At 71.3% G+C, this 53,274-nt stretch carries 60 protein-coding genes and 1 tRNA gene (1 of these 61 only partly in view); 25 read left to right on the forward strand and 36 right to left on the reverse strand.

The window, feature by feature from the left end:
- The 3 genes from ABZW11_RS25150 to ABZW11_RS25160 form a co-directional block, all read left to right on the forward strand.
- The coding region (locus ABZW11_RS25150; protein ID WP_355421458.1) for a pseudouridine synthase at nt 1-1,707 on the forward strand (1,707 nt) is incomplete at its 5' end.
- Between the two features lie 70 nt (nt 1,708-1,777).
- Nucleotides 1,778-2,137, forward strand: a complete 360-nt coding sequence (gene aroH, locus ABZW11_RS25155) for a chorismate mutase (protein ID WP_345401642.1) — start codon at nt 1,778-1,780, stop codon at nt 2,135-2,137.
- 83 nt (nt 2,138-2,220) lie between these two features.
- Nucleotides 2,221-3,306 carry a prephenate dehydrogenase gene (locus ABZW11_RS25160; protein WP_355421461.1) on the forward strand — a complete coding sequence of 362 codons (1,086 nt, stop codon included), beginning with the start codon at nt 2,221-2,223 and terminating at the stop codon, nt 3,304-3,306.
- A gap of 215 nt (nt 3,307-3,521) precedes the next feature.
- Here ABZW11_RS25160 and ABZW11_RS25165 read toward each other — a convergent pair whose 3' ends face one another.
- Both ABZW11_RS25165 and ABZW11_RS25170 read right to left on the reverse strand, forming a co-directional pair.
- Nucleotides 3,522-3,716 (reverse strand): DUF2795 domain-containing protein, encoded by a 195-nt coding sequence (locus ABZW11_RS25165; protein WP_355421464.1) that lies wholly within the window; start codon nt 3,714-3,716, stop codon nt 3,522-3,524.
- Between the two features lie 20 nt (nt 3,717-3,736).
- Nucleotides 3,737-4,588 carry a glycosyltransferase gene (locus ABZW11_RS25170; protein WP_355421466.1) on the reverse strand — a complete coding sequence of 284 codons (852 nt, stop codon included), beginning with the start codon at nt 4,586-4,588 and terminating at the stop codon, nt 3,737-3,739.
- Between the two features lie 103 nt (nt 4,589-4,691).
- Here ABZW11_RS25170 and ABZW11_RS25175 point away from each other — a divergent pair, with 103 nt between their 5' ends.
- The 5 genes from ABZW11_RS25175 to aspS all read left to right on the forward strand — a co-directional run bounded on the left by ABZW11_RS25175 (nt 4,692) and on the right by aspS (nt 10,368).
- Nucleotides 4,692-5,312 (forward strand): TetR/AcrR family transcriptional regulator, encoded by a 621-nt coding sequence (locus ABZW11_RS25175; RefSeq protein WP_355421469.1) that lies wholly within the window; start codon nt 4,692-4,694, stop codon nt 5,310-5,312.
- Nucleotides 5,313-5,330: 18 nt separating this feature from the next.
- Entirely contained in the window at nt 5,331-6,692 is a 1,362-nt protein-coding gene (locus ABZW11_RS25180) for a carotenoid oxygenase family protein (protein ID WP_355421472.1), read from the forward strand.
- 74 nt (nt 6,693-6,766) lie between these two features.
- Entirely contained in the window at nt 6,767-7,402 is a 636-nt protein-coding gene (gene cmk, locus ABZW11_RS25185; RefSeq protein WP_355421745.1) for a (d)CMP kinase, read from the forward strand.
- Nucleotides 7,403-7,441: 39 nt separating this feature from the next.
- Nucleotides 7,442-8,833, forward strand: coding sequence for a ribosome biogenesis GTPase Der (gene der / locus ABZW11_RS25190; RefSeq protein WP_355421475.1), 1,392 nt, complete (start codon nt 7,442-7,444; stop codon nt 8,831-8,833).
- Between the two features lie 266 nt (nt 8,834-9,099).
- Nucleotides 9,100-10,368, forward strand: coding sequence for an aspartate--tRNA(Asn) ligase (gene aspS, locus ABZW11_RS25195; RefSeq protein ID WP_355421478.1), 1,269 nt, complete (start codon nt 9,100-9,102; stop codon nt 10,366-10,368).
- Nucleotides 10,369-10,452: 84 nt separating this feature from the next.
- Here aspS and ABZW11_RS25200 read toward each other — a convergent pair whose 3' ends face one another.
- The 6 genes from ABZW11_RS25200 to ABZW11_RS25225 form a co-directional block, all read right to left on the reverse strand.
- A complete protein-coding gene (locus ABZW11_RS25200; RefSeq protein ID WP_355421481.1) occupies nt 10,453-10,983 on the reverse strand; it encodes a hypothetical protein in 531 nt (176 codons plus the stop codon).
- The gene (locus ABZW11_RS25205) at nt 10,980-11,846 is read right to left on the reverse strand and encodes an AAA family ATPase (protein WP_355421483.1); all 867 of its coding nucleotides are present in this window, start codon (nt 11,844-11,846) and stop codon (nt 10,980-10,982) included. The genes ABZW11_RS25200 and ABZW11_RS25205 overlap by 4 nt, the downstream gene beginning before the upstream one ends.
- A complete protein-coding gene (locus ABZW11_RS25210; RefSeq protein WP_355421485.1) occupies nt 11,843-12,307 on the reverse strand; it encodes a hypothetical protein in 465 nt (154 codons plus the stop codon). The genes ABZW11_RS25205 and ABZW11_RS25210 overlap by 4 nt, the downstream gene beginning before the upstream one ends.
- Nucleotides 12,308-12,689: 382 nt before the next feature.
- Entirely contained in the window at nt 12,690-14,288 is a 1,599-nt protein-coding gene (locus tag ABZW11_RS25215) for an MFS transporter (protein ID WP_355421488.1), read from the reverse strand.
- A 59-nt stretch (nt 14,289-14,347) separates the two neighbouring features.
- Nucleotides 14,348-14,995, reverse strand: coding sequence for an LppX_LprAFG lipoprotein (locus ABZW11_RS25220; RefSeq protein ID WP_355421491.1), 648 nt, complete (start codon nt 14,993-14,995; stop codon nt 14,348-14,350).
- Nucleotides 14,996-15,054: 59 nt separating this feature from the next.
- On the reverse strand, nt 15,055-15,513 hold the full coding sequence (locus tag ABZW11_RS25225; protein ID WP_355421494.1) for a MarR family transcriptional regulator: 459 nt from the start codon (nt 15,511-15,513) through the stop codon (nt 15,055-15,057).
- Between the two features lie 34 nt (nt 15,514-15,547).
- Here ABZW11_RS25225 and ABZW11_RS25230 point away from each other — a divergent pair, with 34 nt between their 5' ends.
- Nucleotides 15,548-16,471 (forward strand): cation diffusion facilitator family transporter, encoded by a 924-nt coding sequence (locus ABZW11_RS25230; protein WP_355421497.1) that lies wholly within the window; start codon nt 15,548-15,550, stop codon nt 16,469-16,471.
- Here ABZW11_RS25230 and ABZW11_RS25235 read toward each other — a convergent pair whose 3' ends face one another.
- From ABZW11_RS25235 to ABZW11_RS25280, 10 genes are all read right to left on the reverse strand, one after another.
- Nucleotides 16,472-17,263, reverse strand: a complete 792-nt coding sequence (locus ABZW11_RS25235) for a hypothetical protein (RefSeq protein ID WP_355421500.1) — start codon at nt 17,261-17,263, stop codon at nt 16,472-16,474.
- A 9-nt stretch (nt 17,264-17,272) separates the two neighbouring features.
- Complete coding sequence (locus ABZW11_RS25240; protein ID WP_355421502.1) at nt 17,273-18,592, reverse strand: MCE family protein; 1,320 nt, start codon at nt 18,590-18,592, stop codon at nt 17,273-17,275.
- On the reverse strand, nt 18,589-19,584 hold the full coding sequence (locus ABZW11_RS25245) for an MCE family protein (protein ID WP_355421505.1): 996 nt from the start codon (nt 19,582-19,584) through the stop codon (nt 18,589-18,591). Before ABZW11_RS25245 ends, ABZW11_RS25240 begins: the two co-directional genes overlap by 4 nt.
- Complete coding sequence (locus ABZW11_RS25250) at nt 19,581-20,606, reverse strand: MCE family protein (protein WP_355421508.1); 1,026 nt, start codon at nt 20,604-20,606, stop codon at nt 19,581-19,583. The genes ABZW11_RS25245 and ABZW11_RS25250 overlap by 4 nt, the downstream gene beginning before the upstream one ends.
- Nucleotides 20,603-21,676: an MCE family protein gene (locus ABZW11_RS25255; RefSeq protein ID WP_355421511.1), complete on the reverse strand. Its 1,074-nt coding sequence runs from the start codon at nt 21,674-21,676 to the stop codon at nt 20,603-20,605. The genes ABZW11_RS25250 and ABZW11_RS25255 overlap by 4 nt, the downstream gene beginning before the upstream one ends.
- Nucleotides 21,676-22,719 (reverse strand): MlaD family protein, encoded by a 1,044-nt coding sequence (locus ABZW11_RS25260; protein ID WP_355421514.1) that lies wholly within the window; start codon nt 22,717-22,719, stop codon nt 21,676-21,678. The genes ABZW11_RS25255 and ABZW11_RS25260 overlap by 1 nt, the downstream gene beginning before the upstream one ends.
- A complete protein-coding gene (locus tag ABZW11_RS25265) occupies nt 22,719-23,738 on the reverse strand; it encodes an MlaD family protein (protein WP_355421517.1) in 1,020 nt (339 codons plus the stop codon). The genes ABZW11_RS25260 and ABZW11_RS25265 overlap by 1 nt, the downstream gene beginning before the upstream one ends.
- Nucleotides 23,739-23,742: 4 nt before the next feature.
- Entirely contained in the window at nt 23,743-24,567 is an 825-nt protein-coding gene (locus ABZW11_RS25270) for an ABC transporter permease (protein ID WP_355421520.1), read from the reverse strand.
- A complete protein-coding gene (locus ABZW11_RS25275) occupies nt 24,564-25,355 on the reverse strand; it encodes an ABC transporter permease (RefSeq protein ID WP_355421523.1) in 792 nt (263 codons plus the stop codon). The genes ABZW11_RS25270 and ABZW11_RS25275 overlap by 4 nt, the downstream gene beginning before the upstream one ends.
- 136 nt (nt 25,356-25,491) lie before the next feature.
- Entirely contained in the window at nt 25,492-26,883 is a 1,392-nt protein-coding gene (locus ABZW11_RS25280) for an aminopeptidase P family protein (RefSeq protein ID WP_355421526.1), read from the reverse strand.
- 128 nt (nt 26,884-27,011) lie between these two features.
- Between ABZW11_RS25280 and ABZW11_RS25285 the strand changes: the two genes are divergently transcribed.
- The 4 genes from ABZW11_RS25285 to ABZW11_RS25300 all read left to right on the forward strand — a co-directional run bounded on the left by ABZW11_RS25285 (nt 27,012) and on the right by ABZW11_RS25300 (nt 30,642).
- Nucleotides 27,012-27,440, forward strand: a complete 429-nt coding sequence (locus ABZW11_RS25285) for a CBS domain-containing protein (protein WP_355421529.1) — start codon at nt 27,012-27,014, stop codon at nt 27,438-27,440.
- Nucleotides 27,441-27,488: 48 nt separating this feature from the next.
- Entirely contained in the window at nt 27,489-28,112 is a 624-nt protein-coding gene (locus tag ABZW11_RS25290; protein ID WP_355421532.1) for a hypothetical protein, read from the forward strand.
- 65 nt (nt 28,113-28,177) lie between these two features.
- The gene (locus tag ABZW11_RS25295; RefSeq protein WP_355421535.1) at nt 28,178-28,951 is read left to right on the forward strand and encodes a cyclase family protein; all 774 of its coding nucleotides are present in this window, start codon (nt 28,178-28,180) and stop codon (nt 28,949-28,951) included.
- Nucleotides 28,948-30,642 carry a thiamine pyrophosphate-binding protein gene (locus ABZW11_RS25300; RefSeq protein WP_355421538.1) on the forward strand — a complete coding sequence of 565 codons (1,695 nt, stop codon included), beginning with the start codon at nt 28,948-28,950 and terminating at the stop codon, nt 30,640-30,642. The genes ABZW11_RS25295 and ABZW11_RS25300 overlap by 4 nt, the downstream gene beginning before the upstream one ends.
- 125 nt (nt 30,643-30,767) lie before the next feature.
- Here ABZW11_RS25300 and ABZW11_RS25305 read toward each other — a convergent pair whose 3' ends face one another.
- From ABZW11_RS25305 to dhaK, 3 genes are all read right to left on the reverse strand, one after another.
- On the reverse strand, nt 30,768-31,130 hold the full coding sequence (locus tag ABZW11_RS25305) for a phosphoenolpyruvate--protein phosphotransferase (RefSeq protein ID WP_355421540.1): 363 nt from the start codon (nt 31,128-31,130) through the stop codon (nt 30,768-30,770).
- A gap of 118 nt (nt 31,131-31,248) precedes the next feature.
- A complete protein-coding gene (gene dhaL, locus ABZW11_RS25310) occupies nt 31,249-31,872 on the reverse strand; it encodes a dihydroxyacetone kinase subunit DhaL (protein WP_355421543.1) in 624 nt (207 codons plus the stop codon).
- Entirely contained in the window at nt 31,869-32,849 is a 981-nt protein-coding gene (gene dhaK / locus ABZW11_RS25315; RefSeq protein ID WP_355421546.1) for a dihydroxyacetone kinase subunit DhaK, read from the reverse strand. The genes dhaL and dhaK overlap by 4 nt, the downstream gene beginning before the upstream one ends.
- A 54-nt stretch (nt 32,850-32,903) precedes the next feature.
- Here dhaK and ABZW11_RS25320 point away from each other — a divergent pair, with 54 nt between their 5' ends.
- Together ABZW11_RS25320 and ABZW11_RS25325 are read left to right on the forward strand one after the other, a co-directional pair.
- Nucleotides 32,904-33,110, forward strand: coding sequence for a hypothetical protein (locus ABZW11_RS25320; protein ID WP_355421549.1), 207 nt, complete (start codon nt 32,904-32,906; stop codon nt 33,108-33,110).
- 59 nt (nt 33,111-33,169) lie between these two features.
- Nucleotides 33,170-33,919, forward strand: coding sequence for a lysophospholipid acyltransferase family protein (locus ABZW11_RS25325; RefSeq protein WP_355421552.1), 750 nt, complete (start codon nt 33,170-33,172; stop codon nt 33,917-33,919).
- A 193-nt stretch (nt 33,920-34,112) separates the two neighbouring features.
- Here ABZW11_RS25325 and ABZW11_RS25330 read toward each other — a convergent pair whose 3' ends face one another.
- From ABZW11_RS25330 to ABZW11_RS25350, 5 genes are all read right to left on the reverse strand, one after another.
- Entirely contained in the window at nt 34,113-34,919 is an 807-nt protein-coding gene (locus ABZW11_RS25330; RefSeq protein WP_355421554.1) for a serine/threonine-protein kinase, read from the reverse strand.
- A gap of 424 nt (nt 34,920-35,343) precedes the next feature.
- Complete coding sequence (locus ABZW11_RS25335; protein WP_355421556.1) at nt 35,344-35,976, reverse strand: DJ-1/PfpI family protein; 633 nt, start codon at nt 35,974-35,976, stop codon at nt 35,344-35,346.
- 6 nt (nt 35,977-35,982) lie between these two features.
- Entirely contained in the window at nt 35,983-36,438 is a 456-nt protein-coding gene (locus ABZW11_RS25340) for a hypothetical protein (RefSeq protein ID WP_355421559.1), read from the reverse strand.
- Nucleotides 36,439-36,570: 132 nt separating this feature from the next.
- Entirely contained in the window at nt 36,571-38,196 is a 1,626-nt protein-coding gene (pruA, locus tag ABZW11_RS25345) for an L-glutamate gamma-semialdehyde dehydrogenase (RefSeq protein ID WP_355421562.1), read from the reverse strand.
- Entirely contained in the window at nt 38,197-39,114 is a 918-nt protein-coding gene (locus ABZW11_RS25350) for a proline dehydrogenase family protein (protein WP_355421565.1), read from the reverse strand.
- A gap of 75 nt (nt 39,115-39,189) precedes the next feature.
- Between ABZW11_RS25350 and ABZW11_RS25355 the strand changes: the two genes are divergently transcribed.
- Complete coding sequence (locus ABZW11_RS25355) at nt 39,190-40,248, forward strand: helix-turn-helix domain-containing protein (protein ID WP_355421568.1); 1,059 nt, start codon at nt 39,190-39,192, stop codon at nt 40,246-40,248.
- 59 nt (nt 40,249-40,307) lie between these two features.
- On the opposite strand, the gene ABZW11_RS25360 is transcribed toward ABZW11_RS25355, so the two are convergent.
- Complete coding sequence (locus ABZW11_RS25360) at nt 40,308-41,408, reverse strand: glycosyltransferase (protein ID WP_355421571.1); 1,101 nt, start codon at nt 41,406-41,408, stop codon at nt 40,308-40,310.
- Between the two features lie 111 nt (nt 41,409-41,519).
- The gene (locus ABZW11_RS25365) at nt 41,520-43,352 is read right to left on the reverse strand and encodes a SpoIIE family protein phosphatase (protein ID WP_355421574.1); all 1,833 of its coding nucleotides are present in this window, start codon (nt 43,350-43,352) and stop codon (nt 41,520-41,522) included.
- Between the two features lie 59 nt (nt 43,353-43,411).
- Here ABZW11_RS25365 and ABZW11_RS25370 point away from each other — a divergent pair, with 59 nt between their 5' ends.
- A complete protein-coding gene (locus ABZW11_RS25370) occupies nt 43,412-44,134 on the forward strand; it encodes a GAF and ANTAR domain-containing protein (protein ID WP_355421577.1) in 723 nt (240 codons plus the stop codon).
- 59 nt (nt 44,135-44,193) lie between these two features.
- Here the strand turns inward: ABZW11_RS25370 and ABZW11_RS25375 are convergent, their stop codons facing one another.
- Nucleotides 44,194-44,550 (reverse strand): STAS domain-containing protein, encoded by a 357-nt coding sequence (locus tag ABZW11_RS25375; RefSeq protein WP_355421748.1) that lies wholly within the window; start codon nt 44,548-44,550, stop codon nt 44,194-44,196.
- A gap of 172 nt (nt 44,551-44,722) precedes the next feature.
- On the opposite strand from ABZW11_RS25375, the gene ABZW11_RS25380 reads away from it, so the two are divergent.
- Together ABZW11_RS25380 and ABZW11_RS25385 are read left to right on the forward strand one after the other, a co-directional pair.
- The gene (locus ABZW11_RS25380; protein WP_345401745.1) at nt 44,723-45,493 is read left to right on the forward strand and encodes a SigB/SigF/SigG family RNA polymerase sigma factor; all 771 of its coding nucleotides are present in this window, start codon (nt 44,723-44,725) and stop codon (nt 45,491-45,493) included.
- Between the two features lie 73 nt (nt 45,494-45,566).
- Nucleotides 45,567-45,923 (forward strand): ATP-binding protein, encoded by a 357-nt coding sequence (locus ABZW11_RS25385; protein WP_355421581.1) that lies wholly within the window; start codon nt 45,567-45,569, stop codon nt 45,921-45,923.
- A gap of 73 nt (nt 45,924-45,996) precedes the next feature.
- On the opposite strand, the gene ABZW11_RS25390 is transcribed toward ABZW11_RS25385, so the two are convergent.
- The 4 genes from ABZW11_RS25390 to ABZW11_RS25405 all read right to left on the reverse strand — a co-directional run bounded on the left by ABZW11_RS25390 (nt 45,997) and on the right by ABZW11_RS25405 (nt 48,021).
- Nucleotides 45,997-46,194, reverse strand: a complete 198-nt coding sequence (locus ABZW11_RS25390) for a hypothetical protein (protein WP_355421584.1) — start codon at nt 46,192-46,194, stop codon at nt 45,997-45,999.
- Between the two features lie 6 nt (nt 46,195-46,200).
- Complete coding sequence (locus tag ABZW11_RS25395; protein WP_355421587.1) at nt 46,201-46,971, reverse strand: hypothetical protein; 771 nt, start codon at nt 46,969-46,971, stop codon at nt 46,201-46,203.
- Between the two features lie 7 nt (nt 46,972-46,978).
- The gene (locus tag ABZW11_RS25400) at nt 46,979-47,527 is read right to left on the reverse strand and encodes a hypothetical protein (RefSeq protein ID WP_355421590.1); all 549 of its coding nucleotides are present in this window, start codon (nt 47,525-47,527) and stop codon (nt 46,979-46,981) included.
- Nucleotides 47,528-47,595: 68 nt separating this feature from the next.
- Nucleotides 47,596-48,021 carry a hypothetical protein gene (locus tag ABZW11_RS25405; protein WP_355421593.1) on the reverse strand — a complete coding sequence of 142 codons (426 nt, stop codon included), beginning with the start codon at nt 48,019-48,021 and terminating at the stop codon, nt 47,596-47,598.
- Between the two features lie 94 nt (nt 48,022-48,115).
- Here ABZW11_RS25405 and ABZW11_RS25410 point away from each other — a divergent pair.
- Nucleotides 48,116-48,192, forward strand: a tRNA-Pro gene (locus ABZW11_RS25410).
- 306 nt (nt 48,193-48,498) lie between these two features.
- Here ABZW11_RS25410 and ABZW11_RS25415 read toward each other — a convergent pair.
- Together ABZW11_RS25415 and ABZW11_RS25420 are read right to left on the reverse strand one after the other, a co-directional pair.
- A complete protein-coding gene (locus tag ABZW11_RS25415) occupies nt 48,499-48,936 on the reverse strand; it encodes a hypothetical protein (protein WP_355421596.1) in 438 nt (145 codons plus the stop codon).
- Between the two features lie 107 nt (nt 48,937-49,043).
- On the reverse strand, nt 49,044-49,259 hold the full coding sequence (locus tag ABZW11_RS25420; protein ID WP_355421599.1) for a hypothetical protein: 216 nt from the start codon (nt 49,257-49,259) through the stop codon (nt 49,044-49,046).
- A 251-nt stretch (nt 49,260-49,510) separates the two neighbouring features.
- Here ABZW11_RS25420 and ABZW11_RS25425 point away from each other — a divergent pair, with 251 nt between their 5' ends.
- Both ABZW11_RS25425 and ABZW11_RS25430 read left to right on the forward strand, forming a co-directional pair.
- The gene (locus ABZW11_RS25425) at nt 49,511-50,149 is read left to right on the forward strand and encodes a hypothetical protein (protein ID WP_355421602.1); all 639 of its coding nucleotides are present in this window, start codon (nt 49,511-49,513) and stop codon (nt 50,147-50,149) included.
- 152 nt (nt 50,150-50,301) lie between these two features.
- Nucleotides 50,302-50,463: a hypothetical protein gene (locus tag ABZW11_RS25430; protein ID WP_355421605.1), complete on the forward strand. Its 162-nt coding sequence runs from the start codon at nt 50,302-50,304 to the stop codon at nt 50,461-50,463.
- Between the two features lie 36 nt (nt 50,464-50,499).
- Here ABZW11_RS25430 and ABZW11_RS25435 read toward each other — a convergent pair whose 3' ends face one another.
- On the reverse strand, nt 50,500-50,688 hold the full coding sequence (locus ABZW11_RS25435) for a hypothetical protein (RefSeq protein WP_355421608.1): 189 nt from the start codon (nt 50,686-50,688) through the stop codon (nt 50,500-50,502).
- A 193-nt stretch (nt 50,689-50,881) separates the two neighbouring features.
- Between ABZW11_RS25435 and ABZW11_RS25440 the strand changes: the two genes are divergently transcribed.
- The 3 genes in view from ABZW11_RS25440 to ABZW11_RS25450 are tightly spaced (at most 10 nt apart) and all read left to right on the forward strand, a layout consistent with a single transcriptional unit that may run on beyond the window.
- Nucleotides 50,882-52,006 (forward strand): mandelate racemase/muconate lactonizing enzyme family protein, encoded by a 1,125-nt coding sequence (locus tag ABZW11_RS25440; RefSeq protein ID WP_355421611.1) that lies wholly within the window; start codon nt 50,882-50,884, stop codon nt 52,004-52,006.
- A gap of 5 nt (nt 52,007-52,011) precedes the next feature.
- Nucleotides 52,012-53,142: a mandelate racemase/muconate lactonizing enzyme family protein gene (locus ABZW11_RS25445; protein WP_355421614.1), complete on the forward strand. Its 1,131-nt coding sequence runs from the start codon at nt 52,012-52,014 to the stop codon at nt 53,140-53,142.
- A 10-nt stretch (nt 53,143-53,152) separates the two neighbouring features.
- A protein-coding gene (locus tag ABZW11_RS25450; RefSeq protein ID WP_355421617.1) for a FadR/GntR family transcriptional regulator crosses the window boundary here: on the forward strand, nt 53,153-53,274 show its 5' portion. It continues 655 nt past the right edge of the window; the window shows 122 of its 777 coding nt (coding positions 1-122); its start codon is at nt 53,153-53,155; its stop codon lies off the right edge, out of view.

Genomic DNA, 53,274 nt, shown 5'->3' on the forward strand with positions numbered 1-53,274 from the left:
GCCCGGTACGACCGCGGCGACGGCGACCGTCGTCAAGGCCCGCGCGACGACAGGCGCGGCGACAGGCGCGATGACAGGCGTGATGACAGGTACGCCGGCGGCGACGACCGCCGGCAGCGATCCGGCGACCGCGACCGCTTCAGCGGCGGCGACCGCGACCGTTTCGGTGGCGGTGACCGTGGGCGGTACAGCGGCGGTGACCGGCAGGAGCGCTTCCGCCGGGACGACCGCGCCGGAGGACGCGGCGACCGCTTCGACCGGGGCGACCGGGGCGACCGGGGTGACCGGGGCGACCGGGGTGACCGGGCCGGGGGACGCGGCGACCGCTTCGGCGGGGGTGACCGGTTCGACCGGGGCGGCGACCGTTACGAGCGCGGTGAGCGCTTCCGTGACGAGGGCCGGGGCGGTTACCGTTCCGACCGATCGGACGACCGGCGAGACGACCGGCGAGACGAGCGGGGCGCCAGTGCGTTCCGTGCGGGCCGGAGCGGGCGGCGTGAGGACGCCGTATCAAGGCCCGTGAGCTCGACGCGCGCCCGCTACGGCCGGCGTGACGGCGACGACAGGCCGGCCCGGCGCGACTGGAGCGACCGTCCCGAGCGGGCCGAGCGCGACGGCCGCCAGGCCCGCCCGCAGCGCTCCGGCTGGCAGGACCGCCCCGAGCGCGGCGACCGCTTCGAGCGCGGCGACCGCCCCGAGCGCGGCGACCGCCCCGAGCGCGGCGAGCGCACAGACCGGCGTGACCGTCCCGAGCGGGGCGGCCGTCCTGAGCGGGGGCGGCCCGAGCGGAACGGGCGTCCTGGCGCGCGTACCGGGCGCAGGGACGACGTGCAGACCATCGGCGGGGGACGGCGCGGCAGCGGTCCCGGCAGCGGTCCCGGCAGTCCTCAGCGTGACCGCGTCAAGGCGGCCAGGCAGCCGCTCCGCGACCGCGACTTCTACCCCGAGGGCTACACCGACGAGCGCGACACGACCGAGGTCCCCGACGGCGTGCGGCTGCAGAAGGTGCTCGCCCAGGCGGGCGTCGCGAGCCGCAGGGCGTGCGAGGAGATGATCGGCGAGGGCCGGGTCACGGTCAACGGCCAGGTCGTCCGCAGGTTCGGCGCCAAGGTCGACCCGGCGACGCAGGTCATCCACGTCGACGGCATGCGCATCCCGACCGCCCCCGACCTGGTCTACTACGCGCTCAACAAGCCGATCGGCGTCGTGTCCACCATGGACGACCCGCAGGGCCGTCCGTGCCTGGCCGACTACGTCGAGGAGCTGGCGCCCAGGTTGTTCCACGTCGGGCGGCTCGACACCGAGACCGAGGGCCTGCTGCTGCTCACCAACGACGGCGAGCTGGCCAACAGGCTGACGCACCCGAGCTACGGCGTGCAGAAGAAATACTGGGCCAAGGTGCCGGGCCCGATCCCGCGCGACCTCGGCCGCCGCCTCAAGCAGGGCATCGAGCTGGAGGACGGCATCGCCAGGGCCGACGCGTTCTCGATCGTGCAGGAGCACGGCCAGCAGGCGCTGGTCGAGGTGGTGCTGCACGAGGGCCGCAAGCACGTGGTCAGGCGGATGCTGGAGGAGGCGGGTCACCGGGTGATCGACCTGGCCAGGATCGAGTTCGGGCCGGTGAAGCTGGGCCGCACGAAGCCGGGCACCGTCAGGGCGCTGTCGCTGAAGGAAGTCGGCGAGCTGTACGCGGCCGTGAAGCTGTAATCTGGCCGGACGCAGGAGCCCGTGCGGTATCTCCGCGCGGGCTCTATGGCCGTGGAAGGGAACGAAGCACATGGTGCGGGCGATCCGTGGGGCGATCCAGGTCGACGCCAACGACCGTGACGCGGTCATCTCGGGCACGACCGAGCTGGTCAGCGCGATCATGGAGCGTAACGACCTGACTCCCGACGACGTGATCAGCGTGCTGTTCACCGCGACGCCCGACCTGACGGCGGAGTTCCCCGCGCTGGCCGCGCGCAAGCTGGGCTTCCACGAGGTGCCGCTGATCTGCTGCACCGAGATCGACGTCCCCGGCGCGCTGCCGCGGGTGGTGCGCCTCATGGCCCACATCGAGACCGACCGGCCGCGTTCCGAGATGCAGCACGTCTATCTGCGGGGTGCGGTGGCGCTGCGGCAGGACATCGCCCAGTAGATTCGCCGTAAGGCAGGACGCGGCAGGCATGCAGGCCGCGCGGCACCTCTCAACCGTTCAGCCCGACCAATCAGGACATCGAGATGGATCTTCGTACCGTGCTCGTCGTCGGCACCGGTCTCATCGGCACCTCCGCGGCGCTGGCCCTGCGCAAGCGGGGTGTGCGGGTGCTGCTCGCCGATCAGGACGAGGGAGCCGTACGACTGGCACGGGAGCTCGGTGCCGGCGAGGAGTGGCGGCCGGGCGCCGACGCGGAGCGGGCCGACCTCGCGGTCATCGCGGTGCCGCCCGCGCACGTGGCGACCGAGCTGCTGGAGCTGCAGCGGCTCGGCGCGGCCCGCTTCTACACCGACGTGGCGAGCGTCAAGGGCGAGCCCATCCATCGGGCCATGCAGCTCGGCTGCGACCTGTCCTCCTACGTCGCCTCGCACCCGCTCGCCGGGCGGGAGAAGTCGGGGCCGGGAGCGGCCAGGGACGACCTGTTCCTGGGCCGGCCGTGGGCGCTGTGCCCCACCGAGGAGGCCGATCCCGAGGCGAAGGCGGCGGTGCTGCGGCTGATCGAGCTGTGCGGGGCCAACGCGGTCGAGGTCAGCGCCATCGACCATGACCGTGCGGTCGCGGTCGTCTCCCACGCTCCCCACGTGGCGGCCTCGGCGGTGGCGGCCCGGCTGGCCGACGCCACCGACGTCGCGCTCGGGCTGGCCGGGCAGGGCATCCGCGACGTCACGCGCATCGCGGGCAGCGATCCTGGGCTGTGGCTGGGCATCCTGTCCGGCAACGCGACGCCGGTCGCCGAGGTGCTGGAGGCGGTGGCCAACGACCTGGCCGACGCGGCGAACGCGCTGCGGGCCCTGGCCGACGGCGACGGCACCGCGACCAACGAGATCACCCAGCTGCTCAAGCGCGGCGTCGTGGGTCACGACCGCATCCCCGGCAAGCACGGCGGGCCCGCCTCCTCCTACGCCGTGGTGCAGGTGGTCATCGGCGACCGTCCCGGTCAGCTCGCCCGCCTGTTCCAGGCGTGCGACGAGGTCGGGGTCAACGTCGAGGACGTCCGCCTGGAGCACGCCCCCGGCCTGCCGCTGGGCATCGCGGAGCTGTCCGTGGAGCCGGGCGCCGCCGCAGCCCTCACGCAGGCTCTGCACGAACGCGGCTGGCAGGTCCCCTGAGACCATCTCGCCCGCTACCCGGGCGGGCCGTTCATGGACGCACGCCGGGCGGGTCCCCTGAGACCCCTCTCGCCCGTTAGCCGAGGCGGGCTGTTCATGGACGCACGCCGGGCGGGTCCCCTGAGACCCCTCTCGCCCGTTAGCCGAGGCGGGCTGTTCATGGACGCACGCCGGGCGGGTCCCCGTGAGGGGGCCCGCCCGGCGCGTTCCGGCGATCAGCGCTTGGTGATCGCCTGGCTGACGGCGTTCGGGCCGTCGTACTCGCGGTCAGGCATGGCTTCGAGAGCCTTGACTATGTCGTTGCTCGCGTTGTGCTCACGAGCCGCCTTGATCAGATCCTGCTTGCTGGCCGGGTAGTCCACCCCGCTCAGGTGCTTCTGCAGGTCGATTGGGTTAGGTGCTGTTGTCATGACCCTCTGATGCCCATCAATCACGATATGTAACGACTCTCCAGCAAGCGTCGGTTCCGTTCCACCGCTGGTGGGAGGCGGCGGCGTTCTGAAAGGGCCGCGGGGAGCCGGCGCAGCGCCGTACGGAGACCGCGCCGGCCCGCCCGGCCGCCGCGCAGCGCGTCGAACGCGCACCGCGCCACCACCGGCCAAGGGCGCCGCAGCACGGCCGTCAGCAGCGCGTTCCTGACGGCCAGGGTGCGGCGGCCCTCGGGGTCGCGGGCGGGCGAGGGGTGATGGTGGGCCACGACCTCGTCCACGTACGCCAGCCCCCACCCCAGCGCCGCCAGATCCAGCGCCAGCCGTTCCTCCTCGCCGAAGAAGAAGACCACGTCGTCGAACCCGCCCGCCGCCAGGAACGCGTCCCTGCGCACCACCACCCCGCACGCCAGGAACCCCAGCACGCTCGGCCCCGGCAGGCCGGGCTCGGTGCCGAGGGGCGAGTCGCGCATGCGTTCCGACACCGGGTCCAGCCGCTCGTCGGGGCCGACCAGCACGCGCGCACCCAGCGCGGCGAGGCGGGGATGGGCGTCCAGCACGTCGGCCGCCCGTTCCAGCGCCTTCGGCGCCCACCAGGAGTCGTCGTCGGCGAAGGCCACGTAGGGCGTCCCGGCCAGCTCGACGCCGAGGTTGCGGCCGGGGGCGCCCAGGTTCCTGCCGGCCTCGACCACGTGGACGTCGGGGAAGTGGCGGCGGACGAACCCGGCGGTGCCGTCACCCGAGCCGTTGTCCACCAGGATCACCGGCCGCGGGTGCAGCGGCAGCGTACGGGTCAGTGTCCGCACCCTGTCCCTGCTGGCCACCACCACCGTGACGCGCGGTTCGCTCTCCACACCCTTCGCACTTACCTGCACGCCCTGTCTTAGTCGTTGACAGGCCGCGCATGAGCGGGTAGAAAGATCGGTAACAGTGTTACCGACAAGAAACGGCGTTACCGTGAGCACCCCGTACCAGCAGGCCCAGCGCGAAGGGCAGAGCGTCGTCAGAGCGGCCGTCCTCGACGCGGCCAAGCTCCTGCTCGTCAGCGAAGGGCCGGCGGCGCTGACCGTCCGGCGGATCGCGGCCGAGGCCGGCTGCTCCACGAAGGTCATCTACACGCTCTTCGGCGGCAAGGACGGCCTCAGCGAGGCTCTCTGGCTGGAGGGCTTCGCCCGGCTCGAACAGCGGCTGCTGGCGGTGCCCCACGAGGAGGGCCCGCTCGACCGGCTGATGGCCGTGCTGGGCGCCTACCGGGCGTACGCGCTGGCCGAGCCCGACTACTACCGCGTCATGTTCCTGGGCGCCCTGCCGGGGTTCAGGGCGGGGGAAGAGGCGACGCGGACGGCCAAGCACACCTTCGGCCTGCTCGTGGCTTCCGTGGCCGCCTGCCTTGAGGCGGGGGAGCTGACCGGGGGCGCGGCGGCCGAGATCGCGGACCTGCTGTGGATGGCCGTCCACGGCGCCGTGAGCCTGGAGATCATGAGCTATTTCGAGGAGGCCGACGCGTCGCCGCGCTACCGGCTGCTCTGCACCTCGGTGCTCACCCGGTTCCTGCCGGCCCACGACCGCCGTTCCTGAGACGAGAGGGAGAGCATGATGAGCACCACCCCGTTCACCGGCGGCTTCGCCCCGGCCACCGAGGAGATCACCGCCTTCGACCTTGAGGTCACCGGCCGCATCCCGGCCGAGCTGAACGGCCGCTTCCTGCGCAACGGACCCAACCCGCTCGGCCTCGACGACCCCGGCGCCGCCCACCTGCTCATCGGCGAGGGCATGGTGCACGGGGTGCGGCTGCGCGACGGCCGCGCCGAGTGGTACCGCAACCGGTGGGTGCGCAGCGCCTCCGTCGCGCGGCGGCTCGGCGAGGAACCGCGGCCAGGGCCGGTGCACTCCGGCCTCGACTTCGCGCCCAACACCCATGTGATCGGGCTGGCCGGGCGCACGTTCGCGACGCAGGAAGGGGGCGCGCGGCCGTACGAGCTGAGCTACGAGCTGGACACGATCGGGCCGTGCGACTTCGACGGCGGGCTGCCCGGCGGCTACACCGGCCACGCCCACCTCGACCCGTTCACCGGCGAGCTGCACGCGATGGCGTACTTCTTCGGCTGGGACCACCACCAGCACATCGTCATCGACGACAAGGGCGTGGTGACGGAGGTCAGGAAGATCCCGGTCCCCGGCGCGCCGATGATGCATGACTTCGCGCTCACCGAGCGGTTCGTGGTCATCTACGACCTGCCGGTGACGTTCAGCATGCCGCACGCCGAGAAGGGCTCGCCGCTGCCCGTCGCCTGGAACGAGGACCACGGCGCGCGGCTCGGGCTCCTGTCGCGCGCGACCGGAGAGGTGCGCTGGTTCGAGGTGGCGCCGTGCTGGGTGTTCCACACGCTCAACGCGTACGAGGAGGGCGATGAGGTGGTCGTGGACGTCGTCCGCTACCCCAAGCGCTTCCTCGACTCCCGGCTCGACCTCGGCGGCACGCCCACGCTCGACCGCTGGCGCATCGACCTGCGCACAGGGCGTGTGTCCGAGACCCGCCTCGACGACCGGGCGCAGGAGTTCCCGCGCATGGACGAGCGCCGCACCGGCCGGCCGTACCGCTACGGCTACACCGCCGCCACCCTCGACATGGAGGAGCGCTTCTACCCCGGCGACACCGGCCTGGAGGACCTGCCGGACGCGGCGTTCGACAACACGCTGATCAAGCACGACCTGGAGCGCGGCACCCAGGAGACGCGGCGGATGGGCCGCGAGGCGTTCGCGGGCGAGCCGGTCTTCGTTCCCGCAGGGGAGGGCGAGGACGACGGATACGTGCTCTCCTACGTCAACAACCCCGAGCGGGGCGCGGGCGACCTGGTGATCCTGTCCGCCCAGGACTTCACCGGCGAGCCCCTCGCCACCGTGCATCTGCCCGCCCGCGTGCCGCTCGGCTTTCACGCAAGCTGGATCGCCGACTGAGCCGGAGGCGGTAGCCTCTTCGAGGCAAGCTGAAACGTGAAGAGGGAGAGGCCGTGACCGGTCTGGTCGTCGCGATGGACGGCCCTTCGGGGTCGGGTAAGTCGAGCGTGTCGCGCGGGGTCGCCCGCGCGCTGGGCCTGCGCTACCTGGACACCGGGGCGATGTACCGCGCGATGACCTGGTGGATGCTGCGCCAGGAGGTCGATCTCGCCGATCCGGACGCGATCGCGGCCCGCTGCGGCGAGCCGGCCGTCGTCTCCGGCACCGACCCCGACGGTCCCACCATCCACGTCGACGGCGTCGACGTGGCGGGGCCGATCAGGGAGGCCGAGGTGACCGGCGCGGTGTCGGCCGTGGCGGCCGTCCCCGAGGTGCGCGCCCGCCTGGTGGCGCTCCAGCGCGAGATCGTCGGCGCCGGTGACATCGTGGTCGAGGGCCGCGACATCGGCACGGTCGTCTGCCCCGACGCCACCGTCAAGGTCTACCTGACGGCCAGCCCCGAGGCCCGTGCGCTGCGGCGCAGCGCCGAGGTGGCGGGCTCGACGGCCGAGGCGCAGCGCGCGGCCATGGCCAGGCGTGACACTCTTGACTCGACACGTAAGACAGACCCGCTCTCGATGGCGGATGGCGCCATCGAGCTCGACACCACCGCGCTGACCTTGGACGAGGTCATCGCGGAGGTGTTGAGACTGGTCAAAGAGCGCACCTGACCCGAAGTCCGGTGCGGGACTCACAAAGGACGAAAAATCGTGACAACGGGGGATTGGGTCGAGGCCGACCTCGACGAGCTTGAGATCGGCGAGCACGAAGACGCCACGCCGCTTCCGGTCGTCGCCATCGTGGGCCGGCCCAACGTCGGCAAGTCCACGCTGGTCAACCGCATCATCGGCCGCCGTGAGGCGGTCGTCGAAGACGTGCCGGGCGTGACCCGCGACCGCGTCACCTACGACGCCAACTGGCGTGGCCGCCGCTTCACCGTCGTCGACACCGGCGGCTGGGACCCCGACGCCACGGGCATGAACCTGCGCATCGCCGAGCAGGCGCAGGTCGCCGTCGAGCTGGCCGACGTGATCGTGTTCGTGGTCGACGCCACCGTGGGCGCCACCGACGCCGACGAGATCGTCGGCGCCGTGCTGCGCCAGTCGGGCAAGCCGGTCGTGCTGGCCGCCAACAAGGTCGACAACCAGCAGCTCGAGCTGGAAGCCGCCGCGCTGTGGTCGCTCGGGCTCGGCGAGCCCTACCCCGTCTCCGCGCTGCACGGGCGCTCCAGCGGCGACCTGCTCGACGTCGTGCTCGACGCGCTGCCCGAGACGCCGCGCCTCACGTTCGAGGCCGAGCGCGGGCCCGCCCGGGTCGCGCTGCTCGGCAAGCCCAACGTGGGCAAGTCCTCGCTGCTCAACAAGCTGGCGGGGGAGGAGCGCGTGCTCGTCGACCCGATGGCCGGCACCACCCGCGACCCCGTCGACGAGCTGATCGAGCTGGGCGGGCGCACCTGGCGCTTCGTCGACACCGCCGGCATCCGCCGGCGCGACCGCGAGCTGCAGGGCGCCGACTTCTACGCCGCCATGCGCACCCGCGCCGCCCTTGAGCGCAGCGAGGTAGCGGTGGTGCTCATCGACGCCAGCCAGCCGCTCACCGAGCAGGACCTCCGCATCATCGGCCTGGTCATCGAGTCGGGCCGGGCCATGGTGGTCGCCTTCAACAAGTGGGACCTGCTCGACGAGGACCGGCGCTACTACCTCGAGAGGGAGATCGACCGCCAGCTCGTCCGCACCCCGTGGGCGCTGCGCGTCAACATCTCCGCCAAGACGGGGCGTCACCTCGACCGGCTCGTGCCCGCCCTGGAGAAGGCGCTCGACTCCTGGTCCACGCGGGTGCCCACGGCGCGGCTCAACGCGTTCCTGACCGAGCTGGTGCACGAGACCCCGCCGCCGGTGCGCGGCGGCAAGCAACCGAAGATCCTCTTCGCCACGCAGGCGTCGGTCGAGCCGCCCAAGTTCGTGCTGTTCACCTCCGGCTGGCTGGAGGACACCTACCGGCGCTTCATCGAGCGGCGCATCCGCGAGGAGTTCGGCTTCGCGGGCTCGCCGATCGAGGTGACGATGAAGATCAGGGAGAAGCGCGCCAAGAAGGACAAGTGATAAGGTCTGCGGCAACGCGTTGACGGAGACGAGTAACCGCGGGCACCACGGCCTCAGAGAGTCGCCGGTAGCTGCGAAGGCGGCGCCGTGACCCGCCGGTGAAGACACTCCCGAGCGCGGGGAGGAAATGCCCCGCCGGCCTGACCCCCGTCATCGGGTCGTTTCGAGGCCGTCCCCTTCGCGGGGGCGGCGAAAGTGCGGTGGCACCGGGAGCTCCCTTCTCCCCCGCACTCCCAAGGGGTCATACACGTCTCGCAGGAGTTGTGATGATCTCTCGTATTCTGTCCGCGGAGCTCGCCGAGCACGCGGGACAACGAGTGACGATCGCCGGCTGGGCCCATCGCCGCCGGCAGCTGAAGTCCGTTTCCTTCCTCGTCGTACGCGACCGCGCCGGGCTCGCCCAGGCGGTCACCGCCTCAGAAGCCGTTCTGCCGCCCGAGGAGAGCGTGGTCGCGGTCACCGGCACGGTGGCCGTCAACCCGCAGGCCCCGGGCGGCCACGAGCTGGTCTCGCCCTCGATCGAGGTGCTGGCGGAGCCTGGCACGGCGCCGCCTTTCGACCTCTACAGGCCCGTGGTCGGCGCGGGGCTGCCGACCGTGCTCGACCACGCGCCCGTCGCGCTGCGGCACCCGCTGCTGCGGGCGCCGCTGGAGATCGCGGCGGCCGGCGTGGCCGGGTTCAGGCAGACGCTCGACCGGCTCGGGTTCACCGAGATCCACACCCCCAAGATCGTCGGCTCGGCCACCGAGTCGGGCGCGAACGTCTTCGCCATCGACTACTTCGGGCGGCCCGCCTACCTCGCCCAGTCGCCGCAGTTCTACAAGCAGGCGATGGTCGGGGTGTTCGAGCGGGTCTACGAGGTCGGGCCCGTCTTCCGGGCCGAGCCGCACGACACCGTACGGCACCTCGCCCAGTACACCAGCCTGGACGCCGAGCTCGGCTTCGTCCGCGACCACCGGGACGTGATGGCGGTGCTGCGGGAGGTGGTGGCGGGCATGCTGGAGTCGGTGCGCCGGCGGGCGCCGCAGGCCCTTTCGCTGCTCGGCGTACGGGTGCCCGAGGTGCCCGCGGAGATCCCCTCCGTGCACTTCACCGAGGCGCAGCGGCTCACCTCCTCGTCCGAGCCCGACCTGTCGCCCGCGCAGGAACGGTGGCTGTCGGAGTGGGCCGAGCGGGAGCACGGGTCGGAGTTCCTGTTCGTCACCGGTTACCCGATGTCCAAGCGGCCCTTCTACACCCATCCCGACCCGGCGCGGCCCGGCTACTCCAACGGGTTCGACCTGCTCTTCCGCGGGCTCGAACTGGTGACGGGCGGGCAGCGGCTGCACCGCTACGACGACTACGTCCGCGCGCTGGCCGCCCAGGGTGAGGGGACCGGTCCGTACGAGGGGTATCTCCAGGCGTTCCGGTACGGGATGCCGCCGCACGGCGGGTTCGCCCTCGGGCTCGAACGCTGGACCGCCCGCCTGACGGGCGCCGCCAACGTCCGGCAGGCCACCGCGTTCCCCCGCGACCTGCACCGCCTGTCGCCCTGACCCCCGCCTGGAGCGGCCCTCTTCGTGGGGGCCGCCCCCCAGGGTGGCAGCACTTCGCGCTCCGGTGACGCTGCACCGGCATGCTCATGCTTCGGTGACTGATATGCCCAGCTCCTCGAGATCCAGCACTGATCTGTCCTCCTGTCGTACTGGCGGGTTCCGCCACTCCGGCAGCGTGCCGGAGAAGCTGACGCCGGTCTCGTCGCACCGTCGCCGATGGAGGTGGACATCGCTGCGTATCGCCGGGACGAACAGAACCCAGTAATGGGGTGTCTGCCCGTGTTCCCGGGCCTTCTTACCGAAGCGGTGGCCCAGGACACGAATCTCCGGCGCTGCGCCGGAGTCCCAGCCCGGAAGGTCGGTGCTGACGCGCGGGCTGATCGCAGCGAACTGCGCGTGCAGCTCCCAGTTGATGGATAGGGAGACCTCCAGTATGCGCTTCTGGTTGTAGTCGACGAGATATACGCCTACTTTGTCCAGCCATTTCTTTTCCACGGCGTCGAGCACCTTGACCCGGCTGGCATCCCGAAGTCCTGTGTAGCGTAGGAAGAGATCGAATTGGTCCACGACCGCCTCAGTCCTGCTTCGGGTCGAAGTGTAGGAGTAGGTCTTCATGCACTCACCTCATCGTGAGGGCTCAGGTAGGCCGGGTGGAGATAGGTGCGACTGGCGGCTTGGTGTTGCTCATGGAGCACCGCCGCCGCGCGTTCGACGAGAAGTGGATCGAGTCGGCCGTTCACCACCCTCTCCACGTGCGCACGGTAACGATCGGATTCGCCTGAGATGAGCGAGAGGTTGTCAGCGAAGGTCCCGATCAGTTTCTCCGCGCCGGTGCGCACCAGTTGCGCGCGCAACTCCGCGAAGAACGAGATCGGGTGGGCGGGGTAGACCGCGAGCAGACGCGCCACCGTCTCGCCGTCGATGAGCCCGCCCAGGACGTGACCGACCACGCTCTGCCGTTCCTCGGCCGTCGGCTCCCAGTGCAGCACGCTCATGCGTCCCGGCCGGCGCAGCGGAGGATACAGCTTGCCGAAGTCGTTGCCGGTGACGAAGATCGGCACCCTGTCGATGTGACCCACTTTCTCTACGTCGCGAGGCCGGTCCGCCAGGTGCATCAGCTGAGCCAGCACCTGCTGATGATTGACCGTGCCGGTGTTGTTCTCCCACTCTCCGACGGTGGTGTCGACGTCGTCGATGACGATGCACGCCGGCCGCTTCTCCTGGATGGCCCGGGATGCGCTCAGGTAGGTGGCGAGCAGATTCTTACCCGGCACTCCGGCGCGTTCGCTCTCGAAGTCCGCAGCGCTGATCGACTCCGTCCGCACAGCGAGGGAGTCAAGGGTCGCACGCAGTTGGAAGGACTTTCCCTCACCAGGCGCACCGAAGATGCCCATGATCACTGGATGGACCGGCAGGTCGACATAACTCAGCACGAGATGCTCTCGCACGGCCCGGCTGAACCGTTCGGACACTGTCATCGTTGATCCCCTTCTGTGCCTTGCCGCAGGTTCGCTATCTCTTCGTCCAGCCGGTAGAGAATGCTCGAGGGGTCGTTCTGGCTCGTGTGCACACTGACGTTCGGAGCCGAGTCTCCCTGGTCAGGTGAGTTGTCGGTCCTGCTGACGAGAGCGTGCCGCAACCTACTGATTTCCAAGTCCAGATTGGCCAGAGCGTATTCGACGCTCGGAGCGTCGGACGTGGGGGTGAACACCACCGTGTTCTGCTGCACTGCGAGGCCGCTCGTGTAGTCGAGAATCTGAGCCAATTGACGGTGGATGTCGGCCAGACTCGCTCGATCGCGAGCCTGGATCTCCTTGATGTCCGCTACCTCATCGATCAGGGACTGGATCGTGGCCGAAGTCTCGCGACCCTTGATGAAACGATCTGTCAAAGCCTGTGCGGCACCTTGAATGATGCCGATCCCGAGTTCGGCGAGCATGAATGCCTCCATTCTCGAGCGAATCAGATTTCCCCTTCAGGGAAGAGTCGCCCGAGTTCTCTCTGGCGTCGGCCAAAGCTAGCTCCGCCGGCTTGACCACTGCTTGCAGCTGTTGCGGCTTCAGTGGCCCCAGCGGAGGGCGCTCTTTCAAATAAGTAACTGAAAAGCATTCACCATGAGCGCCCGGCCCGATAATAATCACCAAAGCCACATCGGCAACGAGGCGATCGAGACAGAGGCCGTGTTCGAAGCCGCGGTCCTGTCGTGGCGGGCAGCCATATCGCGAAACTGCCTGAGCCGGTCTGAGCAGCGCAAGCCCTTGTCGGCCACCACCCGCTGCGGGAGGGTCCGAGGCCGTCCCGGTCTCCGGCGAAAGCACGCCCTAACGGCGGGCCGGCATGCGGACGGCGACTGCCGCCCCCAATAGGCAGATGAACGCCGTGACCAGGAACATCTCGGTGTACTCGGTGTGCAGCGCCGCCTGCACCAGCTCGGTGTACTCGGCCAGTTGCCGCCGGTACGTCGCCGCGTCCACGCCGAACGGCAGCGGCGTGTCCAGGTGGGCCGTCAGCGACTGGAACCGGTAGAAACCCCAGGCCGAGACGGCCGCGATGCCGACCAGCATGCCCATCATCCGCGCCACCACGACCGCGGCCGACGCCACGCCGTGCTGGTCGGGGCGGCTCACCCTGAGCACCGCCGACGACACCGGGGCGATCACCAGGCCCAGCCCCAGCCCGGCCAGCGCCAGCGTGAGATCGACCGTCAGGCCCGCGCCGGCCAGGTCGAGCGGCCAGCGGCTCATCAGCGCGTACCCCGCCGCCGCGGGGACCATGCCCGCCACCGCCACCACCCGGTCGCCCAGCCTGCGGGCCAGCAGCCCGCCAAGGAACGCGGCCACCGTCAGCGCCGCCAGGAACCTCGCCAGCACCAGCGACGCGCCCAGCTCGTCGGTGCCCAGCAGGGTCTGGGCGGTGATCGGCACGAACACCATGGTGACGAGCAGCGCCGCCCCCGCCAGAAAACTGACCCCGAGGGTGGCCAGCAGCGGCCCCTTACGGGCGCCGGTGAGATCGATCAGCCGTACGGGCGACCGCACCTCCCACCACACGAACCCCGCTCCGGCCACGACACTCGCCACGATCAGCGGGACCCCCCAGGGGGGCAGGACGGCGGCCGCCGGATCGGGGTTGTAAAGCCCGATCACAAGGAGCGCCAACGCCAACGCCAGCAACCCTCCACCCACAAGATCCACCCGCCCGCCCGTGGCAACGCCGCCGGGCGCGGCGCCCTCGGGAGTGGCGGAGGGGCGCGCGCCGGCAGCGGACGCGGGGGCCATGGAGAGCTCGGGGCGCGCATCCGCGCCGGCCTTGATGGCCCTGGTCGGGCCAGGTGGGAGGGTGAGGTGGATGGCGAGCGCGGCGAGGGCGGCCAGCGGGACGTTGATCCAGAAGATGGCGTGCCAGCCGCCCAGTTCCAGGCCCGCCACCACCGTGCTGGGGATGCCGGCCAGGAGGCCGCCGTACAGCGGGCCGAGGGCGCTGCCCAGTTCCTGGGCGGCGCCGACCGCGCCGAGGGCCACCGGGCGTTCGTGTTCGTCCCACAGGTCGCCGATCAGGGCCATGGTGATGGGCAGCAGGGCGCCGCCTGCCACGCCTTGCACCGTGCGGCCGGTCACCACCATGATCTCGCCGCTCGCCAACGCCGTCAGCACGGAGCCGAGGGCGAAGGCGGCCAGGCAGGCGTGGATGAGGGGGCGGCGGCCGTAGCGGTCGGAGAGCCGTCCGAGCAGGGGCATCGCGGCGACGTACCCGAGCAGGAAGCCCGTCACGATCGGGGTGGCGCGTTCGAGGTGGTTGAGCGGGATGCCGACGTCGCCGGCGATGGCGACCAGGACGGTCACCACCACGTACGCGTCCAGCGCCGCCAGCAGCACCACGGCCCCGCCCGCGCCGAGCACCACCCGGCGGGCGCGCCTCATAGGGCCCCCCTCATAGAGCCCGCCTCATAGGGCCCGCCTCACGTCCCGTCGCACGTGCGTCACCGCGCGGGCGGCTTGATCGTGACCGGCGCGTCGTAGTCGCTGAACGACACCGTCACCGTGCCGCCCTGCAACGGCAGGCTGGCCTTGGTGAGCCGGCTGCTGGCCTGGTCGATCCAGATCTTGCCGTTGACGCCCTGAGTGACGCCGGGGACGATCTGGCCCACGACGTTCGCGGGGAAGGTGGTGGCGACCCGGTAGGAGCCGTTCTCGACGGCCTCGACCTTGGGGTCGGTGCCGGAGGCGAGCAGCTGCGCGACGCCCTTGGTGGGCTCGAGGATGACCGACGGGTCGTAGATCTGCGCCAGCTGCTGCCGCGTCATCTTCTGGAACCCGCCGGTGGCGCCCTTGAAGTGCACGGTGTCGCCCACGACGGCGAAGGTGACCTCGAGGAGGTTGCCCAGCGCTTCGAGCGTGATCGTGCCGTCGGCGTCGCCCTCGGCCGTGAGCCGGCCGTCGGCCTTCTTCAGCGGCACGTCCGGCTTGCCCTCGGTCGCGATGGAGAAGCTGGCCGACTTGACGGTCTTCATGGCGTCGACGGCCTTCTTCATCACGTCGGGCCCGGCCGGCAGCTCTGGCCCCCCGCCGCCTGACGAGCACGCCGTCGCCAGCGCGAGGACCGCCACGATCAGTAGCTTTCTGAGCATGACCGGATGCTAGCGATCGGCGGGAGGGCGCGTGGCTCCTCGCGCATATCGGTTGGGTGTCAGCGCAGCTTCTTCAGGTGCTCGACGATCGGCGCGTACGCCGCCTCGATCGCCTCCAGCTGGTCGTCGGTGAGCCGGTCGACGAAGTGCTCGCGCACGCCCTTCACGTGGTAGGGGGCCACCCGCTGGATCGTCTCCCAGCCCTCGTCGGTCAGCACGGCGTAGGTGCCCCGCCGGTCGTCGCGGCAGTCTTCCCTGGTCACCAGCCCCTTGGCCTCCATGCGGGAGATCTGGTGTGACAGCCGGCTGCGCGACTGGATGGTGACGTCGGCCAGCTCGCTCATGCGCATGCGGCGCCCCGGGCTCTCGGAGAGGTTGACGAGGATCTCGTAGTCGTTGAGCGAGAGCGAGTGCGCGTGCAACTCGCGATCGAGCCGGTGCATGAGCAGCTTGTGCACCGCGAGGTGCGTGCGCCACGCACGCTGTTCGGCCGGGGACAGCCACCGGGGCTCGCGCATGATCCCCAATCTAGCGCACGTAAGGTGGAACGCTATGGGCGGGAAGTCGGGAGAGAGCCTGGGCACGGTGCTCGTGGCCGGCGCCGCCAACCTCGCCATCGCGCTGGCCAAGCTCGTCGCCGGGCTCATCGCCGGCTCGGCGGCCATGCTGTCGGAGGCGGCCCACTCCGCCGCCGACACCGTGACCGAGCTGCTGTTGCTGGTGGCCGTGCGCCGGTCGGGCAGGCCGGCCGACCGGCGGCATCCGTTCGGCCACGGCAAGTCGGGCTTCGTCTGGGCGATGATGGCGGCGGTGGCGACGCTGGTGGGCGGCGCCGGCTTCTCCATCACGCACGGCCTGCACGAGATGAGCCACGGCGAGGAGCTGTCGAACCTCGCCCCGTCGTACGTCGTGCTGGCCGCCGCGTTCGTGATCGAGGGTGTCTCGTTCCTCAAGGCGCTGTCGCAGCTGCGCCGCGAGGCCCGGCGGCACGACGTCAACCCGCTCCGGCTGGTGCGCGTGACGTCCGACACGGCGCTGAAGGCCGTGCTGTTCGAGGACGCCGCCGCGCTCGTGGGCCTGCTGATCGCCGCCGGCGGGCTGCTCGCCTCGCAGCTCACCGGCTCGGCGCTCTGGGACGGCGTCGCGTCCGTGATCATCGGCCTGCTCCTCCTGGTGGCCGCGCTCATTCTGATCGGCTCGAACCTGTCGCTGCTCATCGGCCAGGCCGCGCCCGAGGGCATGGAGGCCGGCATCAGGGCCGTGCTGCTGGAGCAGCCCGAGGTGGCCGACGTGGTGGAGCTGCTGACGATGGTGATCGGTCCTGGCGCGGTGCTGGTCGCCGCCAAGATCGATTTCCGGGACGAGGCGGGCGCCGCCGGTCTGGAGATCGCCTGTGACGAGGTGGATCGGCGGTTGCGGGATCGGTTCCCCGAGGTCGAGCAGGTGTTCCTCGACCCCACGCCCACGCGCCGCTGATCACTCCTCGGCGGGCTTGCCGTCCAGGTCGTACTGGTCCTCCGACGCCGCGCCCAGCACCGTCACCTCGTTGATCTTCCAGGTGCCCTTCTCCTTCACCAGGCTGATCTTGAGGTGCGAGTCCTTGACGGAACGGATCGCCTCCGAGGTGTTGACCTGCTGGTCGACGACCACGATGGCGTGGGCGGTGGCCTCGTCCACGCCGGCCAGGTAGACCTCGCGCACGGTCGCCTGGGAGGTGGCCTTGAGCTTGACGATGACCTGGGCCATCGCGCCGCCGAACGCCGCGTCGTACGTCGCCAGGAAGTCGCCCGTCGCCTGGGCGGCCAGCGTGGCGCGGGTGGTCTGCAGGTTCTGGTAGTCGTAGCTGAGCAGGGCCCGGCTGAACGCGCCCGCCGCGCCCGACACCTCCACCCGCAGCGCCCGCTCGGCCTCCAGCCGGGCGGTGGCCTCCTGGGCGCGGGTCGCCGAGACCCACTGCAGCACGGCGGTGGCCGCGACGGCGACCACCAGCATCGCGCCCAGCGCCCCGAGCAGCTTGGCCCGCGTGAACCCACCCCTCGAACGCGCGTCCTGCCCGGTCGTGGCGGGCGCCTCGGGTGAGGGGGCCGCCTCGGCGGCGGCCTCCGGTTCGGCGGGGGAGCCGGCACGAGCAGGGGCCGGCTCGGCCGAGCCGACGGGCTCAGGGACGGGCTCAGGGACGGGCTCAGTGGCGGGCTCAGTGGCGGGCTCGGAGGCGGGCAGGGGTGGGTCTTCCTGGGTGTCGGGGGCGGTCGGGTGCCGGGTGGTCATGGGGGCTCCTCATCGGCGGCGGGCGGCGCGGCCCGCCGCGGTCCAGCCCACGACGCCGCCGCCCGCCAGCACGGCGAGCATGATCGCGACGATCAGCGGGGCGTTGTCCAGGGGGTCGGAGGGCCCGGGGCCGCCGGTGGGGGCGGCGACGGGGTCCGAGGTGCGTGCGGAGGTCTTGCGCGGATCGGTTCCCGGGGTGTCCTGGGCCGAGGGACGTCCGGACGGCTCCGGGTCGGCGACCTCGCGGTACCGGTCGCCGGAGCGGCCGGGGCGCGGCTCGGGGTCACGGTCGGGGCAGGCGCGCAGCCGGGGCACGGTGGGCGGCCCGAGCGGCCCCGCGTACTCCTCGGCCGGCGTGGGCCCGCCGGGGACGCTGAACAGGAACTCGGCCCGCCCGTACACGGTGTCGCCGCGCCGGTCGCTGATGTCGTCGGCGAGGCTCAGCGCGGTCGGCACGCTGCTCAGCAGGTGGTGCACGTTCCGCTCGGTAGCGGCGGAGAAGGCGGGCCGGTGCGGCAGCCCGGCGGCGGTGAGCAGGCATGACATGCCCGGCCGCGAGGCCCGTACGGCCGCGTCGAGCTGCCCGAACACGCCGGGCCCGTGATCGAGGACGGCGTTGAGGTCCTTGCGGGAGGCCCGCAGCGTCGCGGTCACCGTGCTCAGGTCGGTGATGCCGGAGGCCAGCTCGCCCCGCTTGCCCGCCAGCGTGTGGGTGAGCCGGGTGAGCTGCACCGACAGGTCGTCCAGAACGTCGGCGTTGTCGGCCAGCGTGCCGGTCAGGGCGTGGGCGTCGTCGATGATGCGCCTGATGGCGGGCGCCCGCCCGTCGAGCGCGACGGCCAGCTCGTGCACGATGGTCTCGGCGTCCTCGGGCGGCACCGCGTTCAGCAGCTTGCCGACGCCCTCGAACAGCTTCTTGTAGTCGAGCGGCACGGCGGTCCTGGCCAGCGGGATCGTGTCGCCGGCCGCGAGCCTGGCGCCGGTGACGCCGGTGGCGGGCGGCGACAGCTCGACGTACGGCTCCCCGACGGCGGAGCGGCGCCGCACCTCGGCGGTGACGCCCTTCGGCAGCCTGATCTCCCTGTCGATGTCCAGCCCGACCACGATCTTCCCGGGCGCGAGCCGCACGTCGCCGATCTTCCCGACCCGTACGCCCAGGTAGGCGACGTCGAACCCGCGGATCAGCCCGGGAGAGGAGGCGAACTCGGCCGACACCCGGTACGGCCGCTCGACGGCGTCCAGCCGGATGATCGTGGTGAACGCCCACACCGTCATGACGATCCCCAGGGCCACGAAGAACCCGAGGTTGAGCGCGACCCGGTTCCTCATCGCGGCGGCTCCAGCAGCCGGCGGACGGCGTCCACGGTGTCGCGTACGGGCCGTCCTGGCTCGGGCAGCAGCACGCCGCGCAGCCACACGTACGTGAGCACCTGCCCGTTGACGGTGATCGGCGGCGCGTCGATGAACTTCTGCAACCTGGCCACCAGCCCCTTCAGGTCCTGTCCGCCGCGCTGCATGGCCGTGGAGATGCCCTCCAGCTCGCGCAGCAGAGTCCGCAGCCGGGCGGCGTGCCGCGGATAGACGGTGAGGTTGGCCTGCTCGGCCAGCCTGGTCAGGGCGGCCACGGCCTTCTTGACGTGCTTGCGGCCGTGGGCGAGCCGGTCGGTGGCGGCGGCCAGCGTGCCGGGCAGCCGGTCCAGCTCGCCGCTGCCCTCGGCCAGGTCGTCCCCGAGCCTCGCCAGGGCGTCGATGGAGGTGGCGAGGTCCTTCCTGGCGGCCGCGTAGGCGTCGGTGACCTCGGCGGTCTGCCTGATCAGCCGGTTGACCTCGTCGCCCTGCCCGGCGAAGGCGGTGGACGCGGCGTCCAGCACGGCGTTGACGTCCTGCGCGCCGAGCGCCTCGATGAGCGGCCCCGCCCTGGCGGTGACCTGCTCGATGTCCGGCTCGACCGAGGTCTCGGAGATGGTGGCGCCGTCCTTCATGTACGGCCCCGTGGTCAGGTCCTTGCCGGGCGGCGGGGTGAGCAGGACGTAGTTCTCGCCCAGCACGGAGGTCTTGGCCACGGTCGCGGTGCTGCCCGCGGGCACCCGGTGGGCCGACTGGACGGACATGGTGACCTTGGCACGGTAGCCCTCCAGGCGCACGTCGGTGACCGACCCGACGCGTACGTCAGCGATCTGCACGCTGTGCCCGGAGACCAGGCTCTGCACGTCGTCGAAGACCGCGTACAGGGTGAGGTCGCCGGTGGTGGCGCCGAGCGTGCGCAGCGAGCAGGCCGCCGTCACCGTCACCACGAGGACCAGGGCCAGGACGCGCCTCATCGGCCGCCTCCCCTGCGCTCGAAGGGGCAGTTGCTGAGCCCGGCGGGCAGGCACGGCACCTCGCCCAGGTTCAGGGAGTCGAACAGCGGCCGCAGCCACGCCCTGGTCATCGCGTTGAGCACGACGCGGATCTGCAGCACGTGCTGTTCGCGGTCCCAGGAGTCGATCAGCACGTCGGCGAAGTCGGCGGCGCCCTTGACCGCCCGCGCCATGGAGGCGCTGTTGGCCCTGACCGTCAGCACCAGCTCGGCCAGCGTCGTGGTGGCCTGGGGCAGGCGTTCCGCGTACTGCTCGATGATCACGTCGCCGCGCCGCACGAACCCCGCCATGGACGTGACGAACCCGCGCAGCCGCCGCCGCTCCTCGGCCAGCAGCGCGCTCGCCTCGGAGAAGGCGTCGATGGCGCCCGTCACCTGGCTCTCGCGCTCGTTGAGGCTGGTGGCCAGCTCGTTCAGGCCTTTGGCCAGCTCGACCAGCCGCTGGTCCTGCGCGGCGAGCACGCCGGTCAGCTCGGAGGTGCTGCTGATGGCGTCGCCGATGGTCTTCCCCCGTCCTCTGACGCCGTCGGCGAGGTCGCCCGCGACGCCGCCCAGCTTGCGGGAGTCGAGCGCCTCGGTCAGCTTGGTGAACGCGTCGAGCGCGTCGTCGATCTCCACCGGCAGGTCGGTGCGCTCCAGCGGGATCACCGCTCCCGGCGCGATGCGCCGGTCGCCCGGCTTCCACGGCGGGTAGAGCACGACGTTGCGCTCGCCGAGCGTGTTCTGCGGCGCGACCACGGCCTTGACGCCGGACGGCAGCGGCACGTGCGGGTCGATCCGCAGGTCCACCCGTACGCGGTCGCCGTCGATGCGGATGCGGTCCACGTAGCCGGCGTCGAGGCCCATGACCTTGACCCGCGCCTCCTCGTACAGGGCGGGCGCCTTGGCGAAGACGGCGCTCAGCCGGTACGGCTCCGCCCCGCCCACCGTGCACCCCGACGCGAGCAGCACCCAGGCCGAAAGCACCGCGGCGAGCCGCCTCATCGGTCGCCCCTCCTGTCCTTGGTCCTGTCCTTGGTCCTGTCCTTCGCCCTGTCCTTCGTCCTGTCCTTGGTGACGGCCGCCAGCACCTCGGGGTTGATCGGCCCGAGCCCGGTCGCGATCGCCTCCAGCCACGGCCCCTGGCCGCCCATCGTGGACAGCCCGGAGAACGTCGGCCCCGCCCAGGCCAGCAGCGTGTTCAGCCGCTCGTTGCCGGCGCTGAGCCGGGTGGTGATGGCGGCGTTGTCGTCGAGGACCTGGACGAGCGAGCGCTCGTGCTCCTTGATCAGGCGGGTGGTGCTGCGTACCAGGTCGCTGCCGTCGCCGAGCAGCGTGCGCAGCTCCTTCCTGCGCCTGCGCAGCTCCTCCAGCATCACCTCGACGGCGTCGATGAGCAGGCCGAGCTGGGCGTCCTTCTTCTTCAGCACGTCCATGACGCGGGCGCCGTTGTCGAGCAGCCGGCGCAGCTGCGGCTCGCTCCTGCTGACGGTGTCGGACAGGCCGCCGATGTCGTCGAGCAGCCGGGTGACGCGGCCGCGCTTGACGACGTCGAGCTTGCCCAGCTCGGTGAGCAGGTCGTCCACGGCCTTCGTGTCGAGGCGTTCGACCAGCCGGGTCGCGTCCTTGACGGCGTCGTTGACCAGCGTGGGGACGCCGGTGCGGGTCATCGGGACGCGCCGCCGCCCCTCTGGCAGCTCGTGCACGTACGGGGGCGAGACGGCTCCCGACAGCTTGACGTACCGGCCGCCGAGCAGGTTGGACAGGGCGATGTCGGCGCGGGTGCCGCGGCCGAGCCGGACGCCGTCGTCCGCCCGCCAGGTGACGATCACGTGGCCCTGCGCGTAGTCGGCGCGCACCTCGGTGACCTCGCCCACCCGTACGCCGGCCACCCGTACGTCGTTGCCGGTGCGCACCCCGCCTGAGTCGGCGAACACGCCCGACATGGTGTAGCCGCCCTCCAGCAGCCCCAGGTTGCCGACCAGGAACGTGGCCGCCAGCACCGCGGCGAGCGTGGCCAGCGACACCAGGCCGACGGCGTGCCGGCTGCGATCCCTGAAGGACTTGAGCGCCATCACGACCCCACCAGCAGCTTGCGCAGGTCCTTCTCGCTCTGCACCCGGGTGTTGCGCAGTGGCGGCGGGGTGCGCATGCCGTACGGGCAGGGCGCGGGCCCGAGCGCCAGGCAGGGGATCGCGGTCATGAAGTAGTGGCCCCGGTTGACCGACGAGTACGCCCGCTCGAACAACGGCGGGAAGGTGCCGACCGCCTGGTCGATGCTCCTGACGTTGCGCCTGATGCCGCCGGTCAGCCCCGACAGGTTGTCGACCAGGGAGCCCAGCTCGCCGGCGTTCTTGCCGAGCACCTCGTTCGTGGTGTGCATGGTCGCCGCCAGCTCCACCAGGGCGTCGTCCACCAGCTCGCGGTTGTCGGCGAACGACTCCGACAGCGTCACCAGGTTGTCCACCAGCCGCTCGATCTGCCTGTCGCGCCTGGCGACCACGTCGCTGACCGTGGCGTAGTCCTTCAGCAGCTGCTCGATGGTCTTCCTGCGCTGCTCGACCGTGGTGGTGATGGCGTGGACGTTGTCGAGCAGCCGCGGGATCGTGCGGTCGTTGCCCTTGAGCGACTTGGCGGCGGCGGTGAGCAGCCGGTTGATCTGGTCGGGGTCGAGGCTGCGGGTGAGCGGGCCGAGGTCGCTGATCAGCTCGCCGATGTCCACCACCGACGAGGTGCGGGCGATGCGCGCGCCGGCGGTGAGCCTGCCGGGCTCGGTGCCGGGCAGCAGGTAGACCACGCGCTGGCCGACGGCGTTGCGCCAGCGTACGGCCGCCTCGGTGTCGGGCGGCACGGTGATCGCCCGCTGCACCTCCAGCGTCACCTCGGCGCGGCCGTCCACGACCCTGATCGCCTCCACCTGGCCGACGGGCGCTCCTGCGATCTTCACCTGGTCGCCCTCGACCAGCCCCGACACGTCGTCGAAGACGGCGACGAGCCGGTAGCCGTCGCCGGTGCTCACCCGCGCGACCTGCACGCCGATGGCCGCGATCAGCGCCACGCACACGCCGACGAACAGCGCGGCGCGCAGCAGCGTCCAGCGGCGGCGGGCGATCTCCATCAGCGCCTCCCGTCGGTGGGGCCGCAGATGCCCACGACCAGCTCGCACACGTCGCCCGACAGGAACGCCTCCACCTGCAGCTGGCGGGTCCCTCCTGGTCCCGGCGCCTCGATCAGCTCGTTCAGCAGGTCGACCAGGGTGTTCAGGCCGCGTACGCCGTCGCCCGCCAGGCCGAGCTGGGCGTAGACGAGCGCGGCCACCCGCTCGCCCGAGTGCACTCCGGCCCGCAGGTTCCCCCTGTGCTTGGCCAGGCCGTGCGTGACCTGCCCGGAGACGGAGGTGACCTCCTGCAGCAGGGCCCGTACCTTGTCGGCCCGCCTGAGCAGGTCGGGGGTGATGACGTTGACGTCGGAGGAGATGGCGGCCAGCTCGTCGCCCTTGTCCGACAGGGCGGTGCCGAGCAGCGCGCCGTCGTGCAGGAACCGCCGGGCGCGGAAGCGCTGCCGGTGCGCGACCGACATGACCGTGCCGGCGTCGCCGATCAGCTCGCGCAGGTCCTCGCCCTGCCCCTCCAGGCCCTTGGCCAGGGTGTGCACGATGACCGTCACCTCGCGCGGATTCACGGCCTGCAGGCCCCGGTAGGCGTCGCCGAGCGTGTCGGACAGGTCGAGCGGGTCCTCGGTACGGGTGATGACGGCACCGGCCGCCAGGTACGGCCCGCGCGCCTCGCCCCGCCCCGGCCGCAGGTCCACGAACTTGGGCCCGAACACCGACGCGGGTTCCACCGACGCGGTCGCCGTGCGCGGCACCCTGATCGCGTCGTCCACGTGCATGGTGACCACCGCTCTGCCCTTGGCGTCGAGCGAGACGTCCGTCACCTCGCCCACGGTGATGCCGCGGATCTTCACCGGGGATCCGGCGTCGAGGCCCTGCCCGGCCCGGCCGAACACGGCGTCGTAGCGGGTGCCGGGGACCTCGGTGGCGGTGTGCACGGCGTACAGGACGGTTCCCGCCAGCACCACGAGCATGGCGAGCGCGACGCAGAGCCGGGTGGAGAGGGAGAGTTCGCTGCGGCCCACCGCGTCACCCCGTCAGCGGGATGTTGCCGCCGCCACCCCAGAACAGGTACGACAGCAACAGGTTGAGCAGCACGATCGTGACGATCGACTGGCGGATGGCCCGGCCGGCCGCCACCCCCACGCCCACCGGCCCGCCCGTGGCGTGGAACCCGTGGAAGCAGTGGATGACGATCACCGCGAACGCGAACACCGCGACCTTGGCGACGCTGAACACGATGTCGCTGACCGGCAGATACAGGTAGAAGTAGTAGTCGTAGACGCCCGGCGCCAGCCCGAACAGCATGGTGCACATCAGCCGGGTGGCGAAGAAGCTGGCGAACAACGCGATCAGGTAGATCGGCACCAGCGCCAGCAGCGCCGCCACGACTCGGGTGCAGATCAGGTAGGTGAAGGCGTTGATGCCCATCACCTCCAGCGCGTCGATCTCCTCCGAGATCCGCATCGCGCCCAGCTCCGCCGTGAACGACGAGCCGACCTGCGCCGCCAGCGCCGTCGCCGCGATGATCGGAGTGATCTCGCGGACGTTGGCGAAGCTGCCCACCAGGCCCATGAACGACTCCGCGCCGATGGCCTGCAACCCCTGGTAGCCCTGCAGCCCCACGGTCGCGCCCACGACGAAGGCCATCGTGAACACCACGAAGATCATGCCGCCACCGATGACCGTCGCGCCGACGCCCACCACCACGTCGCTGACCTGCCGTAACACGACCCTGCCGTATTTGAGGCGAAGCACGACGTCGCGGACGCAGTAGAACAGCACCCTGCCCACGAACAGCGGCCAGTCGGACAGGGACGCGAAGCGCTCGGCGGCCCGCAACGCCGCCGTCACAGCGACCTCGGCGGGTAGGCCAGGAAGTACACCGCGGAGATGACGTAGTTGAAGGTGAAGACCAGCATGAAGGTCACCACGGTCGACTGGTTGACCGCCCGTCCCACCCCGACCGGGCTGGTCGCGCACGTCATGCCCTTGTAGCAGGCCACCCCCGCGGCGATGAACCCGAAGATCCACGCCTTGAGCAGCGTCACGTACAGGTCGGACGCCACCACCAGCGACAGCGCCCCGTCGAAGTACGCGCCAGGCGTGACGCCCTGCACGACCACGTTGAAGAAGTAGCCGCCGGCCGCGCCCGCCACGATGACCAGCGGGCACAGGCACACCGCGATCGTGCTCGCCGCCCACATGCGCGGCGTGACCAGCCGGTGGATGGGGTTGACCGACATGACCTCCATCGCGCTCAGCTCGTCGCGGATGTGGCGGGCCCCGATGTCGGAGGTCATGGCGCTGCCGCCGGCCCCGGCGATCAGCAGCGCGCTGGCCAGCGGCGCCACCTCGCGGATGAGGCCGACGAAGACCGCGCTGCCGGTGGCCGACCCGGCGCCGAGCTGCCGGGCCAGCTCGCCCACCTGTAACGCGACGGTGGCGCCGAGCGGCAGGGAGACCAGCAGCACGGGGACGCTGGTGACGCGGGCCAGGAACCAGCACTGGTCGACGAACTCCCAGAACCAGCGCCTGACGTCCCAGCTGCGGCGCAGGCCCTCCAGCACGATGACGAACAGCTCACCGACCTGGCCGAGGGCCGCGCCGGCCCGGCGCCCGACGTACCCGGACCAGGCCATCACCACCTCCGCCGCCTACGGATTGGCAACCCTACTGACGGGTTGTCCAGTAGTCGATGCTCCGGTGAGAATTTGCGGAAAAGGTATGAGAGCCCGGCTCGGACTTGTCAGCCACGCACGAAACGTGCGCGTTCCACTACAGAAGCGTGCCCATCCACGACTCGATCTCGTCGGGGTGGCGGGGCAGGCCGCCCGACAGCAGCTCCGCGCCGTCGGCGGTGATCACCAGGTCGTCCTCGATGCGCACGCCGATGCCGCGCAGCTCCTCCGGCAGCGTCAGGTCGTCCGGCTGGAGGTACAGACCGGGCTCGACGGTCAGCACCTGGCCCTCCTCCAGCACGCCGTCCAGATAGACCTCGGCCCGCGACTTCGCGCAGTCGTGCACGTCGAGGCCCAGCATGTGGCCGCTGCTGCAGAGCGTGTAGCGGCGGTAGAGGCCGGTCTCCAGCAGCGTGTCGGCCGGCTCCTTCAGCAGGCCCCAGTCGCGCAGCCCTTCGCAGACGACGCGCATGGCCGCCAGGTGGAAGTCGCGGAAGCGGGCGCCGGGCCGCAGCGTCGCGATGGCCGCCGTCTGGGCCTCGTAGACCAGCTCGTACACCTGCCGCTGCACCGCGCTGAACCGGCCCGACAGCGGGAAGGTGCGGGTGACGTCGGCCGTGTAGAGCGTGTCCGACTCGACGCCGGCGTCCATCAGCAGCAGGTCGTCGCGGCGCAGCGGGCCGTCGTTGCGGATCCAGTGCAGCACGCAGGCGTGCGAGCCGGACGCCACGATGCTGTCGTAGCCGACCGCGTTGCCCTCCAGGCGGGCCCGCAGCCCGAACACGCCTTCCAGGTACCGCTCGCCGCGCCGGTGGCCCATCGCCTGGGGGAGGGCGCGCACGACGTCCTCGAAGCCGCGCACGGTCGCGTCCACCGCCGAACGCAGCTCGCCCACCTCCCACTCGTCCTTGATCAGCCGCAGCTCCGACAGGAACGACTCCAGCTCCGCGTCGCCGCCGCCCCGCTCGACCCGGGCGTCCACCGACGCGTCCACCCCGCGCAGCACCCGCGCCGGGCCCTTCAGATCGAGGTCGCGGATGTGGGCGCACTCCACCTGGTACAGCTCGGCCGCCTCCGCCAGGTCGGGACGCGGTCCCGCCCAGAACTCGCCGTAGCGGCGGTCCCGGTAGAACTCCTGGCCCTCCTCGCGCGGGGCGCGCGGCCTGACGTACAGGACGGCCTCGCCGGACGGCTCGATCACCAGCACGTCGTCCGACTCGCCCGCCCCCGTCAGGTACGCGTACGCGCTGTGCGGACGGAACCGGTAGTCGCTGTCGTTGCTGCGCACCTTCAGCGTGCCCGCCGGGATCACCAGCCGCTCGCCGGGGAAGCGCTGGGCCAGCGCGGCCCGCCGCTTGGCCGCCCACGGCGCGATCGGCAGGGGCGCGATGCCGGCCCGGCGCTCGCCCGCCCACCCCGTCCGCATGAACGCGGCCAGCTCGTCGGTGACAGGCAGATCATGGCTGCCGGTGTTGAGCACCTCGGTCATTTTCACGGTCCCTGAGTGACATGTTGGAGTTCGTACGCAGGCAGCCTACGGGACCGCTTGACTCCGTCCCCACACGCTTGTTTGCTCTGGACGCGGGCCTGGAACACTGAGGGACAGAGGTGATGCACATGCTCATCGGTACGATCCTCCGGAACAAGGGCAGCCACGTGACCTGCGTGTCACCGGCCGCCACCGTGCGCGAGCTGCTCGCGGAGCTGGCCGAGCACAACATCGGGGCGGTGGTCGTCTCCTCCGACGGCGTCACCATCGAGGGCATCGTCTCCGAGCGCGACGTCGTACGCCGGCTGCACGACCGCGGCGCCTCGATCCTCGACGCCCCGGTGTCCTCGATCATGACGACCGAGGTGACCACGGTGGGGCCCGGCGAGAACGTCGAGTCGCTGCGCCGTACGATGACCAACCAGCGCTTCCGCCACATGCCCGTCGTCGACGGCGGCCGGCTGATCGGCATCGTCAGCATCGGCGACGTCGTCAAGAGCGCCATCGAGGAGCTGGAGACGGAGAAGGCGTCGCTGGTCGACTACCTGCACCGCTGACCCGGGCCGACTGACTACGTGGGTTGACAGGGGTGGCACGCTGGGTCCGTGATGTACGGGCCACCTCCCCCTGACTACCCGCAATATCCGCGCGCGACGAGCAGCCCGCCGATCATCGTGCTCGTCTCGGGGCTGGCCGCGCTGCTGGGGTTCCTGCTGGGAGTGTCCGTCGGATTCGGGGCCGGGTCCACGTCGCCGTCGTCGGGGGACGAGCCCGCGCCCAGGGTGACGGTGACGGTCGAGTCGAGCCCGTCTGCTCCGGTGGAGAGCAGCGCTCCCGTGCAGCCCGTCCCCACTGATCCGGCGCAGCCCGTCCCCACCGGCCCCGCGCAGACCGTCCCCACCGGCCCTGCCCAGACCACGCCTGCCCAGACCCCGCCTGCTCAGACCCCGCCCGCCCAGAGCGTGCCGAGTCAGACGCAACCGGGCGGCGGGACCCGCACCAACCCCATGTCCCTGCGCACCCTCCACGTCGGCACCGACATCCAGCCCGGCACCTACCGCACCACCGGCCCGGCCGCCGGGTTCACCATGTGCTACTGGGCCCGGCTGCGCAGCGCGAGCGGCGACGTGATCGCGGCCGGCATGCCGACGGGCGCCGCCACCGTCACCGTCCAGCCCACGGACAAGGCCTTCCAGACCGGCGGCTGCGCGGAGTGGACGAAGTCGTGACGGGGGTGTTGGCACTGGTAGGGCGAGCGTAGGAGGATGCGCACAGCCCTACCAAGGAGGAAGACATGTCGGTGTTGCAGAGCTTCGTGGACAGCGTGCGCAGCGGGGCGATCGAGGTGATCGACCTGACCGCGCCCCTCACCGCGGAGACGCCGATCCTCCAGCTGCCCGAGCCGTTCGCCAACACGATCCCGTTCCGGCTTGAGGAGATCAGCCGCTACGACGACCGCGGCCCGGCGTGGTACTGGAACGACATCCACACAGGCGAGCACACGGGCACCCACTTCGACGCCCCCGTCCACTGGGTCACCGCCCGCGACGGCCAGGACGTCTCCCAGGTGCCCGCCCGCAACCTCATCGCGCCCGCCGTCGTGCTCGACTTCGCCGCCGAGGCGTCGAAGGACCCCGACTTCCTCCTCCAGATCGACCACGTGAAGGAGTGGGAACGCGCCAACGGCCCGCTCCCCGAGGGCGGCTGGCTGCTCTACCGCACCGGCTGGGACGCCCGCTCCGCCGACCAGGCCGCCTTCCTCAACGCCGACGAGAACGGCCCGCACACGCCCGGCATCTCCTCCGAGTGCGCGCAGTGGCTGGCCGCCGAGACGCCCATCCAGGGCATCGGCGTCGAGACCGTCGGCACCGACGCGGGCGCCGCCCACTCCTTCGACCCGCCCTTCCCCTGCCACTCCTTCCTGCTGGGCGCCGGGAAATACGGCCTCACCCAGCTCCGCAACATCGACCGGCTGCCCGTCACCGGCGCCGTCGTGGTCGCACCGCCGCTGCCCATCGTCGGCGGCTCGGGCAGCCCCGTCCGCGTGCTCGCCCTGGTGGAACGTTGATCGTCGCCGAGGCCGTCGGCCGCGCCCTGGCCGCCTGCGGGGCCGGGACGGTCTTCGGGGTGGTCGGCAGCGGCAACTTCCACGTCACCAACGCCCTCGTGGCGGCCGGGGCGCGCTTCGTCGCCGCCCGCCACGAGGGCGGGGCCGCCACCATGGCCGACGCCTACGCCAGGATGAGCGGCCGGCCCGGCATCGTCACGGTGCACCAGGGGCCCGGGCTCACCAACGCGCTCACCGGCATCACCGAGGCGGCCAAGAGCCGCACTCCGATGGTCGTGCTGGCCGGCGAGACCACCGAGGCGCAGTCCAACTTCCACATCGACCAGGCGGCGCTGGCCACGGCGGTGGGCGCGGTGCCGATGCGCGTCACGAGCGCGGACGAGGCCGTCGCGCAGGCGGTGCGGGCGTACCGGGTGGCGGCGGGGGAGCGGCGTACGGTGCTGCTCAACCTGCCGCTCGACGTCCAGTCCGCCCCTCACACCGGTGCGGTCGAGGTGCCCGCCGGGTCTCAGACGTCCTCGGCGGAGGCCGGGGCGGTTCAGCTGCCCGCTTCGTCCGGGGAGACCTCGGCGGAGGTCGGTGCGTCTCACGTCTCCTCGGCGGAGGCCGCGGCGGGCGAGCTGGCCACGGCGCTGGAGGCGGCCGAGCGGCCGGTGTTCATCGCCGGCCGCGGCGCCCGGCACGCCAGGCGCGAGCTGGAGGCGCTGGCCGAGCGCACGGGGGCGCTGCTCGCCACCTCGGCCGTGGCCAGGGGCCTGTTCCGGGGCAGCCCGTGGGACCTCGACGTCTCCGGCGGCTTCGCCACCCCGCTGGCCGCCGAGCTGATCCGCGGGGCCGACCTCGTCGTCGGCTGGGGCTGCGCGCTCAACATGTGGACCACCCGCCACGGGTCCCTCGTCTCGCCCGGCACCCGGGTGGCGAAGGTCGATCTCGAACCCGCCGCGCTCAAGACCCACGTACCCGCCGACGTCGGCGTGGTGGGCGACGTGGCCCAGGTCGCCGCCGCGCTGGCGGGCGTCCTTCCGGCGAAGGCCGGTTACCGTACGCCTGAGCTGGCCGGCCGGATCCGGGCCGAGGGGCGGTGGCGGGCGGTGCCGTACGAGGACGGCGGCGACGGCGGCCGCATCGACCCCAGGACGCTCACCATCGGCCTGGACGACCTGCTGCCTCCCGAGCGCATCGTGTCCATCGACTCCGGCAACTTCATGGGCTATCCGTCGATGTTCATGGACGTGCCGGACGAGAACGGGTTCTGCTTCACTCAGGCGTTCCAGTCGGTCGGGCTCGGCCTCGCCACCGCCATCGGCGCCGCGCTGGCCCGCCCCGACCGGCTCCCGGTCGCCGCGCTCGGCGACGGCGGCTTCCTCATGGGGATCGCCGAACTGGAGACCGTGGTGCGGCTGGGGCTGCCGATGGTGATCGTCGTGTACGACGACGAGGCGTACGGCGCCGAGGTCCACCACTTCGGCCCGCACGACCACCCGCTCGGCACGGTCACCTTCCCACCCGCCGACCTGGCCGCCATCGCCCGCGGCCACGGCCTCGCCGCCGTGACCGTCACCCGGCGCGAGGACCTGGCAGACGTCTCGACCTGGCTCTCCGGCCCCCGGGACCGCCCGCTCCTGATCCACGCCAAGGTGACCCGCGACCGCGGCTCCTGGTGGCTGGAGGAGGCCTTCAAGGGCCACTGACACCGGGGTGGGCGCGGGACTCCTCGATCGGGGTGAGCCCGCGTCCGCCGTCAGGATTTGCGGTAGGTGCGGGCCTCCTGGGCTGCGGCGAGCCTGTCGGCCGGGGGGTGAGCCCGCGTCCGCCGTCAGAATTTGCGGTAGGCGCGGGCCTCCTCGGCCGCGGCGAGCACGTCGGTCAGGGATGAGCCCGCGCCCGCCGTCACCGCAGCCGCGATCGCCCCCTCCAGGAACGGTACGTCGGCCACCACCGCCCGGCACTCCTCGGCCACCAGCCGGGCGGTCAGCACGGAGCTGCCGATGTCGGGGATGAGCAGCACCCCGCGCCCCCTGTCGACGCTGCGCACCGCCGCCTCGACGACGTCCACGCTGGTGCCGAGCCCGCCGTCGGCCGTCCCGCCGGCCGCCGCCAGCGGCACGTCCTCGCCCGCGATGCCCCGGGCCAGCGCCACCGCCTCGGCCGCCAGCCCGGCACTGTGCGAGACCAGCACCACGCCCACCATCACAGAGCCCCGCCGCCCAACGATCGCACCGCCTCCCCGGCCCCCCGCCGTGTGCCGGCGTCCCACCGCTCCCCGGCATCATGCCGTGAGGGGGCGCTTGCGGTGCTCATTCCACCACGCTCGCCAGCGCCTCCAGCAGCAGGGCCGCGGAGGCCGCGCCAGGGTCCTCGTGGCCGATGCTGCGCGGACCCAGGTAGCTGGCCCGGCCTCTCTTCGCCTGCATCGGGATCGTCGACTTGGCCCCCTCCCTGGCCGCGTGCGCCGCCTGCTCGACGGCCCGGCGTACGCCGACGCCGTCGCGTACGGCCAGGGACAGGGCGCGGGAGGCGGGCGCGAGCGCGTCCACCATCGTCTTGTCGCCCAGCGCGGCCTTGCCCAGCCGCTCGACCGCCACCACGCCCTCCTCGAACGCCGCCGCGAACCCCGCCAGCGTCACCGGCGACTCGTGCAGCGCCCTGCCCATCTGCCGGAAGATCGACCCGTACAGCGGCCCGGCCGCGCCCCCGACGCGGCGGATCAGGGTCACGCCCGCCGTCGTCAGCACCTCGGCGGCCGAGCCGGGCGGGTCGTCGGCCAGCGCCTTGCAGACCTCGGAGAAGCCGCGGTCGAGGTTGGTGCCGTGGTCGGCGTCGCCGATCGCCGCGTCCAGCCTGGTCAGGCGGTCGCGTTCGCGGCGGATCAGCCTGGCGCTCTCCTCGAACCAGGCCACGAACAGGTCGGTGTCCATCATCGCCCCCAGCGCAGCCCCGGCGTCTCGACCGGTGCGTCCCATAGGCGGGTCAGCGTCTCGTCCAGCAGGCAGATGGTGACCGAGAAGCCCTGCATGTCCAGGCTCGTCACGTAGTTGCCCACCAGCGAGCGCGTCACCCGCGCCCCCTTGCCCTTGATGTACGCCGCCACCTCGGCGAACACCACGTACAGCTCCGACAGCGGCGTCCCGCCCATGCCGTTGACCATGACCAGCAGGTCGCCTCGCAGCGGCAGGTCACCGTGGATCGCGTCCATCGCCACGTCCGCCAGTTCCCGCGCCGGCGCCAGCGGCACCCGTCTGCGCCCCGGCTCGCCGTGGATGCCGATGCCCAGCTCCACCTCGGTCTCCGGCAGGTCGAAGATGGGCTTGCCGGCGGCGGGCGGTGTACAGGAGGTCAGGGCGATGCCGAACGAGCGGCTGCGCTGGTTGACCTCCGTCGCCACCGCGGCGACCTCGCCCAGCGGCGCGCCCTCCTCCGCGAGCGCCCCGGCGATCTTCTCCACGAACAGCGTCGCGCCCGTGCCGCGCCGGCCCGCCGTGTAGAGCGAGTCCTCGACGGCGACGTCGTCGTTCACCAGCACGGTCGCCACCTCGATGCCCTCGACCACGTCGGCCGCCATCTCGAAGTTCAGCACGTCGCCGGTGTAGTTCTTGACGATGTGCAGCACTCCTGCACCGCCGTCCGCGCCCATGGTGGCCGCGATGATCGGGTCGGGCACCGGCGCGGTGAAGATCTCGCCGCAGCAGGCGGCGTCGAGCATGCCGTAACCGACGAACCCCGCGTGCAGCGGCTCGTGCCCCGAACCGCCACCCGACACCAGGCCCACCTTGCCGGGCCGCGGCCCCTCCGCGCGGTAGACGACCTTGTCGCGGACCCGCAGCGAGGGGTGGGCCGCGACCATGCCGTTCAGCGCGTCGTCAACGACGGAACCAGCCGTGTTGATGAGCTTCTTCATGGTCAAAACATCTGCCCGTTTTCACGACCGCGCAAGCGTCATGACCTGGGCGGGGTGGATGTCGTCTACAGCCCCTACGATCCGGCCGTCAACGACGAGCCCTACCCCGTCTACGCCAGGATGCGCGCGGAAGCACCGCTCCACCACAACCCCGGCCTCGGCTTCTGGGCGCTGTCCCGGCACGCCGACGCCTCCGCCGCGCCGATCGACAGCGAGCTATCGACGAGAGCGGCATCCGCAGGACCGCGCACGGCAACGTGAGGGGGATGGTCAGCCTCCCCACGTCCGTCAAACCCGCCTGAGTAGGTTACCGTCTGCTCATGGCTGAGATCGTGTACCCGCCGGTGATCGCCGCCGCGCGGACCCTCTTTCGCTTGCTCGACATCCGCTTCCACATGGAGGGGACCGAGCACGTGCCGCGGTCGGGGGGAGCGGTGCTGGTCAGCAACCACATCAGCTACCTCGACTTCATCTTCGCCGGGTTCGCCGCGTTGCCGTCGAAGCGCCTGGTGCGGTTCATGGCCAAGCAGGACGTGTTCGAGCACCGCATCTCCGGGCCGCTGATGCGCGGCATGCACCACATCCCGGTCGACCGGGGCGCGGGGGCCGGCTCGTACGCCACCGCCCTGCGCATGCTCAAGGCCGGCGAAGTCGTCGGTGTGTTCGCCGAAGCCACGATCAGCCGCTCCTTCACCGTCAAAGAGATCAAGAACGGCGCCATCCGCATGGCCCAGGCCACCGGCACCCCCATCATCCCCGTCGGGATGTGGGGCAGCCAGCGCCTGTGGACCAAGGGCCGTCCCCGCAAGCTGCTGCAGCGGCACGTCCCGATGACCATCCTGGTGGGCGAGCCGATGTACCCCAAGCGCGGCGAGAACGTCAACGACCACGTCGCCGACCTGCACGGCCGCCTGTCGGAGCTGGTGGACAAGGCCCAGCGCACCTACCCGGAGGTGCCCCCCGGCGTCTGGTGGCAACCCGCCCACCTGGGCGGCACCGCCCCCACCCCGGAGGAAGCAGAGGCCATGGACGCCGCAGAGGCCGAGGCCCGCGCCAACAAGGAAACCTGACGCCCGCGGTTGCGCCCACGTCCACCCACCCCCGCCTCGGCCACGGCAATCGGGCCGAGGCACCGCCATATCCGCGCCACCCTGGCACCTGGGAAGGAGACGACTGACTGCCCACACCGCACCGTCGACTCAGCGGGCCCTGGTCAGTGGCCTCGGCCGCGAATCTCCGGGCCGAGGCGTTGGTGGCTTCGGGTCAGATGGCGGCCTGGTAGGTGCTGGCGCGCATGCCGGCCAGGAGGCCTGCCGTCTGGTCCAGGCTGAAGCGGCGGATCGGGTCGTGGTGGAGGAGGCCCTCGATCAGGGGGCGCATGACGCCGGCGCGGCGCGGTGGCGGATAGGGGCCGCTGCGGGCCATGCCGAGCACCGTGGCGGCGTCCTGGCCCGGGTAGGGCGGCTGGCCCTCGATGGCGCTGTAGAGGGTGGCGCCGAAGGACCACATGTCGGCCTCCTTGCTGGCCGGCCCTCCATGCAGCCGCTCGGGCGCCATGAACGCCGGGGTGCCGCGCAGCCGCCGCGAGGTGGTCATGCGGATGTCGCCCTCGGCGGTCGCTATGCCGAAGTCGGTGAGCACCACCCGGTCGCCCGTCAGCATGACGTTGGCGGGCTTGACGTCTCGATGCAGCACCCCCGCCTCATGGGCGGTGCGCAGCGCCGCGAGCAGGTGCTGGCCGATGGCCGCCACCGACTGCGCGGGCAGTGTGCCCACCTGTGAGAGCAACTGGTGCAATGAGAGCCCGTCGAGGTATTCCATCACGATCCAGAGCTTGCCGCTCTCCTCGATCAGGTCGTGCACCGTGACGATGTTGGGGTGCGTCAGCCCGGCGGCCATCCTGGCCTCGCGGAGCACCCTGCGGCGCACCATCTCGACCTCGCCGGTAAGGGTCAGCTCTTTGAGCGCCACCGTACGGTGGAGGAGCTGATCGAACGCCCTCCAGACGACTCCCATACCCCCACGACCGGCCTCCTCGTTCAGGAGGTACCGTCCGCCGATCTCCCGCATACCATCCCCTCAAGCTCGGGGATAATCATGTCACCTCGGCACAGGCTCTAGGGTGCCTAACGTGATCCGGATATGTCGGAAAGTGTAGGTGCGCTGGTCAGAGGCTCAGAAATTTGATCTGACAAAGCGCGCCACAACAGCCCGACAGTGAACAAACATACTCCAGTCGCGCCGGTGAGGACGGCAGGAAGCCCGGCGAACTCGGCCACGACGCCCCCGAGCGCCGCCCCCAGCGGCATCGCGCCCGGGGGAGCGGTGGTCGGGCGTGTGGTCGTGCACTTCGATGTGTTGCCCATCGGGGCGGTGCAGGAAGGCTGAGCGTCTGTCGCGCGATGGCGGCCCAGGGCGAGCGTCTATCGCGATGGAGGCCCAAGGTGAGCGTCTGTCGCGCGACGGCGGCCCCAGGCGATCGCCGATGGCGGTGTCAGGGGGTTTGGGTCAGGAGGTGGAGGGCGCGGTCGGGGATGCCGTCCGGGGCCGTCCGGAGGCTGCCGGCGGTGAACGGGGGCTCGGGGTCGTACTCGATGGCCAGCTGGACGCTCTGTGCGGTTTCCTCGTCCACGGCCTTGCCCACCAGTGTGAGGGCCATGTCGATGCCGGCCGACACCCCCGCCGCCGTCACGATCTTGCCCGTGTGCACCACCCGGGTGCCGACGGGTTCGGCGCCGTACTGCTTGAGGAGGTCGAGGAGGGCCCAGTGGCTGGTGGCGGGCAGACCCTCCAGGAGGCCGGCGGCGCCGAGCAGGAGCGAGCCGGTGCACACCGACGTGGTCCACCGGGTGTGCTCGTGGGCCTGCCTGATCCAGTTCACCAGGGCCTGGTCGGAAAGGGCGTCCAGGGTGCCGGTGCCGCCGGGGACCATGATGACGTCGGGGGCGGGCACCTCCTCGTACGAGGCGGTGGCGGCGAGCATGAACGTGCCGAAGTCGTCGGAGACGGGCCCGCGGGCGGCGGCGACGAGCGTGACGGTGCAGCCGGGCACCATGGAAAGGACCGTGTACGGCCCCGCCACGTCCAGTGCGGTGAAGCGGGGATAGAGCGGGATGGCCACGTGCATGACGAGTTACCTCTCCTTCGACTGGAACCGGCGCCGATGGTCGCCGGGTGGGATCCGCCGGTGCCGCCTGAAGACGCGGGAGAAGTGCCGCCGGCTCATGCCGGCCCGCGCGGCGAGCGCGGGCACGCTGAGGTCGGGGGCCGGGTTCGCGTCGATGTAGCCCTGCGGCTCCCTGAGCGGCTCGCTGCGCGGCGTCAGCGCCCGCATGGCGGTGCTGAACTGGCTCTGCCCGCCCGGCCTGTGCAGACAGACCACGAGGCCGCGTGCGACGTTCTGGCCGGGCCGTGGTCGCGCGTGACGAGGCCCGTTCCCCGCCGTGACGTGCCCGCCGGAGACCGGCCCCACCTCGACCTGATAGGCGTCGCGGCGGATCAGGGTCGCGGTGCCGAAGACGTCGGCCGGCCCGGCCATGTCGAGCAGCGGGAAACCGGGGAAGACGACGATGAGGACTCGTCGCTGCATGCCTTCCATGCTGGTCGCGGCCGGCGGATGGCGTCAATGACACGCTCATTGCAGATCGTGCCACCCGGAAGAGGCCGAGAGCCCCCCGGGGCAGGACCGGGAGGCTCTCGGCGGCGACGGGCTGTGGAGAGGTCAGCCCATGTGCGGGTAACGGTGGTCGGTCGGCGGCACGAACGTCTCCTTGATCGCGCGGGCGCTCACCCACCGCGTCAGGTTGAAGATCGAGCCCGCCTTGTCGTTGGTGCCGGAGGCCCGGCCGCCGCCGAACGGCTGCTGGCCCACGACGGCGCCGGTCGGCTTGTCGTTGACGTAGAAGTTGCCGGCCGCGAAGCGCAGCCGCTCGGAGGCGGCGGCGATCGCGTAGCGGTCCTCGGCCACGATCGAGCCGGTCAGCGCGTACGGAGCGATGCCCTCCATCTGGTCGAGCACCCTGTCGTAGTCGCCGTCGTCGTAGACGTGCACGCCGAGGATCGGCCCGAAGTACTCCTTGACGAAGATCTCGTCGGCCGGGTCGGCGCACTCCAGGATGGTCGGCTTGACGAAGTAGCCGGTGGAGTCGTCGTACGAGCCGGTGAGCACGTCGATGTTCGAGGCCGACCGCGCCCGGTCGATGGCCTCCTTGTGCTTGGCGAAGGCCCGCGCGTCGATGACCGCGCCCATGAACGTCGACAGGTCGCCCGCCACGTCGCCCACGGTCAGCGACTCGGCGGTGGCGACGAAGTCGTCACGCATGCGGTTCCAGACCGAGCGCGGCACGTACGCACGCGACGCCGCCGAGCACTTCTGCCCCTGGTACTCGAAGGCGCCCCTGATCAGCGCGGTCGAGAGCACGGCCGGGTCGGCGGAGGGGTGCGCGAGCACGAAGTCCTTGCCGCCGGTCTCGCCGACGAGCCGCGGGTAGCCGTGGTAGCCGGCGATGTTCTCGCCGACGGTCCGCCACAGGTGCTGGAACGTCGCGGTGGAGCCGGTGAAGTGGATGCCGGCCAGCGCGGGGTGGGTCAGCGCCACCTCGGAGACGGCCTGCCCGTTGCCGGTGACCAGGTTGATCACGCCGGGAGGCAGCCCGGCGGCCTCCAGCAGCCGCATCGTGAAGTGCGCGGCGAACTGCTGGGTGGGCGACGGCTTCCAGACGACGACATTGCCCATCAAAGCCGCAGAAGTCGGCAGATTTCCGGCGATGGCGGTGAAGTTGAACGGCGTGATCGCCAGCACGAACCCCTCAAGGGGCCGGTACTCCATCCTGTTCCACACACCGGGCGACGAGATCGGCTGGTCGGCGTAGAGCTGCCGCGCGTACGAGACGTTGAACCGCAGGAAGTCGATCAGCTCGCAGGCCGCGTCGATCTCCGCCTGCTGCACCGACTTCGACTGCCCGAGCACGGTCGCCGCGTTCAGCGTGGCCCGCCAGGGCCCGGACAGCAGGTCGGCCGCCCGCAGGAAGATCGCTGCCCGCTCGTCGAACGACAGGGCCCGCCACGACGGCGCCGCCGCCAGCGCGGCGTCGATGGCGTCCTTCACGTCCTGGGCCGTAGCGTCGTTGGTACGGCCCAGGACGGAGCCATGGTTGTGCGGCTGCACCACGTCGATGGGCGCGCCGCCGCCGAGGCGCTGCTCGCCGCCGATGGTCATGGTCAGGTCGGCCTGGGAACCGGCCAGCTCCTTGATGCGGTCCTCCAGCGCGGCCCGCTCGGCGCTGCCGGGCGCGTAGCCGTAGACGCGCTCGTTCGCGGGCACGGGGACGTTGCTGATGGCATCCATTTACTTACCCCCAAGGGCACGAAGGAAGAAGGCGACGTTGGCGGGGCGCTCGGCCAGGCGGCGCATGAAGTAGCCGTACCAGTCGTCGCCGTAGGGGACGTAGACGCGGACCGTGTGACCCGCTCCCGCCAGGGACTCCTGCAGGTCGGTCCTGATTCCGTAGAGCATCTGGAACTCGTGGTCGCCGATCGTCCGCCCGAACCGGTCGGCGAGCAGCTCCGTGATCGCGATCATGCGATCGTCGTGCGTCGCCACCATGGGGTAACCCTTCCCCGCCATGAGGATCCGCAGGCATCGCACGTACGCCTTGTCCACGGCGGACCTGCCCTGGTGGGCGACGGAGGCGGGCTCGCGGTAGGCGCCCTTGACCAGCCGTACGCGTGAGCCCTCCGCGGCGAGGTCCCTGCAGTCCTGCTCGCTCCTGAACAGGTACGCCTGGATCGCCACCCCGGTGCCCGGATAGTCCTCGCGCAGCTTGCGCAGGATCGTCAGCGTGGAGTCGACCGTGGTGTGGTCCTCCATGTCGAGCGTCACGGTGGAGCCGTTCGCCGCGGCGGCGGCGCAGATCTCGCGGGCGTGCTCCAGCGCCATCGACTCGTCGAGCCGCTGCCCGACCGCCGACAGCTTGACCGACACCTCACCCCGCGAGCCGAGCCCGAGCGGCCTGACGGCCTGCAGCAGCGTGATGTACGCGTCGGCGACCGCCTCGGCGGCCCGCGCGTCCAGCGTCTCCTCGCCCAGGTGGTCGACGGTCACGGCGAGTTTGGCGTCGCGCAGCCGTTCGATGGCGTCACGGGCCTGCCCGACGCTCTCGCCCGCGACGAACCGCTCCACGACCCTCTTGGTGAGCGGGAAGCCTGACACGGAACGGCGGACGAGCCCGCTCCGCGAAGCGGCGAGCAGCAGTTGACCCAGCATGCTTCAAGTGTAAAAAGCCAGCTCAGCGGGGGCCATCGACGCGCGTAACGCCCGGTGTGGGAGGCTGTCGTACAAATGCACAACTCGGCTGACCTGCAAGAGATCGTCGACGAGATCGCCGCCCGGCTGGGCGCGTCCGCGACGCTGGAGGACCGCTCGTTCCGGCTGCTCGCCTACGGCGCCCAGCACGGCGACATCGACACGGTCCGCCAGGAGTCGATCCTGCGCAGGCGCGCCACGGGAGAGGTGCGCGACTACTTCGAGCGCTACGGCATCGCCCGCGCGAGCGGCCCGGTCAGGATCCCCGCGGACGCCGAGCTGAAGGTCCTGGCCCGGGTGTGCTGGCCGTTGCGCCACGCCGACGTCACCTACGGCTACCTATGGCTGCTCGACTCGGGCGAGCTGACCGACGAGCGGCTGCGTTCGGCCGCGCCGCTGGTCGCGCGGGCCGCAGCCGCGCTCGCCCAGGAGGCGCGCAGCAGACAGGACCTCGGGCACGGGCTGCGCGCCCTGCTCTCCGCCGATCCCGAGGAACGCGCGTCCGTCTCGCTGGAGGTGAGCGGGCCGGTGGCGGCCATCGCCGTACGCGAGTCGCAGGAGCGCGTGGCGGCACTGTGGACGCTGCCGCGCGGCGTGCTGGCACGTACCGGCTCGCCGGTCGCCCTGCTCGCCCCCGCGCACCTCGCGGGGGAGGTGGCGCGGACGGTGCGGAGCGCGTACGGCACCGCGGCCGGCGTCGGCGCGCCCCGCGACGACCCGGGGGAGGCGTGGCTGAGCTGGCGCGAGGCCCGCCAGGCGCTGCGCATCGCCGAGCACTTCCCGCGCCACGCCCCGATCGCCCGCTGGGAGGACCTCGGCGTGCACCGCCTGCTGGCCAGGCTCAGCCAGGCCGACCTGCGCGAGCTGGCGGCGGAGACGGCGGCGCTGGACGCGGAGCTGGCCCAGACGGTGGAGGTCTATCTCGACCGGGGTGGCCACGTCCAGAAGACCGCCGCCGAGCTGGGCGTGCACCGCCAGACCCTCTACTACCGGCTGGCCAAGGCCGAGCGGCTCACCCATCGCGACCTGTCGGACGGCGACGACCGGCTGGCGGTGCACCTGGCGCTCAAGGCCGCCCACCTCATCGGGAGCTGACCCCCGGACAGGGAGACGGCAGGTGGCCGAGGCCACCTGCCGGGGTCGCGTGGTGGGGATCAGGCGCAGGACTCGTAGACGCGGACGAGCTCCTGGCTCACCCGCTCCCAGGAGTAGCGCGAGCGGGCCCGGTCGGCGCCCGCGTAGCCGAGCGCGGTGCGCAGGGTGGGGTCGTACAGCAGCTCGCGGGCCAGCCGCGCGGTGCGGGCGGGACGGTCCGGCGGCACCAGCAGCCCGGTGACGCCGTCCACGATGGAGTCGAGGTGCGCGCCGACGGCCGAGGCGATCACCGGCACGCCGCAGGCCATGGCCTCCAGCGCGACGATCCCGGTCACGGCCTCGCGCGGCACCGACACGACGGCGTCCGCGCTGCGCATCAGCTTCGGTACGGCGGTCCGCTTCACCTGGCCGAGCAGCGTCACCCGGTCGGCCACGCCGAGCTGCTCCGCCAGGGCGCGCAGGCGGCGCGCGTCGCGGTCCTGGTCGAGCTCGTCGGGCTCGGGGCCGCCGGCGATGACGAGCTCCACGTCGCCGAGGCCGGGCAGCGCCCTGACGATGGTGTGCGCGCCGCGGTCGATCGACAGCGGGCCGACGTGCAGCAGGCGCTTGCGGGTGCCCCGGGTGGCGACCGCGCCCCGGCGCTGGAAGCGCTCGGTGTCGACGCCGTACGGGACCACCGCGATGTTCCCGCGCGGCACGCCCAGCCTGATGAGGGCGGACTCCTCGTCGCCCGAGCCCGCGATGACGGCGTTGGCCCGGCGCCCGAGCGCCCGCTCCAGGTCCTTGTGGCCGGCGTCCACCCGGTGGAACGTCTGCGTGACCGGCACCCCCAGCCCGCTGGCGCCGGCGACGGCGACCAGCCCGCCGGTCCACGAGTAGGCGTGGATCACGTCGGGGCGATCCTGCGTCCATCGCTTGCCGAGGTGGGCGCCCACCTCGTTGAGGTAAGGGGCCACCTCGTCGGCTGCCAGCTCCTTGGCGGGACCCACGTCGATGTGCTCCAGAGTGACGCCCGGGGCCACCCGCGTCTTGGGCTTGCCTTCGGCGTTGTCACGTCGGGAGTAGATGGTGACGTGGTGCTCGCGCCCCAGCTCTCGTGCGACGGAGAGAATGCGGTGGCGCTGGTTACCGTTGGAAGAAGCGACGATCGCGATGTTCATGGCACACCTCAGCGTGGAAAAAGCAGCCTCAAAGGTGTGCCTGCGTCTTAGGCACGTCGTTCTACTTCTCAGACGATACCCAGTTTCGCGCCGATCGCAAACCCCCGCAGATCAGACACCCCGCAGGGCGAAAACCACGATCTCATCCCAAACCCGGCCACCCGAGAACGCGTGCCGGTCGGCCTCCACCGCCTTGACCACGGTCGAGGGCGCCTGCCCCGCGCACCGGCCCAGCACGTCGGCCAGCCGCTCCTCGCCGTACGGCTCGCCGCGCTCGTTCCGCGAGGAGACCAGCCCCTCCGAATAGAGCACCAGCGTCTCCCCGACGGCCACCGTCAGCGTCTGGACCTCGGTCTCCGCCTCGGCGGAGATGCCCAGCGGCACACCACCGCCCGCCGCGAACCGCACCGCCCCGTCGGGCTGCAACAGGGCGGCGGGATGGTGGCCCGCCGACGACAGCCGGATCTCGCGGCCCTTGACGAAGCCCGCCACCGCCATCACGAACATGCCGGTGCCCTGCGCGACCAGCGCCTCGTTCACCTTGCGCATCACCAGGTCGGGATCGGCCTCCCAGGCGCTGAGCACCCGCAGGCCGCCGCGCACCATGGCGCTGACCGAGGCCGCCTCCTCGCCCTTGCCGGCCGCGCCGCCCAGCGCGAACCCCCAGCCACCGGACACCGGGAACACGTCGTAGAACTCGGCGCCCACCGACGAGCCGGGGTGGTAGACGGCCGCCGCCTCGTAGCCGGGCACGTCGGGCAGGTTGCGCGGGGCCACGCTGGCCGACAGCGCGTCGGCGGCCCGCGACCGGCTCTGGAAGCTCACCTGGGCGCGCAGGGCCAGGCCCAGCTGCAGCCCCACCTCCTGCATGACGGCCAGGTCGGCCAGGGCGAACGGCGGCCGGTCGTGCGCGCGTACGAGCGTCAGCACGCCGTCGCCGTGCCCGATCGGCACCGACAGCAGCGAGCCCGCGCCCATCACGGTCAGCAGCGGCCCCTCCGCGCAGAACCCGAGCACACTCTCGTCGTCCACCATCTCCTGCACCACGCCGGAGCGGCGGTCGAGCACCTGCATCACGACCATGCTGCCCGCCGGGTCGGCCGACTCCACCTGCCTGACCAGGTCGCCCAGCGGATGGTTCTTCGGCGCCATGACGGCCGCGCGGTGCGGCAGGCCGTCGCGCATCAGGTCGGCGATCACCCAGTCGGCCCACTCGGCCGCCAGCAGCCGCGTGGCCCGCTGCAGCGCGCCTGGACGCATCAGCGCGTCCTCTTCGAGCAGCAGCCTGGCCATCCTGGCCAGCAGGTCCTGCCGCCGCGCCGCGGCCAGCAGCAGCGCGCCGTCGGCCTGCTCCGGCCGCCGCGCACCCGGCTCGGGCAGCTGCACCTCCGTCGGCAGCGCCACCGCCGCGACCATCTGCTGCGGCTCGCCCGGCATCGTCAGCCTGGTCAGCGCGAGCTGCACGGTGTGGGTGCGGCCCTGGTGCGCGAGGCGCGTCTCGAACGCCGACGGCTGGCCCGTCTGCAGCACCGCCGTCAGATGCGAGCGGAACGCCGCCCGCCGCGACACGTCCACCAGCAGCGGGAACGAGCGGCCCACGAGATAGCCGTCGGGGCTGCCCAGCATGCGGGAGGTCTCGGGGTTGATCCGCCTCACCACGCCGCCGCCGTCGAGCACGATGACGGGCACGGGGAAGGCCCTGAACACCTGGCGCAGCAGCTTCAGCTCCCGCTGCCCGCCGTCCTTCTTGCCGCCCGGCCGTCTGGGGGCCTTGCGCAGCTCCTCCCGGGCTTCTGCCAGGAGTTCCGCGGCCGTGTCGAGCTCGGCCAGCGCCGCGTCGAGTGTGGGCGCGAGGTCCTTGGGGTAGGCGGCCCTCGCTTCGCGCAGCGAGGAGACGCGCCCGGCCAGCGCGTCTAGCGCGTGTTCGAGGTCCGGCATGGTCATGCCCTGAACGCTACGCCACCCGGGATAATGCTAGCCATAAGGGGTAGATGCTTGTTGCTATGGAATCGACCGCGATGATCACCCCCGGACTCGCGCGCGACCTCGCCGCACTGGGCCGCCTGGGCGAGGGCACTTCGACGGAGAGCGTGCTCAGAGGACTGACGGCGGCGCTGGCGGCAGGAGTGCCCGGCTGCTCGGGAGCCTCCGCCGAACACTGGCGCGACCACCGGGTGCTGGTCTCCGGCTCCCACAGCGAGCTGATCCTGCTCGTCGAGGGCGAACGCGAGCTGGGCGAGGGCCCGTCCATCGAGGCCAGGCAGAGCGGCGGCCGCGCCACCGTGACCGACGTGCTCAAGGAGACCCGCTGGCCGCGCTACGACGCGCTGGCCACCCGCTCCGGCGTGCGCTCCGTGCTCACGGTGCCCATCGAGGTGCCGCCCGCGCTGCTGGTGGTCGGCCTCTACTCGGTAAGCCCTGGCGCGTTCTCGCCCCAGGGCGCGGTGTCGCTCGCCGACATGCTGACCGAGCAGGTCGGCGTGGCGATGGCCAACATGTGGGAGTTCGAGGAGGTGCGCACCGACGCCGCCCAGCTGCAGGAGGCCCTGGCCGGCCGCTCGCTGATCGACCAGGCCAAGGGCATCATCATGCAGACCAGCGGGTGCAGCGCCGAGGCCGCGTTCGAGGAGCTGCGCCGCATCTCCCAGCACCACCAGGTGAAGGTGGCCGACCTGGCCAGGCTCCTGGTCGAGGAGCACCAGCGCAAGTCGTCGAAACGCGGCTGACCCTCAGTGGACGCGGCTCACTGGACACGGCTCACTGGACACGGCTCACTGGACACGGCTCAATTGATCGCGGCGAGCGCGTCCGCGAGCGTGTCGTAGATCGGCAGCCGCTGCGCCAGACCTGTGATCCACATCACCTTCGACTTGGTGTACTCCACCCCGATGAGCGCGAACTTGGCGCCCGCCGTGAGGCTGGTCTGCCAGTGATGCACGATCAGCCCGAGCGCGCGCGAGTCCATGAACGTCACCCCGGCGAGGTCGAGGATCAGGTCGTCGCCCGCCATGGCTAGATAGTCGGCGAACTGGGCGCGTGTCGTGGCGTCGAGCACCCCGTCGACCCGCACCACGGTGATCCCGTCCACGGTCGACGACGTCAGGCTGAGGGCCGCCACGGGCTCCCCGCCGTTCTCCGGCATTGTCACGAAGCAACCCTACTGTCACCACGCGATCGAGGAATACTTCCGGCCCGATGGGGGACACTGGATCCGAGGTCCAGCAGAGGGCTTCTGTCTCGAGAACAGACGAGGCGTGCCTCTGCATGGGCTTTTTTCCTTGCGAGGCCGCCTGCGATCCATATGAGGAGCAGCGATGGCTGTGCAGGAATACGTCCTCGAGGAGATGACCGCGGAAGAGCTCCTGGCCGAAATGGTCAGGGAAGAGACGCCCGACAGCCACAGGGAACGCCTGCGCGAGCGCATCGTCGAGATGCACAGGCCGCTCGCCATGGAGATCGCGCGACGCTACCGCTACCGCGGCGAGCCTTTGGAGGATCTCCTCCAGGCCGCGTATGTTGGCCTGATGAAGGCCGTCAACGGCTTCGACCCGACCCTCGGACACGCGTTCAGGGGCTACGCGGTCGTCACGATGACCGGCGAGGTCAAGCGGCACTTCCGCGACCGCACCTGGGCGATCCGGGTGCCCCGTCTCTACCAGGAGCGCCGCTCGGAGCTCAACCGGCTCGTGGCCGACCTGAGCCAGGACCTCGGCAGGTCCCCGACCGTTGCGGAGCTCGCCGCCAAGATGAACATCACGGAGGAGGACGTCCTGCTGACGCTCGACGCCTCGGCCGCGTACAGCACGCTCTCGCTCGACGCGCCGCTCGGCACGGACGACGACGCCGCCTCGCTCGGCGACGTCATCCCCGAGGACGACGACACGCTGAGCACCATGGTCGACAGGGAGGCCGTCAAGCCGCTCATCGACGCCCTGCCCTCCCGCGAGAAGCACATCCTGCTGCTGCGCTTCTTCGGCAACATGACGCAGGCCGAGATCGCGGCCGAGTTCGGCATCTCGCAGATGCACGTCTCACGCATCCTGCGCAAGGTTCTCGACCAGCTGCGTGCCGAGCTGGTCTCCTGACGAGGGCGGTCACCGGGTGAACGAGGACGTGGAGCCTCAGTCGGGCCACACGGGCCCGCCACCCGGCGCGCCCGTGAGAGGCCTGCGGTTCCGCCTGCCGGACCTGCCGCGCGTGCGGCAGTACGCCGAGGAGGAGGCGCGGGCCGCCGGCATGCCGGAGGAGGCCATCGGCGATTTCGTCATCGCCGTCAACGAGGTCGCCACCAACGCCGTCACCCACGGGCACGACCACGCGTTCCTGCGGACGTGGACGTCGAACGGCGACCTCGTCGTCGAGGTGCACGACAAAGGCTCGTGGAAACCGGGGCCGATGCCCGGCTCCGTCGGCGGCATGGGGCTGTGGGTGGCCCGGCTGCTCTCCTCCGACCTGACGTTGCGGGTCGGCGGCGAGGGCAGCACGGTCATCATGCGCTTCCCCGGCAAAAGCTGACATCGCGTTCGCTGGCATCGCGTTCATTGTGTACGGCGAAGGGGCCCGGATCTCCGGGCCCCTTCACTTCGTCCTAGCGGCGGGCCCTGCTCCGCCAGCCGCCGTTGCCCGTACGGATGCCGGCCGTGCCGACGCCCGCCTGGTGCAGCGCCAGCAGCGTCAGCCCCAGCAGGACGAACGTCATCCCGGAGAAACCGCCGGGGATCGACGCGCCCACCAGGTCGAGCAGGAACCCTAGACCGAAGATGATGGCTGCGATGATCGCGAGCATGCCACGTCACCTCATTCTCTGAGCGTGCTGGACGTTGTGGTCCTGCGAGGTTTCCTGGGCGTGCGGCACGCCGTGGTCCTGCGAGCCGCTGAGTGCCAGCAGGCGCTCCAGGACGTTGCGGTAGTCGCGCAGCGCCAGCCGCAGCTGCTCGGTCTCCGCCTCGCCGGCGTCCTTCCAGCGGCCGCGCAGCGCCTCCGTACGGCTCGTCAGGCTGCTGGTGAGCGACTCCACCACCTCGCCGACCAGGCCGTCCGCCCGCCGCACCGCCTCGCCGGGGTCGTCCACGAACGACGCCTGCAGGTCGCGCCAGCGGGCCTGCACCTGGGTGGGGTCCTGGTCGAACAGGACGATGTCGTCGGGGGCCGCGTGCGCCGGCGCCTGATCCGCGTAAGGGTCACGGCCGGTCGCCGCGGGCGTCACGGGGGTGGCCGCGACACCGGTGCCGGGGACGGCTGTGCCGTCGTGGGAGTCGTCGTCGTACGGAGGGATGCGGTCGGTCCCGGCCTCGGACGCGGCCAGCTCGTCGCCGTCGCGGGCGTACTCGCCGTCGCGGACGGGCTCGTCGCTGACGATCACGTCCTCGACGGGCTCCCGGTGCGCGAGGTCGTCCTTGGGATCGTCACGCGGATCGTCCGCGAGGCCGTCCCGCTCGCCGTCCCTGTAGTCGCCCCTGTGGTCGTCCTTGTAGGCGTGCTCACGGTCGTTCGTGGTGTCGTTTCCGGCGTCGTACGTCCTGCCGGGCTGCGACGGCACCTTGAGCTCGTCGCTGCTGCTCATATCGTGCTCACCGTCCTCGGGTGGTCTCGTGGAGGAGCTCCTCGAACAGCGCGCGGTAGTGCACCATGGCCTGCCGGAGGTCCTCGGTGGAGGCCTCCTTCCTGGCCGCGCGCCCGCTGATCTCGTGAGCCGTCCTGTAGTGGTCGAGCGTCGCCGCGTGCCCGACCGACAGGTCGGACAGGCGCTGCTCGAAGTCCTCGGTGGGGTAGCCCCGCTCGGCCATGACGGCCGTCACCAGCTGGTCCGCCTCCGTCACCGCGAAGCCGGGCGCGTCGACGAAGCGCTCCTGGACCTCGATCCAGCGGCTCGCGTACGCGTCGCGGGACTCCTGCGACAGGGGCCGGATGTCCAGCTCGGCGTGGCGCTGCTCACGGTCGAGCAGCTCCTGCTCCGCCTCCCGGCGGTTGTCGTGCTCGGAGACTATGCGTTCGTACTCCGGGCCGAAGCGTTCGCGGAGATGGGAGCGGCGCTTCTGCTGCTGCAGCATGAACCAGCCCACTGCGGCGAGCGCCACCACCACGACCACGACGACGGCCACCCATACAGAGGTGGTCATGTTCTCGCCTCCGATCTCTTTGATGAGACCAGCGACTGCCCTCGAACAGGTATGTCGAAACGCGAGCCTCAGTGAGCGTCGAGTGCTTTCCTCGCCGCCTCCAGCACGGCCGCGACGTGTGAGCCCCCTGGGGCGGCCGGCACCTCGCTGAACCCCTCCGCGGGGTCGTAGCGCACGTCCAGGCCCGCGTCCACGAGCCGCTGAGCCCACCGCAGCGCCGTGTTCAGCCGCTCGGCCGCCGGCGGCTTGCCCTGCGCCGCCGCCGACAGGTTGCGCAGGTTCGTGGCGGGGCCCGACTGGGAGTGCGTCCTGGCGAGCTTCCACGGCAGGGCGGCGCTGTGGTCCAGCATCGGCTTGGCCAGCCCCGCGGCCCGCTTGGCCTGCAACACCCCCGATTCGCTCACCCCGAAGTGCGCCGCCAGCTCCTGCACGCTCCGCCCTTGAGCGACGAGCCTGGCCAGCTCATCCCGATCGATGCTCGGCCTCCGCCCCACCGGCCGCCTCCGCTCCGCTTTTCCGTGTACGCGTGCACCTCTGATGTGCGCTAAGGTTATGACGTCCCACCCCGCAGGGGGCGGCCGACACAACCGGGACGTAGCGCAGCTTGGTAGCGCACTTGACTGGGGGTCAAGGGGTCGCAGGTTCAAATCCTGTCGTCCCGACCAGGTTTTCGCTGGTCGAGCAGGGTGTCATCCAAAAGGATGGCACCCTTTCGCATTGCTGAGTGACTACCGCGCGAAGAGGGAATCCGCCCCGTCCTTCTGCAACGAGCTGCGGCGATGGACGGGCCTGGGGCCGGTCCCGGGCGGCAGCGGCTCGGGCCGCACCGCCATACGGCTGCCGCACCGTCGTACACCTTCCATGGCCGACCTCCGCGCCCTCGCCGACGTTCCGCCGCCGGCACCCACCGCTTCACGGCCTTTCGGGTGCTTCGCATGGGCGCCGGCCGCTCCACTCACACCGGGGGCTCTTCAACCCTCATGCCTCCGGCGGGAGCGCTCCGCCCCGAGGCGGCAGGCGGGGGACAGGACCGCAACATGGTCACCGTGGCGGAAGAAGCGGCATGCCTTCCTCTGCTCCAGGTGCGACCAGTCGGACGCAGGCCGGCAGGCCCGTGCGGCGGTGGGCAGGAAAGGCAGGCACCACCCCAGCGTCGGCAACGGGCGCACCGCCTCCCCGCACAAGCTCACCTTCCGGTCGGCCCGCACCGCGTGCTGTACAACTGCCTTCTGCTGACCGGACAGGCCGAGGCGGTAGCCGTCCGATCGCGTGACGGGTCGTGCCTCGTCATCGTGGATGAGCAGGTCGTCCAAGTGGATCGGCCAGCGCTTCACTCCTCCCGGCATCTCGTGCGCATCTCCGTCCAGCGCGAGCAAGGCCAGAGTGCCGTTACGCAGCACCGCTATCACGGTCCCGAAGCGTCCGAGGAGGAAGGAAGCCCACGCTCGTGTTGATGCCGGGCTATGGAGCATCCCCGTGATCTCGGCGCGGCGGCCGACTCTGGTGGAGGGGGTGGTCACAGTGCCTGCTCTCCTGCTTCCTGCTCCTTCAACTGGTCGGCGAGCTGGGCGATGTCGTCCGCGTCGATCGTCTGTGCCAGGCCGTGATCTATCTCGTGCTGAGACAGACGACGACCGTTCCGGGTGGCCCAGATGCGACCGGCGGAACTACGCCAAATGCACCAACCGGGAAATGCCGCTTGGAGGTCTTCGAGAATTACCGGGGTTGACATGGGATCAGCGTGCTTACCTGCGCGTGACAAACCCACCGCGTTACCAAGACGTCCAGGACGTTATGGCGTTACGCTCCAGACGTCCCTGACGTCCTCAGCGCGAGGTGTACCGTGGCCAATGTCCCCCTACGCAGAGCCATGCTGAACGCCCAGGTCACGAACCAGAGCTTGGCCGACCGATGTGGCGTGGACATCAAGACGGTGGAACGCTGGCTGCAAAACGAAACGCGCGTTCCGCACATGCGACACCAATGGGGGCCGCCGCAGAGGCACTAGGAGTTGAGATCGCCGTGCTATGGCCAGAAGCAATCCGCAATACGGTGAAAACCGGGCCGGACAAGGAAGTCTTGACCGTTTATCCCTATCGCTCTGCATGTCCGAAGTCAATCTGGCGCAATCTCATCAATTCGGCGCGCAACGAAATCGTTTTCGCCGGTTACACGAACTACTTCCTGTGGCTGGAACACCCCAACCTCGCGAAGGTGCTCAAGCGGAAGGCCCAGCAGGGGTGCAAGGTCCGGTTCCTCGTCGGCGATCCGGAGAGCGAGGTCACCCGGCGGCGTGAGGAGGTGGAGAACGTTCCGCTGACCGTCTCCACGCGCATCCGGATCACGTTGTCGGAGGTGGAGCAGCTACGAGAGGTTCCCGGCGTCGAAGCCCGGTTCGGTGATGGACACATCGCTATGAGCGTGTTCCGGTTCGACTCGGAAATGCTTGTCACGCCACACTTGGCCAATCTGGTCGGGCACGACTCGCCTATGCTGCACCTGCGACGGTATCAGGATGACGGCCTGTTCGACCGGTTCGCTTACCATGCCTCTGAGCTGTGGAGCAACGGCCGAGACTTGTGGCAGCAGGCCCAGCCCACGGGCCAGATCCTGGGTGACTAACTGAGTGACAACCGGCCCGGACGACCATGGATCTGAGGGGATCGTACGGGACGGTCGTACCAGGTGGGGGCGGGTTTCGGCCGTGTTCCCGCTCCGTCATGATGTGCCTGGGGGTCAAGGGGTCGCAGGTTCTCATCCTGGTGCCGGGGTCCGTGTTCGAGCCCTATGCGTACGGACTGTTCCCCGACAGCGACGAGGGCCGGGGCGACGAAGTGTCGGCCAACGCCTGTCTCACCATCGTGGGACGGATGACCGGACGCTTCCTCGACGACGACTGGTTCCGCACCGCCGGCACGCTCTTCCCGCTCCCATGACTCCCGGGCACCGCAGGACGAGGGAGTCATAGGGGCTTATAGCGGGCGCTTGGTGCCGGATTCGCCGTCGGCCAGCACCATGACCTGCGGGGTGCGGACGACCGTGGCGGCCTGCGCGCAGTCCGAGGGGTTGGCGGCCTGGGCCGGGGCGGTGGTGAGGGCGAGGACGGCGACCAGCGTGGCGGCCGAGGCGGCGGTGCGGCGGGCCCAGGGGCGGGTTCTCATGCGGTCTCCCGGTTCTCAGGCGCGGGTGTCCCCGGAGGCGGGGTCCCCGATCACGGTCCTTGGTCAGGTTCAGGATCCGTGGCGGGCATGCGTGTGTCCATCGCGTGGCCGCGGATGGCCAGTTGTCGTATGAATATCGGATTTGTACGATGACTTGCGTACGCCAGCCCATCCTGACCCCGCGAGGTTCCTCATGGCCGACCGCATCCGTCACGTCACGCTCTCCTCCGTCACGCTTCCCCTGGACGTGCCCGTCAGCGACGCCAAGGTGCTCACCGGGCGGCAGAAGCCGATGACGGAGATCGTGTTCCTGTTCGCCGAGATCGCGACCGAGGACGGGCACTCCGGCACCGGGTTCGGCTACTCCAAGCGGGCCGGCGGCCCCGCGCAGTACGCGCACGCCAAGGAGGTGGGCGAGAACCTCATCGGGCAGGACCCGTCCGACATCGGCAGGGTGTACGACACGCTGCTGTGGGCGGGCGCGTCCGTGGGCCGCTCCGGGGTGGCCACGCAGGCGCTGGCGGCCATCGACGTGGCCCTGTGGGACCTGAAGGCGCGGCGGGCCGGGCTGCCGCTGGCGAAGCTGCTGGGGGCCTACCGGGACTCGGTGCGGGCGTACAACACCTCGGGCGGCTTCCTGCACGCGCCGATCGAGGAGGTGAAGCAGCGGGCCTCGCAGTCCCTGGCCGACGGCATCGGCGGGATCAAGATCAAGGTCGGGCAGCCGGACATGAAGGAGGACCTGCGGCGGCTGGCGGCGGTCAGGGAGCACCTCGGGGACGGGGTGCCGCTGATGGTGGACGCCAACCAGCAGTGGGACCGGGCGAGCGCGCTGCGGTTCGGGCGGGCCGTGGAGGACTTCGGGCTGGTGTGGATCGAGGAGCCGCTGGACGCGTACGACGCCGAGGGGCACGCGCAGCTGGCCGCCGCGCTGGACACGCCGATCGCGACCGGCGAGATGCTCTCCAGCGTGGCCGAGCACGTACGGCTCATCGAGGCCCGCGCCGCCGACGTCATCCAGCCCGACGCGCCCCGCGTCGGCGGCATCACCTCCTTCCTGCGCCTGGCCGCCCTCGCCGATCACGCGGGGCTGCAGCTCGCGCCGCACTTCGCCATGGAGATCCACCTCCACCTGGCCGCCGCCTACCCGCGCGAGCCGTGGGTGGAGCACTTCGAGTGGTTGAACCCGCTGTTCAACGAGCGCCTGGAGACGCGCGACGGGCGCATGATCGTGCCGGACCGCCCTGGGCTCGGGTTCACGCTGAGCGAGCAGTGCCGCGCGTGGGTGACGGACAGCGTCGAGTTCGGGAAGGCGTGATCCGCGTGGGCGACGCGATCGCGTACGTCCGGTTCGCCCGGTACGCGGTGCCGCTCGCGGCCCCCGTCAGCGACGCCAAGGTGGCCACGGGGCGGCAGCGCCCGCTGTCCCAGATCGACGTGCTGACCTGCGAGATCGGCACCAGCGACGGCCTGCGCGGGCTCGGCTTCTCCTACACGACCAGGGCGGGCACCCCGGCGCAGTACGCGCACGTCAGGGAGGTGGGGGAGAGCCTGCTGGGGCGTGACCCGTCGGACATCGGCAAGACGTACGAGGCGCTGTTGTGGGCGGGCGCGTCCGTGGGCCGCTCCGGGGTGGCCACGCAGGCGCTGGCGGCCGTGGACGTGGCCCTGTGGGACGTCAAGGCGCGGCGGGCCGGGTTGCCGCTGGCGAAGCTGCTGGGGGCCTACCGGGATTCCGTGCGGGTCTACAACACCTCGGGCGGTTACCTCCAGGCGCCGCTGGACGAGGTCAAGGAGCGGGCCTCGCAGTCCCTGGCCGGCGGCATCGGCGGGATCAAGATCAAGGTCGGGCAGCCGGACATGAAGGAGGACCTGCGGCGGCTGGGGGCGGTCAGGGAGCACCTCGGCGACGGGGTGCCGCTGATGGTGGACGCCAACCAGCAGTGGGACCGGGCGTCGGCGCTGCGGTTCGGGCGGGCCGTGGAGGACTTCGGGCTGGTGTGGATCGAGGAGCCGCTGGACGCGTACGACACCGAGGGGCACGCGCAGCTGGCCGCCGCCCTGGACACGCCGATCGCCACCGGCGAGATGCTCACCAGCGTCGCCGGGCACGTCGATCTCATCGAGGCCCGCGCCGCGGACGTCATCCAGCCCGACGTGCCGCGCGTCGGCGGCATCACCCCCTACCTCAAGGTCGCCGCGCTGGCCGACCACGCGCACACGCAGGTCGCGCCGCACTTCGTGATGGAGATCCACGTGCACCTGGCCGCCGCGTTCCCGCGCGAGTCGTGGGTGGAGCACATCGAGTGGCTGGCGCCGCTGTTCGAGGAGCGGATGCGCATCGAGGGCGGGCGGATGGCCGTGCCGGACCGTCCAGGGCTGGGGCTGAGCCTGGCCGGGCGGGCCCGCGACCGGCTGATCGACGACGTCGAGTTCCACGGCTCAGGCCGGTAGATTGTCCGCCGTGCCGAGCGACCAGGGCGATGCCGCGCCGAGCGACCAGAGCGATGCCGCGCCCAGCGGCCGGAAGGCGGCGCGCAGGATCGGGCGGGACGGCGGGCGCGGGCTGGCGCACGAGCTGGTCGA

This window comes from Nonomuraea sp. NPDC004580 (assembly GCF_040609855.1).
Lineage (GTDB): Bacteria > Actinomycetota > Actinomycetes > Streptosporangiales > Streptosporangiaceae > Nonomuraea > Nonomuraea salmonea.

What these genes read in the sequence shown, in the direction of transcription:
- aroH (WP_345401642.1), top strand. Translation starts at nt 1,778, where the DNA reads ATGGTGCGGGCGATCCGTGGGGCGATCCAGGTCGACGCCAACGACCGT.
- ABZW11_RS25160 (WP_355421461.1), top strand. Translation starts at nt 2,221, where the DNA reads ATGGATCTTCGTACCGTGCTCGTCGTCGGCACCGGTCTCATCGGCACC.
- ABZW11_RS25165 (WP_355421464.1), bottom strand. Translation starts at nt 3,716, where the DNA reads ATGACAACAGCACCTAACCCAATCGACCTGCAGAAGCACCTGAGCGGG.
- ABZW11_RS25180 (WP_355421472.1), top strand. Translation starts at nt 5,331, where the DNA reads ATGAGCACCACCCCGTTCACCGGCGGCTTCGCCCCGGCCACCGAGGAG.
- cmk (WP_355421745.1), top strand. Translation starts at nt 6,767, where the DNA reads ATGGACGGCCCTTCGGGGTCGGGTAAGTCGAGCGTGTCGCGCGGGGTC.
- aspS (WP_355421478.1), top strand. Translation starts at nt 9,100, where the DNA reads ATGATCTCTCGTATTCTGTCCGCGGAGCTCGCCGAGCACGCGGGACAA.
- ABZW11_RS25200 (WP_355421481.1), bottom strand. Translation starts at nt 10,983, where the DNA reads ATGAAGACCTACTCCTACACTTCGACCCGAAGCAGGACTGAGGCGGTC.
- ABZW11_RS25205 (WP_355421483.1), bottom strand. Translation starts at nt 11,846, where the DNA reads ATGACAGTGTCCGAACGGTTCAGCCGGGCCGTGCGAGAGCATCTCGTG.
- ABZW11_RS25210 (WP_355421485.1), bottom strand. Translation starts at nt 12,307, where the DNA reads ATGCTCGCCGAACTCGGGATCGGCATCATTCAAGGTGCCGCACAGGCT.
- ABZW11_RS25215 (WP_355421488.1), bottom strand. Translation starts at nt 14,288, where the DNA reads ATGAGGCGCGCCCGCCGGGTGGTGCTCGGCGCGGGCGGGGCCGTGGTG.
- ABZW11_RS25220 (WP_355421491.1), bottom strand. Translation starts at nt 14,995, where the DNA reads ATGCTCAGAAAGCTACTGATCGTGGCGGTCCTCGCGCTGGCGACGGCG.
- ABZW11_RS25225 (WP_355421494.1), bottom strand. Translation starts at nt 15,513, where the DNA reads ATGCGCGAGCCCCGGTGGCTGTCCCCGGCCGAACAGCGTGCGTGGCGC.
- ABZW11_RS25230 (WP_355421497.1), top strand. Translation starts at nt 15,548, where the DNA reads ATGGGCGGGAAGTCGGGAGAGAGCCTGGGCACGGTGCTCGTGGCCGGC.
- ABZW11_RS25235 (WP_355421500.1), bottom strand. Translation starts at nt 17,263, where the DNA reads ATGACCACCCGGCACCCGACCGCCCCCGACACCCAGGAAGACCCACCC.
- ABZW11_RS25240 (WP_355421502.1), bottom strand. Translation starts at nt 18,592, where the DNA reads ATGAGGAACCGGGTCGCGCTCAACCTCGGGTTCTTCGTGGCCCTGGGG.
- ABZW11_RS25245 (WP_355421505.1), bottom strand. Translation starts at nt 19,584, where the DNA reads ATGAGGCGCGTCCTGGCCCTGGTCCTCGTGGTGACGGTGACGGCGGCC.
- ABZW11_RS25250 (WP_355421508.1), bottom strand. Translation starts at nt 20,606, where the DNA reads ATGAGGCGGCTCGCCGCGGTGCTTTCGGCCTGGGTGCTGCTCGCGTCG.
- ABZW11_RS25255 (WP_355421511.1), bottom strand. Translation starts at nt 21,676, where the DNA reads ATGGCGCTCAAGTCCTTCAGGGATCGCAGCCGGCACGCCGTCGGCCTG.
- ABZW11_RS25260 (WP_355421514.1), bottom strand. Translation starts at nt 22,719, where the DNA reads ATGGAGATCGCCCGCCGCCGCTGGACGCTGCTGCGCGCCGCGCTGTTC.
- ABZW11_RS25275 (WP_355421523.1), bottom strand. Translation starts at nt 25,355, where the DNA reads ATGGCCTGGTCCGGGTACGTCGGGCGCCGGGCCGGCGCGGCCCTCGGC.
- ABZW11_RS25280 (WP_355421526.1), bottom strand. Translation starts at nt 26,883, where the DNA reads ATGACCGAGGTGCTCAACACCGGCAGCCATGATCTGCCTGTCACCGAC.
- ABZW11_RS25285 (WP_355421529.1), top strand. Translation starts at nt 27,012, where the DNA reads ATGCTCATCGGTACGATCCTCCGGAACAAGGGCAGCCACGTGACCTGC.
- ABZW11_RS25295 (WP_355421535.1), top strand. Translation starts at nt 28,178, where the DNA reads ATGTCGGTGTTGCAGAGCTTCGTGGACAGCGTGCGCAGCGGGGCGATC.
- dhaL (WP_355421543.1), bottom strand. Translation starts at nt 31,872, where the DNA reads ATGATGGACACCGACCTGTTCGTGGCCTGGTTCGAGGAGAGCGCCAGG.
- dhaK (WP_355421546.1), bottom strand. Translation starts at nt 32,849, where the DNA reads ATGAAGAAGCTCATCAACACGGCTGGTTCCGTCGTTGACGACGCGCTG.
- ABZW11_RS25325 (WP_355421552.1), top strand. Translation starts at nt 33,170, where the DNA reads ATGGCTGAGATCGTGTACCCGCCGGTGATCGCCGCCGCGCGGACCCTC.
- ABZW11_RS25330 (WP_355421554.1), bottom strand. Translation starts at nt 34,919, where the DNA reads ATGCGGGAGATCGGCGGACGGTACCTCCTGAACGAGGAGGCCGGTCGT.
- ABZW11_RS25335 (WP_355421556.1), bottom strand. Translation starts at nt 35,976, where the DNA reads ATGCACGTGGCCATCCCGCTCTATCCCCGCTTCACCGCACTGGACGTG.
- ABZW11_RS25340 (WP_355421559.1), bottom strand. Translation starts at nt 36,438, where the DNA reads ATGCAGCGACGAGTCCTCATCGTCGTCTTCCCCGGTTTCCCGCTGCTC.
- pruA (WP_355421562.1), bottom strand. Translation starts at nt 38,196, where the DNA reads ATGGATGCCATCAGCAACGTCCCCGTGCCCGCGAACGAGCGCGTCTAC.
- ABZW11_RS25350 (WP_355421565.1), bottom strand. Translation starts at nt 39,114, where the DNA reads ATGCTGGGTCAACTGCTGCTCGCCGCTTCGCGGAGCGGGCTCGTCCGC.
- ABZW11_RS25355 (WP_355421568.1), top strand. Translation starts at nt 39,190, where the DNA reads ATGCACAACTCGGCTGACCTGCAAGAGATCGTCGACGAGATCGCCGCC.
- ABZW11_RS25360 (WP_355421571.1), bottom strand. Translation starts at nt 41,408, where the DNA reads ATGAACATCGCGATCGTCGCTTCTTCCAACGGTAACCAGCGCCACCGC.
- ABZW11_RS25365 (WP_355421574.1), bottom strand. Translation starts at nt 43,352, where the DNA reads ATGACCATGCCGGACCTCGAACACGCGCTAGACGCGCTGGCCGGGCGC.
- ABZW11_RS25370 (WP_355421577.1), top strand. Translation starts at nt 43,412, where the DNA reads ATGGAATCGACCGCGATGATCACCCCCGGACTCGCGCGCGACCTCGCC.
- ABZW11_RS25375 (WP_355421748.1), bottom strand. Translation starts at nt 44,550, where the DNA reads ATGCCGGAGAACGGCGGGGAGCCCGTGGCGGCCCTCAGCCTGACGTCG.
- ABZW11_RS25380 (WP_345401745.1), top strand. Translation starts at nt 44,723, where the DNA reads ATGGCTGTGCAGGAATACGTCCTCGAGGAGATGACCGCGGAAGAGCTC.
- ABZW11_RS25390 (WP_355421584.1), bottom strand. Translation starts at nt 46,194, where the DNA reads ATGCTCGCGATCATCGCAGCCATCATCTTCGGTCTAGGGTTCCTGCTC.
- ABZW11_RS25395 (WP_355421587.1), bottom strand. Translation starts at nt 46,971, where the DNA reads ATGAGCAGCAGCGACGAGCTCAAGGTGCCGTCGCAGCCCGGCAGGACG.
- ABZW11_RS25400 (WP_355421590.1), bottom strand. Translation starts at nt 47,527, where the DNA reads ATGACCACCTCTGTATGGGTGGCCGTCGTCGTGGTCGTGGTGGTGGCG.
- ABZW11_RS25420 (WP_355421599.1), bottom strand. Translation starts at nt 49,259, where the DNA reads ATGTCAACCCCGGTAATTCTCGAAGACCTCCAAGCGGCATTTCCCGGT.
- ABZW11_RS25425 (WP_355421602.1), top strand. Translation starts at nt 49,511, where the DNA reads ATGGGGGCCGCCGCAGAGGCACTAGGAGTTGAGATCGCCGTGCTATGG.
- ABZW11_RS25435 (WP_355421608.1), bottom strand. Translation starts at nt 50,688, where the DNA reads ATGAGAACCCGCCCCTGGGCCCGCCGCACCGCCGCCTCGGCCGCCACG.
- ABZW11_RS25440 (WP_355421611.1), top strand. Translation starts at nt 50,882, where the DNA reads ATGGCCGACCGCATCCGTCACGTCACGCTCTCCTCCGTCACGCTTCCC.